Annotated in this window: 54 protein-coding genes, 1 tRNA gene and 3 pseudogenes; 28 read left to right on the forward strand and 30 right to left on the reverse strand. The window is 42.7% G+C overall.

Annotation, left to right across the window (positions count from 1 at the left end; genetic code table 11):
* Positions 1-93: 93 nt before the first annotated feature.
* The 7 genes and pseudogenes from HWQ38_RS34020 to HWQ38_RS34050 all read right to left on the reverse strand — a co-directional run bounded on the left by HWQ38_RS34020 (position 94) and on the right by HWQ38_RS34050 (position 5,842).
* Positions 94-1,113 (reverse strand): ABC transporter ATP-binding protein, encoded by a 1,020-nt coding sequence (locus tag HWQ38_RS34020; protein WP_292802838.1) that lies wholly within the window; start codon positions 1,111-1,113, stop codon positions 94-96.
* 135 nt (positions 1,114-1,248) lie between these two features.
* Entirely contained in the window at positions 1,249-2,226 is a 978-nt protein-coding gene (locus HWQ38_RS34025) for a choice-of-anchor A family protein (protein WP_292802841.1), read from the reverse strand.
* Positions 2,227-2,433: 207 nt separating this feature from the next.
* Positions 2,434-3,903: an aminotransferase class I/II-fold pyridoxal phosphate-dependent enzyme gene (locus HWQ38_RS34030; RefSeq protein WP_292802844.1), complete on the reverse strand. Its 1,470-nt coding sequence runs from the start codon at positions 3,901-3,903 to the stop codon at positions 2,434-2,436.
* Between the two features lie 120 nt (positions 3,904-4,023).
* On the reverse strand, positions 4,024-4,164 hold the full coding sequence (locus tag HWQ38_RS34035) for a hypothetical protein (protein WP_292802847.1): 141 nt from the start codon (positions 4,162-4,164) through the stop codon (positions 4,024-4,026).
* Between the two features lie 284 nt (positions 4,165-4,448).
* Positions 4,449-4,826: pseudogene (locus tag HWQ38_RS40680) on the reverse strand (recombinase family protein); the annotation flags it as partial.
* Positions 4,827-4,894: 68 nt separating this feature from the next.
* Entirely contained in the window at positions 4,895-5,491 is a 597-nt protein-coding gene (locus tag HWQ38_RS34045) for an NAD(P)H-dependent oxidoreductase (RefSeq protein WP_292802849.1), read from the reverse strand.
* Between the two features lie 33 nt (positions 5,492-5,524).
* Positions 5,525-5,842, reverse strand: coding sequence for an aldo/keto reductase (locus HWQ38_RS34050; RefSeq protein WP_292802852.1), 318 nt, complete (start codon positions 5,840-5,842; stop codon positions 5,525-5,527).
* A 584-nt stretch (positions 5,843-6,426) separates the two neighbouring features.
* Here HWQ38_RS34050 and HWQ38_RS34055 point away from each other — a divergent pair.
* Both HWQ38_RS34055 and HWQ38_RS34060 read left to right on the forward strand, forming a co-directional pair.
* The gene (locus HWQ38_RS34055; protein ID WP_292802855.1) at positions 6,427-6,687 is read left to right on the forward strand and encodes a DUF4926 domain-containing protein; all 261 of its coding nucleotides are present in this window, start codon (positions 6,427-6,429) and stop codon (positions 6,685-6,687) included.
* A gap of 59 nt (positions 6,688-6,746) precedes the next feature.
* Positions 6,747-7,454 carry a M15 family metallopeptidase gene (locus HWQ38_RS34060; protein WP_292802858.1) on the forward strand — a complete coding sequence of 236 codons (708 nt, stop codon included), beginning with the start codon at positions 6,747-6,749 and terminating at the stop codon, positions 7,452-7,454.
* Positions 7,455-7,459: 5 nt separating this feature from the next.
* On the opposite strand, the gene HWQ38_RS34065 is transcribed toward HWQ38_RS34060, so the two are convergent.
* Both HWQ38_RS34065 and HWQ38_RS34070 read right to left on the reverse strand, forming a co-directional pair.
* Complete coding sequence (locus HWQ38_RS34065; RefSeq protein WP_292802861.1) at positions 7,460-7,933, reverse strand: TspO/MBR family protein; 474 nt, start codon at positions 7,931-7,933, stop codon at positions 7,460-7,462.
* 89 nt (positions 7,934-8,022) lie between these two features.
* The gene (locus HWQ38_RS34070) at positions 8,023-8,496 is read right to left on the reverse strand and encodes a TspO/MBR family protein (RefSeq protein WP_292802864.1); all 474 of its coding nucleotides are present in this window, start codon (positions 8,494-8,496) and stop codon (positions 8,023-8,025) included.
* 687 nt (positions 8,497-9,183) lie between these two features.
* Here HWQ38_RS34070 and HWQ38_RS34075 point away from each other — a divergent pair.
* Positions 9,184-9,339, forward strand: coding sequence for a hypothetical protein (locus tag HWQ38_RS34075; protein WP_292802867.1), 156 nt, complete (start codon positions 9,184-9,186; stop codon positions 9,337-9,339).
* On the opposite strand, the gene HWQ38_RS34080 is transcribed toward HWQ38_RS34075, so the two are convergent.
* From HWQ38_RS34080 to HWQ38_RS34095, 4 genes are all read right to left on the reverse strand, one after another.
* Positions 9,340-9,780: a hypothetical protein gene (locus HWQ38_RS34080; RefSeq protein ID WP_292802870.1), complete on the reverse strand. Its 441-nt coding sequence runs from the start codon at positions 9,778-9,780 to the stop codon at positions 9,340-9,342.
* Between the two features lie 680 nt (positions 9,781-10,460).
* Positions 10,461-11,138 (reverse strand): response regulator transcription factor, encoded by a 678-nt coding sequence (locus tag HWQ38_RS34085; protein ID WP_196527287.1) that lies wholly within the window; start codon positions 11,136-11,138, stop codon positions 10,461-10,463.
* A gap of 110 nt (positions 11,139-11,248) precedes the next feature.
* Entirely contained in the window at positions 11,249-12,223 is a 975-nt protein-coding gene (gene era / locus HWQ38_RS34090; protein ID WP_292802874.1) for a GTPase Era, read from the reverse strand.
* Positions 12,224-12,557: 334 nt separating this feature from the next.
* Positions 12,558-13,685: a succinylglutamate desuccinylase/aspartoacylase family protein gene (locus HWQ38_RS34095; protein ID WP_292802878.1), complete on the reverse strand. Its 1,128-nt coding sequence runs from the start codon at positions 13,683-13,685 to the stop codon at positions 12,558-12,560.
* A 160-nt stretch (positions 13,686-13,845) separates the two neighbouring features.
* On the opposite strand from HWQ38_RS34095, the gene HWQ38_RS34100 reads away from it, so the two are divergent.
* The 6 genes from HWQ38_RS34100 to HWQ38_RS34125 all read left to right on the forward strand — a co-directional run bounded on the left by HWQ38_RS34100 (position 13,846) and on the right by HWQ38_RS34125 (position 17,664).
* The gene (locus HWQ38_RS34100) at positions 13,846-14,070 is read left to right on the forward strand and encodes a hypothetical protein (RefSeq protein WP_292802881.1); all 225 of its coding nucleotides are present in this window, start codon (positions 13,846-13,848) and stop codon (positions 14,068-14,070) included.
* Positions 14,033-15,469, forward strand: a complete 1,437-nt coding sequence (locus tag HWQ38_RS34105) for a CHAT domain-containing protein (RefSeq protein ID WP_292802884.1) — start codon at positions 14,033-14,035, stop codon at positions 15,467-15,469. Before HWQ38_RS34100 ends, HWQ38_RS34105 begins: the two co-directional genes overlap by 38 nt.
* A 720-nt stretch (positions 15,470-16,189) precedes the next feature.
* Positions 16,190-16,480, forward strand: a complete 291-nt coding sequence (locus HWQ38_RS34110; protein WP_292802887.1) for a hypothetical protein — start codon at positions 16,190-16,192, stop codon at positions 16,478-16,480.
* 47 nt (positions 16,481-16,527) lie between these two features.
* Positions 16,528-16,791 (forward strand): hypothetical protein, encoded by a 264-nt coding sequence (locus HWQ38_RS34115; protein WP_292802889.1) that lies wholly within the window; start codon positions 16,528-16,530, stop codon positions 16,789-16,791.
* Positions 16,788-17,207 (forward strand): PIN domain-containing protein, encoded by a 420-nt coding sequence (locus HWQ38_RS34120; protein WP_292802892.1) that lies wholly within the window; start codon positions 16,788-16,790, stop codon positions 17,205-17,207. Before HWQ38_RS34115 ends, HWQ38_RS34120 begins: the two co-directional genes overlap by 4 nt.
* A 19-nt stretch (positions 17,208-17,226) precedes the next feature.
* Complete coding sequence (locus tag HWQ38_RS34125) at positions 17,227-17,664, forward strand: hypothetical protein (RefSeq protein ID WP_292802895.1); 438 nt, start codon at positions 17,227-17,229, stop codon at positions 17,662-17,664.
* A gap of 56 nt (positions 17,665-17,720) precedes the next feature.
* On the opposite strand, the gene HWQ38_RS34130 is transcribed toward HWQ38_RS34125, so the two are convergent.
* The 3 genes from HWQ38_RS34130 to HWQ38_RS34140 form a co-directional block, all read right to left on the reverse strand.
* On the reverse strand, positions 17,721-18,359 hold the full coding sequence (locus HWQ38_RS34130) for a histidine phosphatase family protein (protein WP_292802898.1): 639 nt from the start codon (positions 18,357-18,359) through the stop codon (positions 17,721-17,723).
* A gap of 672 nt (positions 18,360-19,031) precedes the next feature.
* The gene (locus HWQ38_RS34135) at positions 19,032-19,214 is read right to left on the reverse strand and encodes a CsbD family protein (RefSeq protein ID WP_292802902.1); all 183 of its coding nucleotides are present in this window, start codon (positions 19,212-19,214) and stop codon (positions 19,032-19,034) included.
* Between the two features lie 350 nt (positions 19,215-19,564).
* Positions 19,565-20,029: a hypothetical protein gene (locus tag HWQ38_RS34140; RefSeq protein ID WP_292802904.1), complete on the reverse strand. Its 465-nt coding sequence runs from the start codon at positions 20,027-20,029 to the stop codon at positions 19,565-19,567.
* Between the two features lie 253 nt (positions 20,030-20,282).
* Between HWQ38_RS34140 and uvrB the strand changes: the two genes are divergently transcribed.
* The 3 genes from uvrB to HWQ38_RS34155 all read left to right on the forward strand — a co-directional run bounded on the left by uvrB (position 20,283) and on the right by HWQ38_RS34155 (position 22,880).
* Positions 20,283-22,280, forward strand: a complete 1,998-nt coding sequence (uvrB, locus tag HWQ38_RS34145; RefSeq protein ID WP_292802907.1) for an excinuclease ABC subunit UvrB — start codon at positions 20,283-20,285, stop codon at positions 22,278-22,280.
* A 103-nt stretch (positions 22,281-22,383) separates the two neighbouring features.
* Entirely contained in the window at positions 22,384-22,614 is a 231-nt protein-coding gene (locus tag HWQ38_RS34150; RefSeq protein WP_292802910.1) for a hypothetical protein, read from the forward strand.
* Positions 22,611-22,880, forward strand: coding sequence for a hypothetical protein (locus tag HWQ38_RS34155; RefSeq protein WP_292802913.1), 270 nt, complete (start codon positions 22,611-22,613; stop codon positions 22,878-22,880). Before HWQ38_RS34150 ends, HWQ38_RS34155 begins: the two co-directional genes overlap by 4 nt.
* A 139-nt stretch (positions 22,881-23,019) precedes the next feature.
* On the opposite strand, the gene HWQ38_RS34160 is transcribed toward HWQ38_RS34155, so the two are convergent.
* Both HWQ38_RS34160 and HWQ38_RS34165 read right to left on the reverse strand, forming a co-directional pair.
* Positions 23,020-23,208 (reverse strand): hypothetical protein, encoded by a 189-nt coding sequence (locus tag HWQ38_RS34160; protein WP_292802916.1) that lies wholly within the window; start codon positions 23,206-23,208, stop codon positions 23,020-23,022.
* A 207-nt stretch (positions 23,209-23,415) separates the two neighbouring features.
* Positions 23,416-23,889: a DUF4385 domain-containing protein gene (locus HWQ38_RS34165; RefSeq protein ID WP_292802919.1), complete on the reverse strand. Its 474-nt coding sequence runs from the start codon at positions 23,887-23,889 to the stop codon at positions 23,416-23,418.
* Positions 23,890-23,965: 76 nt separating this feature from the next.
* On the opposite strand from HWQ38_RS34165, the gene HWQ38_RS34170 reads away from it, so the two are divergent.
* Both HWQ38_RS34170 and HWQ38_RS34175 read left to right on the forward strand, forming a co-directional pair.
* Entirely contained in the window at positions 23,966-24,433 is a 468-nt protein-coding gene (locus tag HWQ38_RS34170; RefSeq protein WP_292802922.1) for a VOC family protein, read from the forward strand.
* 43 nt (positions 24,434-24,476) lie between these two features.
* Positions 24,477-24,761: a hypothetical protein gene (locus HWQ38_RS34175; RefSeq protein WP_292802925.1), complete on the forward strand. Its 285-nt coding sequence runs from the start codon at positions 24,477-24,479 to the stop codon at positions 24,759-24,761.
* A gap of 29 nt (positions 24,762-24,790) precedes the next feature.
* Here the strand turns inward: HWQ38_RS34175 and HWQ38_RS34180 are convergent.
* Together HWQ38_RS34180 and HWQ38_RS34185 are read right to left on the reverse strand one after the other, a co-directional pair.
* A pseudogene (locus HWQ38_RS34180) lies at positions 24,791-24,991 on the reverse strand (Uma2 family endonuclease); the annotation flags it as partial.
* A gap of 261 nt (positions 24,992-25,252) precedes the next feature.
* Positions 25,253-26,014, reverse strand: coding sequence for a class I SAM-dependent methyltransferase (locus tag HWQ38_RS34185; RefSeq protein ID WP_292802928.1), 762 nt, complete (start codon positions 26,012-26,014; stop codon positions 25,253-25,255).
* Positions 26,015-26,020: 6 nt separating this feature from the next.
* On the opposite strand from HWQ38_RS34185, the gene HWQ38_RS34190 reads away from it, so the two are divergent.
* Both HWQ38_RS34190 and HWQ38_RS34195 read left to right on the forward strand, forming a co-directional pair.
* The gene (locus HWQ38_RS34190) at positions 26,021-26,839 is read left to right on the forward strand and encodes a methyltransferase domain-containing protein (protein WP_292802931.1); all 819 of its coding nucleotides are present in this window, start codon (positions 26,021-26,023) and stop codon (positions 26,837-26,839) included.
* 390 nt (positions 26,840-27,229) lie between these two features.
* Positions 27,230-29,491: a cation:proton antiporter gene (locus HWQ38_RS34195; protein ID WP_292802934.1), complete on the forward strand. Its 2,262-nt coding sequence runs from the start codon at positions 27,230-27,232 to the stop codon at positions 29,489-29,491.
* A gap of 714 nt (positions 29,492-30,205) precedes the next feature.
* On the opposite strand, the gene HWQ38_RS34200 is transcribed toward HWQ38_RS34195, so the two are convergent.
* The 6 genes from HWQ38_RS34200 to HWQ38_RS34225 all read right to left on the reverse strand — a co-directional run bounded on the left by HWQ38_RS34200 (position 30,206) and on the right by HWQ38_RS34225 (position 37,532).
* Positions 30,206-31,633, reverse strand: coding sequence for a TolC family protein (locus tag HWQ38_RS34200; protein WP_292802937.1), 1,428 nt, complete (start codon positions 31,631-31,633; stop codon positions 30,206-30,208).
* Positions 31,634-31,785: 152 nt separating this feature from the next.
* The gene (locus HWQ38_RS34205) at positions 31,786-32,457 is read right to left on the reverse strand and encodes an ABC transporter ATP-binding protein (RefSeq protein WP_292802940.1); all 672 of its coding nucleotides are present in this window, start codon (positions 32,455-32,457) and stop codon (positions 31,786-31,788) included.
* An 80-nt stretch (positions 32,458-32,537) separates the two neighbouring features.
* Positions 32,538-33,809: an ABC transporter permease gene (locus tag HWQ38_RS34210; RefSeq protein ID WP_292803274.1), complete on the reverse strand. Its 1,272-nt coding sequence runs from the start codon at positions 33,807-33,809 to the stop codon at positions 32,538-32,540.
* Between the two features lie 276 nt (positions 33,810-34,085).
* Positions 34,086-35,669, reverse strand: coding sequence for an efflux RND transporter periplasmic adaptor subunit (locus HWQ38_RS34215; RefSeq protein WP_292802943.1), 1,584 nt, complete (start codon positions 35,667-35,669; stop codon positions 34,086-34,088).
* Between the two features lie 419 nt (positions 35,670-36,088).
* Positions 36,089-36,598, reverse strand: a complete 510-nt coding sequence (locus HWQ38_RS34220; RefSeq protein ID WP_292802946.1) for a hypothetical protein — start codon at positions 36,596-36,598, stop codon at positions 36,089-36,091.
* A 295-nt stretch (positions 36,599-36,893) separates the two neighbouring features.
* Entirely contained in the window at positions 36,894-37,532 is a 639-nt protein-coding gene (locus HWQ38_RS34225; RefSeq protein ID WP_292802949.1) for a TetR/AcrR family transcriptional regulator, read from the reverse strand.
* Between the two features lie 145 nt (positions 37,533-37,677).
* Between HWQ38_RS34225 and HWQ38_RS34230 the strand changes: the two genes are divergently transcribed.
* A complete protein-coding gene (locus HWQ38_RS34230; protein WP_292802952.1) occupies positions 37,678-38,562 on the forward strand; it encodes a tetratricopeptide repeat protein in 885 nt (294 codons plus the stop codon).
* Between the two features lie 296 nt (positions 38,563-38,858).
* Here HWQ38_RS34230 and HWQ38_RS34235 read toward each other — a convergent pair whose 3' ends face one another.
* Positions 38,859-39,263 carry a response regulator gene (locus tag HWQ38_RS34235; protein WP_292802955.1) on the reverse strand — a complete coding sequence of 135 codons (405 nt, stop codon included), beginning with the start codon at positions 39,261-39,263 and terminating at the stop codon, positions 38,859-38,861.
* Between the two features lie 400 nt (positions 39,264-39,663).
* Here HWQ38_RS34235 and HWQ38_RS34240 point away from each other — a divergent pair, with 400 nt between their 5' ends.
* Together HWQ38_RS34240 and HWQ38_RS34245 are read left to right on the forward strand one after the other, a co-directional pair.
* Positions 39,664-42,267 (forward strand): DNA topoisomerase (ATP-hydrolyzing) subunit A, encoded by a 2,604-nt coding sequence (locus HWQ38_RS34240; RefSeq protein WP_292802958.1) that lies wholly within the window; start codon positions 39,664-39,666, stop codon positions 42,265-42,267.
* Between the two features lie 600 nt (positions 42,268-42,867).
* Entirely contained in the window at positions 42,868-43,053 is a 186-nt protein-coding gene (locus HWQ38_RS34245; RefSeq protein WP_292802961.1) for a chlorophyll a/b-binding protein, read from the forward strand.
* A gap of 132 nt (positions 43,054-43,185) precedes the next feature.
* Here the strand turns inward: HWQ38_RS34245 and rpoD are convergent, their stop codons facing one another.
* Positions 43,186-44,355, reverse strand: coding sequence for an RNA polymerase sigma factor RpoD (gene rpoD / locus HWQ38_RS34250; RefSeq protein WP_292802965.1), 1,170 nt, complete (start codon positions 44,353-44,355; stop codon positions 43,186-43,188).
* Between the two features lie 894 nt (positions 44,356-45,249).
* On the opposite strand from rpoD, the gene HWQ38_RS34255 reads away from it, so the two are divergent.
* Positions 45,250-45,411 carry a hypothetical protein gene (locus HWQ38_RS34255; protein ID WP_292802968.1) on the forward strand — a complete coding sequence of 54 codons (162 nt, stop codon included), beginning with the start codon at positions 45,250-45,252 and terminating at the stop codon, positions 45,409-45,411.
* Between the two features lie 492 nt (positions 45,412-45,903).
* On the opposite strand, the gene gyrB is transcribed toward HWQ38_RS34255, so the two are convergent.
* On the reverse strand, positions 45,904-49,146 hold the full coding sequence (gene gyrB / locus HWQ38_RS34260; protein ID WP_292802971.1) for a DNA topoisomerase (ATP-hydrolyzing) subunit B: 3,243 nt from the start codon (positions 49,144-49,146) through the stop codon (positions 45,904-45,906).
* A gap of 181 nt (positions 49,147-49,327) precedes the next feature.
* Here gyrB and miaA point away from each other — a divergent pair, with 181 nt between their 5' ends.
* A complete protein-coding gene (gene miaA / locus HWQ38_RS34265; RefSeq protein WP_292802974.1) occupies positions 49,328-50,254 on the forward strand; it encodes a tRNA (adenosine(37)-N6)-dimethylallyltransferase MiaA in 927 nt (308 codons plus the stop codon).
* A gap of 56 nt (positions 50,255-50,310) precedes the next feature.
* Here the strand turns inward: miaA and HWQ38_RS34270 are convergent.
* A pseudogene (locus tag HWQ38_RS34270) lies at positions 50,311-50,460 on the reverse strand (Uma2 family endonuclease); the annotation flags it as partial.
* Positions 50,461-50,616: 156 nt separating this feature from the next.
* On the opposite strand from HWQ38_RS34270, the gene HWQ38_RS34275 reads away from it, so the two are divergent.
* From HWQ38_RS34275 to HWQ38_RS34305, 7 genes are all read left to right on the forward strand, one after another.
* On the forward strand, positions 50,617-50,982 hold the full coding sequence (locus HWQ38_RS34275; RefSeq protein ID WP_292802977.1) for a hypothetical protein: 366 nt from the start codon (positions 50,617-50,619) through the stop codon (positions 50,980-50,982).
* A complete protein-coding gene (locus tag HWQ38_RS34280) occupies positions 50,972-51,349 on the forward strand; it encodes a hypothetical protein (protein WP_292802980.1) in 378 nt (125 codons plus the stop codon). The genes HWQ38_RS34275 and HWQ38_RS34280 overlap by 11 nt, the downstream gene beginning before the upstream one ends.
* 26 nt (positions 51,350-51,375) lie before the next feature.
* Entirely contained in the window at positions 51,376-52,848 is a 1,473-nt protein-coding gene (gene glcD, locus HWQ38_RS34285; protein ID WP_292802983.1) for a glycolate oxidase subunit GlcD, read from the forward strand.
* Positions 52,849-53,204: 356 nt separating this feature from the next.
* Positions 53,205-54,443: a glycoside hydrolase family 10 protein gene (locus HWQ38_RS34290; protein WP_292802985.1), complete on the forward strand. Its 1,239-nt coding sequence runs from the start codon at positions 53,205-53,207 to the stop codon at positions 54,441-54,443.
* Positions 54,443-55,009, forward strand: a complete 567-nt coding sequence (locus HWQ38_RS34295) for a hypothetical protein (RefSeq protein ID WP_292802988.1) — start codon at positions 54,443-54,445, stop codon at positions 55,007-55,009. The genes HWQ38_RS34290 and HWQ38_RS34295 overlap by 1 nt, the downstream gene beginning before the upstream one ends.
* Positions 55,010-55,341: 332 nt before the next feature.
* Positions 55,342-57,219 (forward strand): GAF domain-containing protein, encoded by a 1,878-nt coding sequence (locus HWQ38_RS34300; protein WP_292802991.1) that lies wholly within the window; start codon positions 55,342-55,344, stop codon positions 57,217-57,219.
* A 63-nt stretch (positions 57,220-57,282) separates the two neighbouring features.
* A tRNA-Lys gene (locus tag HWQ38_RS34305) sits at positions 57,283-57,354 on the forward strand.
* Positions 57,355-57,671 lie beyond the last annotated feature (317 nt).

Raw genomic sequence — 57,671 nt, forward strand, 5'->3', positions numbered from 1 at the left:
GCATTGGGCATTGGGCATTGGGCATTGGGCATTGGGCATTGGGCATTGGGCATTGTAATTATTTCCATGCCCCATGCCCCATTCGCCATGTCCCTATCTCATATTCTGCTTTTTCTCAGCCTTGGGATCGCGGATGGCAACTGCTGCGAGTTCTGCATCCATCAGTGTGCGTCCTGTCGCGGCGAGATAAACGTCATCGAGGCTGGGGCGAGATTGAGCAATGCCAAATATGGGCAAGCCAGCAGTATTCAGCGCTTGCTGTATGTTAATCAGACTGTCATTCTGAGGTGTTACCACCAAGTTGAGGGAATTACCTTGAGCGCTGTTGATGATCACTTCTTGCACAAATGGCAAAGGTTGCAAGAGGTTTTTCGCTTTTTCAGCTTCTTCAATGGGGGAAAACTCGCGGATTCTCAAGGTGATGCGATCGCCCCCGACTTGATCTTTTAATTGTGAAGGTGTACCACTGGCAATCACAACACCCCGATCTATAATTGCCACGCGATCGGCTAGAGCGTCAATTTCTTCTAAGTAATGGCTGGTAATTACTACCGTTGTCCCAGAGGCGCGTAATTTTCTCAGGAATTCCCATACCACAAAACGGGTTTCTATGTCAAGCCCTACAGTTGGCTCATCCAATACCAAAACATCTGGTGAATGGAGCAATCCAGCAGCCAAGTCTAGGCGCTTGCGTAAACCGCCAGAGTAGGTTCCGGTCTTTTTATTAGCGTATTCTTGCAAACCGAGTAAATCTAATACTGTCTCAATGCGCTGTTTAGCGATCGCGCCTGGGAGGTGATAAAGTGCTGCTTGTAATTGCAGTAGTTCTTTTCCAGTCAACACCTTATCTATAGCGACTTCCTGAGCTACATAACCTAGTCGTTGTCTTGCTACTCTCGGATTATCCAACACAGAGATCCCAGATACTTCGATTTTGCCAGCATCTGGTGTGGTCAGTGTACACAAGGCACGCAAGGTAGTGGTTTTACCAGCACCATTGGGGCCTAATAAGCCAAAGATTTCTCCTGATTCTACCTGAAAGGAAACATCTTGGACGGCGACTACCGTGCCATAGCGTTTTTGCAGATTTTGAATTAAAACGGCGGGAGCCATGACAGCTGATCCCTTACTATACAAATCTCAATAAAGTCTATCTTTATTGTAGAAGGTAGAAAGCAAGGAAAGAGCGCATGAGCGAAAATCTGTAAGCAAGTTCGCGTCATACGCTATGCTGGCAAAAATTTCTGATTATTTTAAGCAAGTTGCTTGATTGCGTTTGTGGCGAAATAAACCAAATACTACAGCCATTAATCCTAAACCTGGAAGATTTGCAGGCTCTGGAACCTGAGTATGAGTGGGAGGCTTAGTGTAGTACTTAGTTGGCAGATCCGGCAGATCACCATTAAATAGATAATTGTGAGACTCACCATTTCCTGTCAAAGAAGCTACCACCACGTTGCCGTTAACTTGACCGTTATTGAAATTGAAATTAGCTAAAGGCGCAAGAATACTACCTAGTATGCCAACCCCACTGGCAGTTATGTTTGTCGCTTCATAGAAGTTGTAGATTACCTTTTGTTTATCTGTACCAAGGATATTGAACCCAAAGTTTTGCAGCGACACATCCTTACCACTGATATTGACAACAATAGTCGAATTTGCATCCCCACTGATTTGAAAACTGCTTGCCTTGGAGACAGATGAGCCTGCAAGATTAAAAACATTCAAAGCAGTACCACTGCCAGTAAGGTTAATAGCACCCCAAGATTGAACTGTTGTTTTACCAGTAGGAGTTAAGGTTGCCAAATATTGAGATAGCCCTCGCAATTCTTTCCCTGCTTCATTGAAGTCGATGGGATTACTCTTGCTGAGAGTTCCCTGTGGAAATCCCTCATTGCTGGACACATTGGCACTACCTCCGTAGACAGCATTACCGTGGTTGACTTGACCGTTACTCAGAGTTAAGTTTTTTCCAGCTACTACTACGTTGCCGCTATTGTTAGAAAGTTTACTTCCGAGTCCGCCCATGAAATTCACGTTACCGCCAGCAGCAAGTTTTCCTTCAATATCTGTATATTGTTGAGAGATATCTCCTAAAACAAATACATTGTAATCAGAGGCAGCGCCTAACTCAACGGCATTCGCTCTTGCTGAGAAACCCAGCGCTAGAGTGACTACAATTGGAGCTACTACTACTCCCCAAACATCATAGGTTTTTGATTTCATCTTTTGATTTATGAATGAATCATCAACATCATCCTACGGGTATAAATCAAAGATGACATGAGTCTGCTACCTATTTTCATTGAAGTTTCATAACTGGCACAATTAGTGTGTTTTTTTACTTACATTCTCCATTGAGCCGCAGATTTACTGTTGACTGCATTAATTAAATGTCTATCAACAACAATTCAGGAGTTATGAGTTAGCAGGTTATTTCACAACTTTCAAAGTTTTCAGGGTAGTGTCATTGCAACCACTGATAAATCCCCCCTTTGCCTGAATTTGTTGCAGGTAATCAAGGACAGATTTGGTGATGACTTCTCCCGGCATTAACACGGGAATTCCTGGAGGATAGGGACAGACGATTTCGGCACAGATGTGTTTATTAGTCTCTATCAAAGGTAGTATTTCACTGACAGCAAAAAAAGCTTCACGGGGAGAACAACATAAAGCATGACACTGCGTAGTGAAAAGATCCTGCCAAAGATGGCTTTTAACAGTCAAGTTGGTTCGGCGATATTCTTTGGCAAGGGTGGTAAAACCTTGGACTAATTGCTCAATATCGGCTGAGGTGTTGCCCAAACTAATGATCAACGTGAGATGTTGCAGTGAGGCGAATTCAGCAGTGACAGCAAATTTTTCATCCAGAATTTCATCTGCTTCAAATCCGGTTAAGCCTAAACCAGAAACTGTGACAGTTAGCCGCGTTTTATCTAAAGCCAGAAAGCCGAGAGATGCACCCAACCGAGGCATTTTCAAAACTGATAATCCCGGAATTTCACTGATTCGGGTTCTAGCTTCCTCAGCAAGTTGCAAAGTGCGAGACATCAGTATTTTTCCCTGGAGTGCCATTTGCTGACGCGCTGCATCTAAAGAAGCTAAAAGTAAATAACTAGGACTGGTAGATTGTAGAAGTTGCAAAGCTTTACTGATGCAATCGCCATCTATCCGATTACCTTGGATATGCAGCATCGATGCTTGTGTCATTGCACCGAGTACTTTGTGGATGGATTGTACAGTTAAATCGGCACCTGCGGCTAAAGCTGGAGTGGGTAATTCTGGATGAAAGGCAAAGTGTGCGCCGTGTGCTTCATCTACGAGTAGAGGGATATTATATTGATGTGTAATGCTAGCGATCGCACTCAAATTTCCACAAACGCCGTAATATGTGGGGTAAACTGTCAACACTGCTTTCGCGTCGGGATGTTGTTGGAGTGCAGATTCTACAGCATTGGGCGTGATGCTGTGGGCAATATCTAAAACTGAATCATATTCAGGATTGAGAAAAATTGGTATTGCACCAGAGAGAATTAAACCAGCGATCGCAGAAGAATGCACATTCCGAGGCAAAATGATTTTATCTCCTGTGCCACAGGTAGCGAGAATTGCCGCTTCAATCCCACAGGTAGAACCATTTACAAGGAACCATGTTTGCGAAGCACCAAATGCCTCAGCCGCCAGTTGTTGTGCTTCTTGAATAACGCCTTGGGGTGCAAAGAGATTATCTAAATCTGCTAATTCGGTTAAATCAGCGCGAAAGATTTTTGTGCCAAATAAATCAGCCAAGGGTTGAGCAATGCCTACACCTCGTTTATGTCCTGGGGTGTAAAAAGGCGCATGGGGTCTTGCTGCATTGGCTTTTAAGGCATCTAATAGAGGTGTTTGGTTTTGATTGAGCATTTAAATAAAACAAACCGTTAATGATAAAATTTGAAGTCTGTTAGGGCATATTCATAGACGATGAAATTACCCAACGGCGAGCAAGCAGAGATTTCTACGCAAAAGCTCATAGGTTATTGTCTAAACCCAGAACATCCGAGCGTCAAGAAACTTCGACAGCACCGACTCAATAATCACCTCAGTAACAGGCTTGACTGCGACTCGGTACGCAGCTTCCAAAGCTAGTGTCAAATGTTGTTCGATTTGTAGTGGAGTCCTCAACCGCGCAGCAAGTAATTCAATAGCTTCAGCATCCAATATGTCACTGATGGGAATATCAGACATAGTACATTCTGATACCAGCCATTGGATATATTCTCGTTGATTGCCGACAATACCCTCCAAAGAGAAAACCGTTGCCCGATACCCAATTTCGTCCATCGTGGGACGGCGCAAATCATTTTAATCACTTTTTTGTTGAGGGTCTCAGTTAGCAGTGCATTGTGACTGGCAACGACTGGGCAACCCGTCGAGACGTTGCGTTTAGCTGGGTCAAGGGCTTTTGGTCTGCCTCCCCTATGACCGCGCGATCGCGCTGCTACAAGTCCAGCAGTTGTACGTTCGCGGATTAAGTTACGTTCAAATTCCGCCAACGCACCGAACAGATGGAAAATCAATCTGCCACTCTTATTTGTGGTTGTTATGGATTCTTGCAGGCTAGAGAGTCCAATTCCCCTCTCATCTAATATGGACATGATCTCAATCAGGTCTTTGAGCGACCTACCCAGGCGATCCAGCCGCCATACTATGAGGACATCACCAGTCCGCGCTACCTCTAATGCTAGGGTCAGTCCTGCTCTGGTGGCTTTTGCACCGCTTATACGGTCAGAGTAAATCTTCTCACAACCAGCAGAAACCAAGGCATCCTTTTGCAGGTTCCTTATTACTGAGTATCGACCGGAACGCCAGTTTCCATCTCCGGTGCAAGCGAGCCACGAATTGAACGCGAGAACTATGTTCCAAAGGTAGCCGCCAGGTGTTCCCGCAATTTTGTGACATTACCTTCAAAATTTGGTGCCTTCATGACATCATGACAGGAAAAGGATGGCAGAATTTCAACACCGCAGAACTTATAGTTAGCGGTGTTAAAGGCAAAAACCTCATCTACGGTTTTTCCTTCAAACAAAAGCTGCTCCGCATTCCCGAACGCCTCTTTGGGGGCGTTCCAGGTTAGGGAAATCATGTATTTCTTGCCATGCATTTTGCCGCCCGACCCATACTGCCGTGTCGGGTCTTTTCGCGTCCTGCCGTCCCCATCCAGGAAACTCCCTTGAATCATTCCAGCCGTGAATACCTCGTCCACATATTTCTTGTATATCCAAGGCGTTCCGAACCAATACACGGGCGATTGCAGAATAATGATGTCTGCCCAAAGGTGCTTTTGCACCTCTGAATCAACATCGTAGCCTTGCTCGATGTCGGTTTTCTGAACCTCGTAACCCCGCTTTTCCATGCTTTCCCTGATAAGGGCGAGCATGGCCTTGTTCAGGCTGCCGGAGGAAATACCTTCATAGAATTGGTGCGCGTTTATGAGTAGTGCTTTTTTCATTATTAAGTCCGATCAATCTGCGCCATGTGTTTTTCAGACATCGTTGTGCCGTGAACTGTGATTTTTAGACAAGGCTACATCAATCTCACGAAGGTCTTCAGGCGTTAGATGGACATTGAGCGCGCCATGATTTTCATTCAAGTGATCTATGTTGCGCGTGCCAGGGATTGGAACAATGAACGGCTTTTGCGCTAACAGCCACGCCAGCGCAATTTGAGCGAGCGTTGCATTCTTCTTTTCTGCATATTTTCGCAGCAAATCGACAACCGGCATATTGGCAGCCAGATTTTCAGGGAAAAAGCGCGGGAACTCAGAACGGAAATCCGTTTTCGGATCGAACCTATAATGCAAGCATTTTTAGAATTTTTTTAAGAAGGAAGAGGACACAAGAGAGGTAGCCCAAGGGTTAGAGAAAGGCGCTTCGCGCAGCTTGCCCCGTCTTGAATAAATTATTGAAACTCATATAGAGCTAACGTTTCAAGAGACAGTTTTGAGAGATAAAAACGACCAAAACCTTGGCATCAAATGATGCAAGGTTGATTCTCTCAAAATTGGTTGTTTATTTTACCATGCTTGTTGCAATTAATTCGACATTGAAATTCAAATATTTTCTTGAATTAGTTGCAGCATTTTTTAAGTAAACTGCCAAACTACTGTTTGACGAGACTTTCGGTTAGTTGCAAATAATCCTGGCTGGAACGGATGATTGCAGGTTGGTTGCATTTAATCCTGGCTCCGTTGCAAATAATCCTTAATCCTGGCTGAAACACAATTATAGTTGCAAATAATCCTGCTTTGAAAATACCTTGATTGCAGGTTTGAGCGATTAGTATTGCAGGTTGTTACAGATACAGACGGAATCAGGCTGCGGACAATCTGGGAAACTACCGCTAATAATCTTTATCCACGTTTGATTACTGCATTTCTGAAGTTAAATGAAAAAAATTAAACTTTTGGATACTATTGCTACACTCAAGCCTATTCCCATTGAGAGATTACAACTAGTGGAAGAAGATTATACTTCTATCAAAAGTTTACCCAGAGGGCAAGTTGGAACAATTGTAGGAGTGTATGAGCAAGAAGAAGAATATCATTATCTAGTCGAGTTTGCTGATACCCAAGGCTGTGAATATGCAATGGCGACTTTGAGAGCAGATGAAATCTTAGTTTTACATTATGATTTGGCAATTGCCTAAATTTTTACACAGAATGCTATGCTTGGGTTAAAATCCGTAAGTCCTGTGTGGCTGACTAGATGAGGGCTTATCATCAAATCCCAATTTTCGAGTGTGGTGAACCGCTAATAGAGATTCCTTTAGAATTATTTGTGGTGGAATCTCCCCATCCTTATGAAAAATTAGGCGCTACTTATGGCGATCGCTCTCCCTATTATCTCCGTCAAAGCGTGATTGAAAATTTGATCCAAGCCCAAAGTTATCTTGATTCGCTGCATCCTAACTGGCGTATCCAAATCTTTGACGCCTATCGCCCGATCGCAGTCCAGCAGTTTATGGTAAATTACAGCTTCGCGCAAGCAGTGCAGGAGAGGGGACTGACTGAGGTGGAGTTATCACCAAAGCAACAGCAAGAGATTTGGGAAGCCGTCTATGCAATTTGGGCTGTACCAAGTTTAGATGAAAAAACTCCCCCTCCTCACAGTACAGGTGCGGCGGTAGATGTGACGCTGATAGATGATGCCGGGCAAATAGTGAATATGGGTTCGCCAATTGATAAAATGTCAGAGCGATCGCATCCCGATTATTATGCCAATAGCCACCACTCACAAGCACAAAAATATCATGCTCACCGTCAGCTATTGCGAGATGTCATGTTAAAAGCCGGCTTTCAACGCAATCCCAGAGAGTGGTGGCATTTTTCTATTGGCGATCAAATGTGGGCTTGGCTGAATAATCAATCGAATCCAGCCAATCCTGTCACCGCACGTTATGCGCGTCTTGCATAGATGGGTTATGCATCTTGAGGGTTTAACTCCTTTAACTCGTCAGTGGTGTAAGTACCAATAGGAGTCCAAATTAGATAGGGAAGGAGTAACAGCGCCGCCATTAGAGAAATCGGCAAAACGCAGATTGCTAGGAGAATGGCTAAAATTAAACCGGTTAGTCCAAGAATTTCCCCAGCTTTGAGACTGCGAAACCTCAACATTATAGGAATGTAGGCGACGGTGATAATTTCCACTAAGAGGTACAAAGCCATTAGTAGCCAAGTAATTATGCCTCCTGGATTTTTTTCCCAGACAACATAAGCTGAAGCTGCACCGGAAATAAAAATCACAGTCCAGATGACCGGAATTAGCGGCTCAAAAACTAGCCAGCGAGGGCGACTTAACCGTGCGAACCATTTAACATCACGCGGCGTAATCAAGAAACTACCAAGGGCAATGAAGAAAGTTACAGCCCCAATTATTATCCAAGATGGAATCATGATGCACTCTTGCCTGTGTATTTTGTCAAGTCATACACTGCAAGTTTGACAATTTTGGGCATAGTTTGAATCATTCGCTGGTGCGAATCTTAGGCATCTTGAGGATTGAGACTGATCATCTGCCAAGTGGTATAAGTACCAATGGGACTCCAAAGGAAATAAGGAACTAGTAACAATGCTGCCCAACCAGAAAAACCTAAGACTGCAAGTATCAACAAAACACAAATGATAAAACCTGTGCCACCAAGAATTGTACCCACTTTCAGACTGCGAAGCTTAAACATTACAGGCGTATAGGCAATGGTAATAATTTCTAAAAGCAAGTATAAACCCATGATTAGCCAAGTTGAGGTGCTTCCTGGGTCTTTTTCCCAGACAATATAAGCTGACCAAGCACCGCAAATAAATATTACAGTCCAGATAATTGGAATCGCACCCTCAAAAGTTAGCCATCTCGGTCGTTGTAAGCGCTTGAACCATTGGCGATCGCTAGGCGTAATCACGTTAGCCGCCAACGCAACTAAGAAAGCCACACCCCCAATCACCATCCAAGATTTAATCATGCCCGTTATTCCTTTATAAGCCCTATCTATCGCTTAATATCACTCTTTATAGTGTAATTTTGTCAATTTAGTTGCTAATTACTTATCATCCCTGAGTTTGAAACCTTCAGATCATTTGGCAGAACCTTGTAGCTATTTTCGTCTAAAATAGACCACGCGATCGGGGCACAGCAATGCTCATTGGTGTCAACTTAAGCGAAAAATCGCTTATCTGTTGGCTGACACGCCCGCCTGGAACTAAAGTTCTTTGGCTTTTAGCTAAAGTCTACTAAAGTAGACTAAAGATTTTTCAGATTATTTAGTCATCTTGAGATGACTTGAGCTATTAGCAAGGAACTTCAGTTCCTTGTGGGACATGGGTTTTACGTTAAGTTGACACGGATGAGCTTTTTCTGTGCCCCTACGACATATCTGGTTCAAATACATGAAGACTGCTGTAAATATATGGGCATTGCAGAAGGCAAGAAAGCTTATATAGCAATCCTATTTGATTTCGTTCAAATCACAAGACTTAGCTCCCCGACTTCTTATAGAAGTCGGGGAGCTCGTTGTTCATGAATGATTAAGTAGGGCTATACTGAGTAGTCAATTTTGAGTCCTGAGTAAATTATAACGAGTATCAGAACTCCATTAATCAGTTTTTGATACTCGTGAACAATGATCAGAATCTCAAGATAGAAAGGCGAGATGACAGCATTTAAAGTTTTACAGGCGGTTCCCAAGGACAGAAGAGATTTCTTGATAAAACTAGGTTATGCGATCGCTACCATTTTAGAGGCGATCGCACTGCAATTTCTCAACTCTGCGGGAGCTTGCTACAGCATGACATTTTACACAGTTTAGCTATGAGCCGACAGTGACGTTGTAAGACAACTCAAAGGGCTTGAAACTAGCTCCAGATTTGGGAGTACCGGTTAACTCCAATTCATAAGCTCCTACTTTGGGAAATATGATCTCGGCTCCGGGAATACTTTTATATTGCTTGGTTGATACATTATGTAAAGTGGGCTTCAGCAATGGAGCATCAGTTTCTTTGTGAGGTTCAGGGTAGACAGCCAACTGACAGTTACATTGTGTCAGGGGGATTAGTCGCCCGCCTTTATGGGTGAGGACAATCCAAACATGAGCAGTTTTGCCAGCTTGAGGATTATCATGGGGTTCAATATGCAGCATCCCGCCTACGTCCCCAGATACCTTTTCGGTGTGGGCATTAACTGGTGTAGCAATCAGAACCGAAATTAATAATAGCCATCCCAAATTCTTTTCTAGAGTAAAGTTGAACATAGAGTTTCTAAAGAGTAAGCGAAGTAGGCAGGGCTGACTGGGGAAAGGCAATTAAAGGAAAATTAAAAGATTTTTGATGCTATTTTCCACCAGTATTTAAAAACGATAATTTTAAAATAATAGTTGTGTCAAAAGACAACCTGTCAAACTTTGCCCGAAAATTCCTTACCAACTACTAAGGCTCAATCCCAACTAAAAACTCCTTGACTCCTGATCTTCTACCTAAATATCTAACTTAAAGGCAGATTAGCTTATTACTTATGATAGTTATTAGAACCACTTGGATGAGTCAAAGTAGTTAGAGTGAAGAGTCAAACTAAATATACTTAGTATCTGAGGTTCAAAGCATGGACTCAACAGGTAAGGTTCAAATTGTGGACTCGTCCTGGTACGTCCCAGTGCCGTTAAAAGAGTATGCAATGAGCCGAGTCACTGTCTACTTTTTTAATGACGGTTGGGTTCCAATTAAATATTGTTCTTTGCAAAAGGCAATTTTGCTTCACCAGAAGGCAAATTTAGAAGGCAAGGAAATTTTATTATTTCCTGTTAATTTAGACCCTAATCAATTCGGGAACTTTTTTAAGTAAAATGCCTTGAGGTAGACCATTTTTCCAAAATATTGCCAACAAATAAATCGGCTATAGAGGCGTACATATGTACGCCTCTACTTGTAAATGGGATTAAACCAATCCAGAACGCAGTGCCACAACTGCTGCTTGCACGCGATCGTCTACTGCTAATTTATTCATAATCCCCCGGACATGAGTTTTGATGGTGTTGGGACTGAGATAGAGCTTTTCGGCAATCTCTGGGTTACTCAATCCGTCTACCATAAGTTTCAACACTTCTAACTCGCGCCCAGATAAGTTGGCGTTGTTGCTGGTGGGTGAGGGCGGTTTGAGATTATCAATTACTCGCCGCGCAATTTGGGGATCGAGATAGGCTGCACCATCAACTGCGGCTGCGATCGCACTTAACAATCGTTCCACACTTGCACCTTTGATGCAATAGGCATCTGCACCGCTAGATAGTGCCGCAATAATTTCTGTCTCCGTTTGATGAGATGTCAGCATCACCACATGAGTTGCTGGCAGCGCCGCCTTAATTTGCTGTGTCGCTGCAATGCCATCCAATCGCGGCAACCCAATATCCATAACCACCAAATCAGGTTTCAGTTGCAGTGCGGCTTGAACTCCCAAATAACCATCTTCGGCTTGTCCAACAATCTCCAATTGAGGATGAGCCATTAACGATTGCTCTAATCCCAATTGCATCATCGGATCATCTTCGACAATTAACACGCGCAATGGCGGAGCATTGGCGGGTAAATTTAAGGGATAGCGAGTATCTAAAGACATTTTTATTAGTTAGGACGCAGGAGGCAGCAAGCTAGAGTAATTAGTTTTTACTAATGACAAATACTTCGACTTCGCTCAGTACAGGTGACCAATGACTAATGACTAATTTTTTATTCTTCCACGCGATAGCCTAACTCTGCTAAACTCACCCGTGACTGTCGCCATTTTGGCTGGACTTTGACAAATAATTCTAGGTAAACTTTACCAGCGATTAACTTTTGGATTTGTTCGCGGGCTTCACTACCAACTGCTTTGAGCATCGCTCCGCCTTTGCCAATGAGTATGCCTTTTTGGGAATCGCGCTCGACGTTGATAGTAGCAAGTATACGGGTAATGCTGGGAGTTTCTTCTACTAGGTCAATGGCGATCGCTACTGAATGGGGTACTTCTTCACGAGTCAATAATAAAATTTGTTCTCGGATCAATTCACCCATAATAAAGCGCTCTGGCTGGTCAGTTACCAAGTCTGGGGGATAATATAATGGCCCAATTTCTAAATGTTCAATTAATAATTCTTGAAGTTCTGGTAATCCGGCACTAGTCTTGGCAGAAAATTTCACGATTTTCCATTCATGGGACTTGGCTATCTGGGCGTAACTCTCATCTATAAACTGATAATCGGGCGGTTGTTGGTCGGTTTTGTTGACACCCAGAATCACCCGTGTTTTGCTGCGACTGAGCAAATCGACAATATAGCGATCGCCTGCACCACAAGCCACGGCTCCATCTACCACAAACAGCAATACATCTACCGATTCAATCGCAATTTTGGCATTTCGCACCAACACTTCCCCCAATTGATGATGGGGCTTATGAATTCCTGGTGTATCTACAAATATTAACTGCGCCTCTGGTGTCGTTAATATACCGCGCAAACGGTTACGTGTTGTTTGTGCGATCGGTGATGTAATGGCAATTTTTTCTCCTACCAATTGATTCATCAAAGTAGATTTACCGACATTAGGACGACCAACAATGCCGATAAAACCTGACTTAAATTCAGGAGGAGCCTGTGGAATTGTGGCTTCTCCTGAAAAAGAGAAGTTGTAATTATCAATACTAGTCACCTTTGGCTCCACCCTCATATTTTACAGCTGGTATAACTTGATTCTTTCTTAGACACAAAATAAGCATAAAAACACCCTAGCATTTTCGGGGATTGCTTTTGCTTAGGTTTAATCTACTACTGGCTCTACACTTATATTTTACAGCTGAGACAACTTTGTTTCGTTTTTAGACACAAAACAAACATAAAATCACCCTGACATTTTTAGCGATTATTGTTGCCGATGTTTAATATGCTACTAATTTTGGCTTAAGTATGGTACTTTAGTTAACACGGCTCGTATATTATTGAGTGCTGAGTTAAAAAACTCCTAACTCCTGTACAGAGGCGATTAATCGCGTCTCTCCTAACTCCTAACTAATAACTCCCAATACAAACTCGCCTTCATTCACAGCTTGATTGGTTGCGACATCATAAACCAATCCATCTTTTTGAGCGCAGACATCAATTACACTGGGTAATTTACCTTCTTTATTAAAACTGAGAATTTGATAGAGTTTTTCTCCAGCTTTTACATAACTACCTAATTCTATTCTTGATTGAATCATGCCGCCTGCGATCGCATAATATTTTTTCCGGTTGCTGCTAGATACAAAAGTCATTTCATGGGTTTTTGTGTCATCCGATAAATCAGGAATCTGCAATACACCTTTTTGCGCTAAATAGTTTTTCACACCGAGTACACCTTTGGCAACTGAATCAGCGTTCATTTGCATTCCTGTTCCTAATTCTAGTGTCCAAGCTTCCACATCAAACTTGATTTCTCTACCCAAATCTTTAAAACAAGCTTCCAGTGCTAACCAAGGTTTGATAAAAGCTTCATCAAAAGCATCACCATCGTATTTATCAAGTAAGATTCCAAAATCAAGCCCGAAGTATTTTGCACTGTCTTCTCGATTTCGGAAGTAATAAAGATAGTCTAAAGCTTGATTGGTAGAACTATGTAAGTCAATTAAGTAGTCGGCATCTAAACTCAGATTTTGTAGTTTATAACTAAAAAGCTCAGTGTAGGGTACACTACCGGGAGAATTAATTTTTTCTAAAGTTTTGGCAAATTCTTGCTTAATTATAGTTAGATAATTTTGTCGAACGACCTCTAAATCAAGATGAAGTTTAGATTTAGTAAAAGCTACTAAATCATCAGCTTTTTTCTCGTAATCCCAAAATATGCGATTCCAATCTTTCGCTTCATAAACGCAATAACGTCCAGGCGAAAAATGATGCGATCGCTCATTAGTACCCATTGGATTACAAACGGGAACTAGCCAAATTTCTCCAGCTAAATTTGAATCATTTATTGTTAAAAAAAACTCAATTAACTGATGAATAACGGCATTGCCAGCAATTTCTGCACCGTGGAGATTAGATTGAATGTAAACCTTTTTACCAGCTTTGGCGCCGATGAATTTGTAAACTTGTAAGTAGAGGCGATCGCCTGAAGCCATTTGACGTAATACAATGCTTTCAATAACTGGCAGCATAAAATAATTCAGTGATGATTTGAGTAAATTATCGCTTGATATGTACTGAATTAAAAGCCATGAAAACTCAATCTTCCTCTCTGCGCCTCTGCGTGAATTACTTAAATAAGCTAGCATCAAATTACCCAGTAACCAGCACAGCAGCAATGGTAAAAATTGGTTGCGAATCACACATCAAAGCGAAACAATCCAACTTTCCTGGCAACGCGGATATGAGAGTCCTCGCCTTGCGCCAGAAGTCCGATTTCAGCAACCCTTCGATGAAGAAAACGCAGCTGAGTTGCGCTGGTATTTAGAAGATTATTTAAAGTTTCCTTACGGTATTTTTCCAGATAACGCTGTAAAAATTGAACAAAAATTACAGCATTGGGGACAACAGCCTTAAGGTATTGCGTCCCCCTAGCTTGAAAAAGTTTGAAGCGGAACTGCAAGCGAATAAGGGTTTTTATCATATCGTCCATTTTGATGGACATGGGAATTTTGACAGCGAGACACAGGGAGTTTTAGTTTTTGAGGATGAACAGGGAAATGAGCAAGCTGTCAGCGCTAGGGAAATTGCCCAATATTTAACAGATTGCCGTGTGCCAATTTTTGTGCTGAATGCTTGCAAGTCTGGACAAGTAGGCGTGGCGGGACAGTTGGTGAAATTGGGGGCTAAGGGTGTGGTAGCAATGGCGTATTCAGTTTACGCCAAAGGTGCAGAACACTTTATTGGGCGGTTGTATGGGGAATTAGTCAGGGGAGAGTGTATCGCCACAGCAGTTGCAGCAGGGCGGAAGTCCATGTCTATTGACAAAATGCGCCCCAGTCCCAAAGGAAATTTACCTTTACAAGATTGGTTAGTGCCGGTGTTGTATCAGCAGGAACCTTATACGCCTTTTGTTCCTCAAAAGACAGCACCCAGTTTTACCGATTTGATGGCGCAAGCAGACAACACCCCAGAAAGCAGCAAGGCTGTAGGTTTACCTGATGAAAGTGCTTATGGTTTTATTGGGCGGGATTATGAGATTTTGCGTTTAGAGAGAGCATTTCGGCAAAATCATCTGGTTTTGGTGCAGGGAATGGGCGGTGTTGGTAAAACTGAGTTAGCCGCAGGTTTCGCCAGATGGTTGGATGACACTCAAGGACGTACAGGCGGTATGTTCTTCACCTCCTTTGAACAGGGTGCGGGGTTGAGTCAGGTAATTAACCAAATTGGTAGGGCGTTGGGAGGTGAGAGATTTTCCCAAATGATGCCAGAACAGCAAGACGCGGTGGTGCAGCAATATCTGCAAACTAATCCTTGCTTATTGATTTGGGATAACTTTGAACCTGTCAACGGTTTCCCTACGGGGAATGAACCATTATTGAGTGGGGAAGAGAGAAACAAGCTGAAGCGGTTTCTTAAGGAATTGCGGGGTGGTAAATCTTGGGTATTAATTACCAGTCGCCGCCAAGAACCTTGGTTAGATTGTGGGTATAGTTTAATCAACTTGCGGGGGTTGTCTCAAGCGGATGCCCAAGAGTTAGCCGCGAAGATTTTGCAAACGGTGGGTGTGGAGAGAAAGAACCTACCAGCAGAGTATTTGGAATTGTTGAAATTGTTGGGGGGACATCCGTTGTCTTTGCGGGTGGTGTTACCGCATTTAAAGATGCAGACACCCGTGCAATTAATTGAGGCGTTGCGGCAGGGGTTAGATACTTTTAGGGGACAAGAGGAAGAAGGGAGAGAAAAATCTCTTACTGTGTCGTTGGATTATTCCTTTGCCACAGTTTCAAGTTATTTGGCGCGAGGCGACGGGTGAAGAGTGCGCTGGAGAGGTGCGCGAGGCAATTTGGACAGCGCTGGATCAGCTAGGTTGATTCAGATCCCCGACTTCTTAAAGAAGTCGGGGATCTCGCAGCTTCTCAAATAAGTTTTATTTAAGCATTGCTTGCGATCGCACAAAGCGCACTACCCTAAAGAGCGATCGCATAAGCTTTTGTCAAAAAGTTGTAATGTTAAGGCTTAATGTCGTAACGTTAAGCCTTAATCTTATGACGCTGGTGATTAATGTTGTAATGTTAAGGCTTAATGTCGTAACGTTAAGCCTTAATGTCGTAGCGTTAAGCCTTAATGTTATAGCGTTAAGGCTTAATCTCGTAACGTTAAGGCTTAATGTTGTAATGTTGGTGACGACAAGACATTCACTTATAACTGCGATCGGTTGATTCAAGAACTAATAAATTCTCTCTAGGTAATTTTCTAGGAGATATCGATTCTGGTAAATAGAATGTAGAAACCCAACACCTCAAAGTCTTGTAATTGTTGGGTTTCACTCCGTTCAAACGCCACTTCACTCAAGTCGGGAAACCCGCCCACATGAGTGGCTCCCCAACCTACGCACTACGCACCTGTTTTATTTTTTTTGGAATTGGTATTAATCACGACAAGGTAGTTATTCAGAAGTGCGATGTCTAGGTTGGGCTACGCCTACGCAATATTTACGCAGTGTTTTATCCTAGAAACAAAAAGGGGCAAAAGTATGCAAGCCTACAAGCTCAATGCCACAATAGATGAATCAGGTCATTTAATTATTGACGAACCTCTAAATATTGTTCCTGGAAAGGTGGAAGTGATTATTTTGCAGCCAGTTCCATCCTTGGAAAGTTCTACAGAAACCACTACTGAGTCACAGCCAGATAAGCCGAGAAGAAAGGTTGATTGCTCAATTACAATTTTAAGAGAGTGGCTTGAAAAGACGGAACCTGCTCCTCATGATTTTGACCCAGACCAAGCCAGGTGGGAAGCTTTGAAAGAGAAACATAATCTGTGAAATTACCCAAAATATCATTTAATTAGATGTAAAATAGGAAAACCAATATGCAAGCCTACAAATTAAACGCAACAATTGATGAATTAGGTCATTTAATTATTGATGAACCTCTAAATATTGCTCCTGGGAAAGTGGAAGTTATCATCTTACAGCCAACCGCAACGACTACCACAACTCCCCAACAACCCAAAAAACGAGAATACAAAGTCCAAGCCTTAAAAGACTTGCTTGAAAGTGCCCCACCTACACCACCAGACTTTGACCCAGACCAAGCCAAGTGGGAATATTTAAAGGAGAAGCATAACTTGTGAAGGTTCTGATAGACACCAACATTATTGTTGATGTAGCACTTGACCGCGATCGTTTCTTCATAGACAGCGAACAAGTTATACGCTTTGTGGAACAGCAAGAGATTGAGGCCTATATCTCAGCATCCACCTTTAGCGATTTATATTACATCATCCGTAAGTCCAAGGGTCATATCTGGACACTGCAATTTTTACAAAGAATGGCGACACTTTGCCAAGTCGCCACAGTAGACAGTACCACAATTAATATGGCATTAACTGCTAACTTTAGAGATTTTGAAGATGCTATTCAATACAGCACTGCGGCACTCAATCATTTAGATGTTATTATTACTCGCAACCCTAGAGATTTTCCAGTTGCTACTCCCAGAATTATCACACCTGAAGAGTTGATTCAGGAACTAACAAATACTCCATAAATAATTAAGTCAAATATATATGAATGCCCAATTAACCCCTGTCGAAATCCAAGAACTTCAGCAACTTCTCGCAAACGACACCCCAGCGCAACAAGCACTTACTACCCTACAGCACCACAACGGGAATCTAGAAGCTAGTTTTGATGCACTCTGGCAAGAGAAAGTCGGCAAAACAGATTATAGTAGGGGCAAAAAATCTCTCTTACAACTCACCCTCGACGAAATCCGTGCGGAAATCTGTGGCGATGATGGTTTACGGGGCAAAATTAAAGAATACACTAATAACCCTGGTAGTTCTTCTCTGCTCAATAGTATCATTGGCTCACTGGTTGCCGTTGCAGCAGTACATGGAATACCGATTGATGGTGCGATCGCCACAATTGTCGTGTTATATATTCTAAAAATTGGAATAAACGTTCTCTGCAAATACACTGAGCCAGATAGCCAGGCAGAGTAAGGGTAAAAATAATAATATTGTACAGACGCGATTAATCGCGTCTCTCTTACCTCCCCTCACGTTCCTGGTAAATTTCGCAAATGCTCATCCAAATGAGTCCGGTCTGCCAAAACCTTTAACAGCGGCCCATGTGAGGTAAATTCTACAATACTGACCGAAGCAACAGGGCATCCCAAACGAAAACGGAAGCGTCCCACATCAATCCCCAGTAAACTAGACAGAATAATTCTGATAGTTGCCTTGTGGGAAACCACTAACACATTGCCACTAGTGTAATTTTGCTTGATTTCTTCAATTACTTGCAAGGCACGAGAGGCAATTCTAACAGCCATTTCTCCACCAGATGGAGCATTCCAAGCCGGATCTGCTGACCAGCGAATATAATCATCGTGATATTCACGGCTAATTACTTCTGGGCTTTTTCCTTCCCACTCGCCATAATTGATTTCCTTCAAACCATCTCTGAGTTGTGGTTCTATCCCTACAGATGCAGATAAAGGTTTTGCTGTCAATACAGTTCGTCGCATTGGACTACAAAATATTGCTGTCCAAGGAATAGAACTATATGCGTCAGCAAACGCCTTTGCCATCTCCAAGCCTTCTGGGGTAAGTTCTGAGTCTATTGAACCGCAAAAGGCATTGTTGCGACTATATTCTGTCTGTCCGTGACGGAGGAAATAAATAGTTAGGTTCACCGTATACTCTCATCGATTTTGAATTTCAAAGCGCTAATAATCAGATGTAATTGAAGATAATTAATGCCCGTGCTATAGTACTATAATTTGATGAAATTTTAAATAATTTTCAGATCAAACAAAATTGCGTCACCCATAGCGAGTCTTCCCTGTGACACCCTGTTTGCGTCCCTTGCGTCACCGCCTGTCATAACTATCGCTATTCAAAGAACAGGCATTAGTGGAACGCCAGATATTATAACTTTTCCTAATCAAATGAGTTCATCATAGCCCCCTCCTCGCTTGCTCTTAGGGGGTTGCGGGTGAGGGTTCTCGTAACTTACAAGGGCTGAGAACCGCTATAAACCAATTTTCAGTGCGATCGCCTTTTCTAATCCTGACTCCATTTGGCTCTTAGGAATCCGATCTGGATGTAAAGTTTTAAAATGTGAATTTAATAATAGAGTTGAATTATCTTAATAACTTTTTTAAAATTATGTAAAATGTAGAGACGTAATTAATTACGTCTCTACATAAATCCTGACAATCAAGCGATATACTATTCTCTTCTCTACTTCTTGCTCAGAGAATCTGAAAAGAGTCTAGCTTTAGTCTCGAACAACTCATATTTTTTTTCAAAGCTGAGATATATCCCATATATCCCTACAGTTTCTGCAAAAAAATTATGAATTGTTAGTCAATGCTTTTCTTCACATTATCTTTCACGTCTTCAATACCGTGACTTACTTCGCTTTCAGCTTGCTTTGCTTTACCTTTCGCTTTATCTTCTGGATCTCCAGTGATATTTCCTAATGCTTCTTGGGCTTTACCTTCAACATTTTTAGCAGTTGCTTTGGCGCGATCTTCTATACTCATTTTGGTACTCCTGATTTTCTGGTAAGTTCATTTCAAAGCTCTAAACTCACTTTGAAATCCTTTGTTATCACCTTTACACAGTAGCTTAAGGTTTTTGCCCAAGCCTTCCACCACAAGGCAGATTAAATAATTCGGAATTCGGAATTCGGAATTCCGAATTAAGAAAGGTAGTTGTAATCAGCGTTCTGGCTGTTGGGTGAATGTAAATTAAAGCCAGGACAGCTTAGTTGTCTATGCTAAAAGACATAGAATAATTGCAAATATCGTCATCTCTAGTTTTGACTCTTGAGCTAAAAAAACCAGTTCCGTATAGAAACTGGGTTAATAAAGTTATAAGGATATTGTTTTATCTAATCTAAAAAACCCATCAGGCTTTCAGAATTGTCAACCTCATTTGCTGCTATTGGACGATTACCAAATGTTGAATAGCTTTCAGAAATTACCAATGAACTTGAGCCAATTGGACGAATCCCAGAGAGATTTATACTTTCAACGACTTCAAATGTATTAGCACCAATTGGACGAATACCCATTGCGTTATAAGTTTCAACGACTTCTAACGTACTGGTGCTAACCGGACGTACCCCAGCAATTGAGAGGTGTTCAGCAACTTCTAAGTCGCTAGCGCCTATGGGACGAATTCCAGAAATGGCGAGTGTTCCAGAAGCTCCAACTGGCAGTTCATTAACTTCATCGACTTTATCAGCATTCAAGCTCTGGTCTTTTTGATTTTCAACTTCCTCTGTAGTTTCCCCTTGAGACTTGGCAGACTTTTGCCGAGAACTGGTTTCTTTGCCAGTGCTGCTAATAGTCATAAACGAATACCTCTGATTTGTTAATTGAATTTTACAATAATTAAGGAAAGATGAAATTTTTTTCCATATACCTTAGAGTTTAACCTTAAAAAACCTCATATAGATATAAGAATCTTTAAATCTGATACATAAGTAAATTTAAATTAATAATTTTTGTAAAAAGTTATTACTATTTATTTGGTCTGATCAGCCAGCTACAATGGATACAGGGCGAAATCGTCACCATGAGATCGGGTATTTCCAGCAAAACTGTATGACAGAATTTTGTCTTCAAGCTCCCTTTAGTCCCACAGGCGATCAACCACAAGCGATCGCCCAACTAACCGCTAGTATCCAATCAGGCAATCGTTACCAAACTTTACTAGGTGCCACTGGAACTGGCAAGACGTTTTCGGTAGCAGCAGTTATTGAGAAAATTGGCAAGCCTACTTTAGTTCTGGCGCATAACAAAACCCTCGCTGCACAACTTTGTAACGAGCTGCGGGAATTCTTTCCCAACAACGCAGTCGAGTATTTCGTCAGCTACTACGATTACTATCAGCCAGAAGCGTATATTCCCGTTACCGATACTTATATTGAAAAAACAGCAGCGATTAATGATGAAATAGATATGTTGCGGCATTCAGCGACGCGATCGCTTTTTGAACGCCGTGATGTGATTGTCGTTGCTTCCATCAGTTGCATCTACGGTTTGGGAATGCCAGCAGAATATCTGAAAGCTGCCATCCCTCTACAGATAGGTATGGAAGTAAATCAACGCCAAATTTTACGGGATTTGGCAAATGTTCAATATAGCCGCAACGACATAGAAATGGGTCGGGGAAAATTTCGCGTCCGGGGCGATGTCTTAGAAATTGGCCCAGCTTATGAAGACCGGATTATTCGTGTCGAATTCTTTGGTGATGAAATTGACGCGATTCGCTATATTGATCCGGTGACAGGTGAAATTCTCAAAAGTTTAGAAGCAGTGAATATCTACCCTGCACGTCACTTTGTCACGCCAGAAGAACGATTAGAAGTAGCTTGTAACGACATCGCCGCAGAGTTAAAACAGCAAAAACTAGACTTAGAACAAGCTGGGAAATTATTAGAAGCGCAACGCATAGATCAACGTACACGTTATGACTTAGAAATGCTGCGCGAAGTAGGTTATTGCAACGGCGTTGAAAATTATTCGCGTCATTTAGCAGGAAGACAAGCCGGAGAATCGCCAGAATGTTTAATTGATTATTTTCCTAAAGATTGGCTATTAGTTATCGATGAATCTCACGTTACTGTGCCCCAAATTCGCGGGATGTATAACGGCGACCAAGCTAGAAAAAAAGTTTTAATTGAACATGGATTTCGTCTTCCTAGTGCTGCTGACAACCGTCCTTTGAAAGCAGAGGAATTTTGGCAAAAGGTGAATCAGTGTATCTTTGTTTCCGCAACTCCCGGAAATTGGGAATTAGAAGTTTCTGAAGATCATGTAGTTGAGCAAGTAATTAGACCAACTGGCGTAATTGATCCAGAAATTTCCGTGCGTCCCACAGAAGGACAAATTGATGATTTGTTGGGAGAAATTAAAGATAGAGTTGACCTGCATGAGCGAGTGTTAATTACCACATTAACTAAGCGGATGGCGGAAGATTTAACCGAGTATTTGCAAGACCACAGTATTCGGGTGCGATATTTACATTCAGAGATAAATTCAATAGAGCGCATTGAGATTTTGCAGAACTTGCGCGAAGGTACATTTGATGTATTAGTTGGAGTGAACTTGCTGCGGGAAGGTTTGGATTTACCCGAAGTTTCCTTAGTAGCAATCATGGATGCAGATAAAGAAGGTTTCTTGCGAGCCGAACGTTCCTTAATTCAAACTATTGGTAGAGCCGCGCGTCACATCCGGGGACAAGCGATTATGTATGCTGATAATTTGACAGGCAGCATGATTAAAGCCATTGATGAAACAGACAGGCGGCGTGGGATTCAAATGGCACATAATCGACTGCATGGAATTACACCGCAATCGATTATCAAAAAATCAAGTAATGCGATTTTGTCTTTTTTAGATGTGTCTCGGCGGTTGAATGCAACTGACTTGAAAGTAGTAGATGAACATTTAGATGAACTGCCATTAGAACAGATTCCCCAATTGATTACTCTGTTAGAAACTCAGATGAAAGAAGCGGCGAAGAAACTGGAATTTGAAGAGGCGGCAAAATTGCGCGATCGCATTAAACATCTGCGGGATAAAATGCTGGGACGTTAGCGTGAATCTTATGCTCACCAGTATTCACCTAATTAGTGTTCAACTTGCTAGCAAGAAGCGATAATAGATAAGATACCATTTACGTTTTAAAAGTGTGGTAGCCATGACTGAGTTACTTGAGCGTGCGATCGCCCAACTGAAAACTCTACCTGTTGATGAGCAGGATGCGATCGCTGCTCGTCTCCTTGCCGAAATGGAGGATGAGCGAGCATGGAAGGCTCAGTTTGAATCTACAACAGATGCTCAGTGGGATCGTCTAGGTGATATGGTACGGCAGGAAATTGCTGCTGGCGACATCACTCCTCTAGCTGATGTTTTTCCCTCTGAGCAATGAAATCAAGTGTTACGAAGGTATTTCGCAAGAAACTTGATGGGCTGACTGCATCAGTTCAAGAGCAAGCTGCCAAAGCCTATGCTCTTTGGCGTTTAGACCCTTACCACAATATTCTTCAATTCAAACGAGTTAGCCAGCGCCAACCAATCTATTCGGCTCGTATTAGTTTAGACTACCGCGTTCTTGGCTTGTTGCAGGATGATCACATTTACTGGTTCTGGATTGGCGGACATGCAGAGTATGACGAGTTGCTTCAGAGGTTGTAACGCCAGCAGCCTAACTCGTTAGCTTCTCCATGCGCGTAGGCGTAGCCCCTCGTAGACATCGCTATTCGGGAATTATTGCGTAAAGTCTAGGAGGCATCGCATTAAGCATTTGCGCGATAAAATACTAAAGTATTAGTGCTTAGTCAGAGTAGCAATTCGGTAGATGTAGAAATAGCGATCGCCCATTTATACCGACAAGTGCAGTTTGAAACCGAAGCCACCGAAAATTGACATGATAGATAGTCAATACCAGTGAGCGATCGCAATCAACCACCTGATGTACACGTTGAGCGCGACAAGGACGAAGCCAAAACTTGGCTTGAACCATATCTGACTCCAAAGTAATAGAGGGTTTAGCTAAAAAAGGTAGATTCAAACTGATACAATCCCCGAATCAAAGTCTCTCGTTCCCATCAAGAGTATGGGAATGGCTGATTAGAGGCTGCTGCCTCCAGTTAAATATTGAGTCAGAATTGAGTCAGAGACTCAATGAATGCATTCCCATACTCCGTATGGGAACGAGGAAAATAGTGTCTTACTCTAGCTCATACATCTGCTTATGTTTGGCTAAAAGCTCTTGATATTTCTCATTTGTCTTTGCTTGTACCCACTTGGCTTTAAATATTGCTGCTGATTCCGCTTTAACTGAATCTACTTCATAGGGAAGAACCTCTTTTTTAGAGCTTGAAGTTTCCGAATTTTGTTTATATTTTCTGCCGCTTTTATGATTAGCGTAACGGCGAGAGCGAGTATAACCCATTTGGATAAACTTTCGTGCCATATCCGCGCCGACAAAATCATCTTGTTCTAGATATACAAGAAAAAGCTCGTAAATTTTCTCACTCGACTCTCTAGCAATATCAGGAGTTTTGAACCGCCAATAGGGAAGAATTTCTGATTTGTATGGTTCTACCAAAAGTACACCCTGCTCACCCTTGCCAACACGATAGAGTTCAGGATGTTGGCGAAAATCGATATTTTTAAAGTCTAAAGAATAATCAAATAACATGATAGATTTTTATTATGAATAATAAACTTTAAGAAAAAAGTCAACTTCTATCCTAGTAAAGAGATTTTGTTCTACTATGCTATCTAGCACCCAATCTGTAAACAGTGTCCTTGCGCCAGGAAATCTGCGTAAAGTGCATCACATTGCCCTTAACGTCCGGGATATGCAAGCTTCCCGCTACTTTTATGGCACAATTCTGGGTTTGCATGAACTCATCGGCGACGAAGTACCCGCAACCCTGGTGGAACTTGTCGCATCTGGGAAAGTAGCCAACTTCATTACCCCGGATGGGACAATTTTGGATTTATTTGGGGAACCAGAATTATCACCACCAAATCCAGATCCAGAAAAGACTTTCACTAGAGCGTACCATCTAGCCTTTGACATCGATCCGCAGTTATTCGATCGCGCGGTGACAGTGATCAGAGAAAATAAAATAGCGATCGCACATGGCCCTGTCACTCGTCCTACTGGTAGAGGGGTGTATTTTTACGATCCAGATGGCTTTATGATTGAAATTCGTTGCGATCCAGAAGCTAGTTAACTTAGGGGCGATCGCCAAACTATCTCCTATAAGCACTAAACTCATGCAAATATTTCAAGTAATCGAAGATGCGATCGCAAAACCGCCAATTCCACACGAACCATACAAGCAATCATTGAAAGCTTGGGCAATGTATTGTTTGCGAGACAAAGGTTTTAAAGTCGTTTATGCCCAAAAAGCCGACTTTGCTATTGAAACTAAAGGCGCAGAAAAGCTGTATTTTAAAGTTTCAAATAGCCCCAATGATTTAGATAATTCTCTTAGCTGGATAGTTTGGGATAGTGCAACCAAAAGCGCCAGTCTTGTAATTCGTAATGACGCTCAATGACTCGCTAACGTCATGACGAATTAATTTGACTATCTTTCTTCCCCAGATAACTGCTGCACAAATATTTGATGTTCTGGTGAATTTAATCCCAACTGCAACATAGCCAATACTTGCTGCATATTGCCAGCAAGTAAATCTGACATTGACAACCACAAACCAGGAAATACTTGACTTTTGATAATTCCATCTGCGTCCACTTCTAAAGACACATATTCTCCTTCTTGCAATGATTTTCCGCTCTGGCAAGAAGTCTTACTTTATTATGGCTTAGTACGGTTTTGCATAAGTTCGTAGCTTTTTTAAACGCAGAGGTAGACGCGTTCGCGGAGCGTCTCGTAGAGAAGCGGCTTGCCGTTCGCGTAGCGTCTCCGAAGGAGAAGGCTACGCAAAGTAAAGCGCAGAGGTACGCAAAGTTTGAGCGCTAGATTCGTTATGAATTAATAAAATTCTGTACTTAGTGCATATTTTTCTACAGATGTGCTGCCTAAGCCTCATTTTGTTAATAAATCGCTAGAATCAAGTTTCTCAAACACCATTAAATTCTGTTGAGGTAACAAGTTTTTGGTTTCACGCCAGACTAAACCAACCGCTTGCATTTCTTTGCGGACTTGCTTTTGAGTCATCTTGTGTAGACCTTTAATCATGATAAAGGGATTTTCGCCTCGGTACTCAACTAAAACCACTCGACCACTAGGTTTGAGTGCTTTGACAATTCCTTGCATCACTTCTTGGGGATACTCAAGTTCATGATAAGCATCTACCATCAACGCCAAATCGATACTTTTAGATGGTAAGTTGGGGTTAGTAAGGGTGGCTAAAATCGGCTCAACATTGGTAATATTTTTCTCTTTTTTGAACAACTCAATAATTTCCAACATTTCTGGCTGAACATCTACAGCCAAAACCTTACCTGCTGTTAATAGTGGCGCGATGCGAAAGCTCAAATAACCTGTACCAGCGCCAATATCCGCCACCACATTGTTAGGTTTCAAGTTGAGGACGTTGACTATCTTACTTGGCTGTTCCTCTCCTTCTCGGCTAGGACGTTCTAGCCAGCCAGCGCCCGTATATCCCATAACTTTGGCAATTTCTCGCCCCATGTAATATTTGCCAATACCATCTGGATTATGGATTATCCGTTGTTCGTAAACAGTGGTGGATGAAGACGCGGCTTGTGCTGTCAAGGTTGGGTTCAGCAGCGAGCAACTCAATATCACAACAAGAGTTACTATAAAGTGGAGAAAATTTGACATTTGGTTATGACTGATCAGGATAGTTATAAGCAGCAACTAAGAGAATTTTATGGTAGTAGAACAACTTATGACCATGAAGAAGGTACTCGCCATCCTCTAGAAGCCAAAATTTTACTTGAATTTGTTCCACTACATTCGGGACAGAAAATCCTTGATGTGGCGACTGGAACGGGTTTAGTTGCGATACCCGCAGCTGAAAAAGTTGGTTCAGAGGGCTACGTGATTGGGATTGATATGACCCCTGAAATGTTGCATCAAGCAAAACTTAAAATTGCAGCAGCAAAATTACAAAATATCGAGTTGATTGAAGCGGATGCAGAATATTTAAACTTTAGTGATAGTAGTTTTGATGTTGTCTTTTGCTGTGAAGCAATTGTACTTTTTCCTGATATACTTGCTATTTTGCAAAAGTGTTATCGTATCTTGAAAACAGGAGGGTTTGTGGCATTTACCTGTCCTCCCGAAACTGCTTTGATGGCATCTCTTCAGCAGAGGATCTGCGCTAGAGTTTTGGGTGTATCGCTACCACATATCCTTGAACCACTGGGGACTCCAGAAAAATGCCGAAATTTGCTCAATCAGGCAGGTTTTAGAGATATCGAAATTAAGATTGAGCCATCAGGACGTTATCGCCAGCTTAGGGATAGCAGATTATCTGAGACAGTAATTAAGATAAATTTTAAAGGTAATCCTTTGTTGTCAACATTATCACCAGAGCAATTAAATCAGTTGCAAGTTGAATATCAAGCAGAAATTGAGAAACTAGCAACCGATCAAGGTATTTGGGAAGACACTACAAAATTCTTTGTTCGCGCTCGAAAATAAGTCTCAATACTAGCCCTGGCGATTGGAAATCGCACGCCAGTTGCTCATCGGGAGCCACTCCGTTGCGGGGGTTCCCCCCGTTGAAGAAAGTGGCGTGGAAACCCCCTGTTCCCGCACTGGCTTGGCTATACAGACAAAACCCACCGACCTGGGTTAAAAACCGTTGATTTTCTCTTAGTCCACGGAGGCGGTCACTGAGCTGTGTAGCCGCGAATTCTATTCGTCCAATACTTTTCAAGCAACCTCTTCCGGCGATCGCGCCTGATCAATATTGATTGCTGTTAAGAATAATAACACTTTAAGCTCCTAGACCGATGTGGAAATAAGCATTTTCAGATTAACTTGAAGCAACCGATTAAAAAATTTGTAATCCCACCTTTGGACGCTTATATGCAAAACCTGTCCCTGATGTTAGTGCCTGTACTAGCTGCACAGAAAGTAGCAGGTGACGGTTTAATTAAACCTCTCGGTCATCATGAACTGCTGTTAGTGCTGGTGCAACTGTCACTGTTGCTTTTGGTAGCGCGGGGATTAGGTGAGTTGATGCGCCGGATTAACCTACCGCCTGTTGTTGGGGAATTACTGGCGGGTGTGCTGCTTGGCCCTTCTCTATTTGGTTTGCTGCTTCCAGACTTACAGGCGCACATCTTTCCCAAAAATCAAGAACAGTCTGATTTACTTTCGGTGATTTCTTGGTTAGGCGTGTTATTTTTACTGATTGTGACTGGCTTGGAGACGGATCTCAAGCTGATTCTTCGTAAGGGTAAAACGGCTTTGCTGATTTCACTGGGCGGAATTATTGTCCCCTTTATCACCGGATTTGGATTGGGCTGGCTACTACCAGATAGTTTTTTGGCCGACCCAGATAAGCGACTGGTATTCAGTCTATTTATCGCCACAGCAATGAGTATTTCGGCAGTACCAGTGATTGCGAAGGTGCTGATGGACTTAAACCTGATTCGCCGTGACATTGGTCAAGTCACCTTAGCAGCTGGGATGACTGACGACACCATCGGCTGGATTTTACTTTCGGTGGTTTCAGGTCTAGCTAGTAGCGGCAAATTTGACTTTGGGACAATTTTCCATTCCGTGAGTGCAGCAGTATTGTTTCTAGCGATCGCTTTCACAATCGGGCGTACCATTGTAGACCAGATTTTGCGCTGGGTTGATGACTACGTTGGGGGAATCTCTGCGAGTATATCGGTTGTGCTGATTCTTTCGCTCTCAGCAGCCGCACTTACCCACGCATTAGGTCTAGAAGCAGCATTAGGTGCTTTCGTGCTGGGGATTCTGGCAGGTCAATCCCGCCGCTTTAGCAATGAAGCTGGACATCTGCTAGAAGTATTCACAGCAGCATTTCTCGCGCCAATTTTCTTTGCTTCAGCTGGCTTGAAAGTTAATTTGATAACCCTATTAGTCCCCAAGACGTTGATATTTGGCTTGATTGTTCTCACTGTCGCCTGTGTTGGTAAATTTACAGGTGCTTATATTGGTTCTCGCGTCGGCGGCTTGAGTCATTGGGAAGGTTTGGCGATGGGTTCAGGGATGAATGCTCGCGGGGCGATGGAAATTGTGGTTGCCACGATTGGTTTATCTTTGGGAGTGCTGAATCCCCAGATGTACTCGATTATTGTCATGGTAGCGATCGCTACTTCCCTAATGGCTCCACCCCTTTTACGCTGGTCTTTATCAAAAGTGGTTATCGGTGAAGAGGAAGCTCGACGTTTGGAACAAGAAGAACAAGATAGCCAGAGCTTTATCAAGCAAATCCAGCGTGTCTTAATACCAACTAGCGGTGGCCCCAACATCCAACTCGCGGCGCAATTAGTCGGTTACATGGCTCACCAAAACTCGATAGAAGTCACATCTCTATATGCCCTGAGTGACAAGCAACCCCAAAAAAAAGCACGTCGAACGGCAACCCAGGTAAAAGACACCGCCGCCGAGGAAGCTCTAGCCTCTGTCACTGAAGAAATGCAGCTACCTACCGATACCATCCTAGAAACAAAAACGGAGTCTGGGCGTAGTAAAGCGGAGGTAATTCTGAAGGAAGCGAACAAAAACTATGACTTGATTGTATTGGGAGCTTCTGAACAGATACGCCAAAAGAAAGCATTGTTCAATTTGCTGGTAGATCGGGTAGTACAAGAAGCGCCTTGTGCAACGATGGTGGTGAAGTCGCACCTACCCCACCCCAAAGGCGAGGTATGCAAAATCGCTCAACAACAGTTGAAAAAGATTCTGGTGCCAACGGTAGGGACAGAATATAGTAAAAATGCTGTAGAGATGGCAAGTACGATCGCTGCTCAAACAGGGGCATTAGTGATGATCGTTAATGTGATTAATTTACCACAGGTTGAATATATTCTTTACGAACAGCGATCGCTAGCTCCAGTCAAAGAAATTGCCCGTGATCTACTCGAACAGCAAGCAGCAATTGGCCGCAATCTGGGTGCTGATGTCAAAACCTATATTCTGCAAGGAACCAGCCCGGAAAGGGAAATCCTCAAGTTTGCCCAAACCAATGAAGTTGACCTAATTATTATTGGGAGTAATATCCGAATGGTTACGGGTCGCGTTTTCTTCGGTCACAGAGTGGATGCAATTTTGAGTAAAGCCCATTGCCCAGTAGCAGTAATTACTACCCCATAGTCCAATACGTTTGGGTTAAGGCTTAACTCTTTGTCAAAGTCAATTTTTTTAACGTAGACGCGGAGGGGTTTCCCGCAGGCTACAGCGTACTCCTGCGGAGGACAAGCTACGCGCAGCGTCTCGCAGAGAAGGACGCAAAGGATAGAAAGAAATAAAGAAATAAAGCAGGACTTACGCATTGAGAATAAATAGTTGTAAAAAATGTAGACAAATATCTAACAACTTTTACTTAGGAAGTACCTTCAGTGGGGAAACTACAATCCCCTTTATCTTTTGGGCAAACGCTTCAGGGATTGCTTTTCTCAAGATATTTAATGAGCCATTTATATCTGCAGGCGAAAAACCACATCTTTCGTAGGGGTTTAGCATGGCTCATACGTGTCAACTTAACGTAAAAGCCATGTCCCGCAAGGAACTGAAGTTCCTTGCTCATAGCAAAAGTCATCTGAAGATGACTAAATATCTCTCCAAATCCTTAGTCTACTTCAGTAGACTTGAGCTAAAAGCCAAAGGAATTCATTCCCAGGCGGGTGACAAAGCTATGAGAGAGGCTGTTTCAAGCTTAAGTTGACACCAATGAGCATGGCTCTTCCCCTAGAGCATCATCTATTTACGACCAAAGGATCATTAAGAAAAGCCTGAAAGAACCTAAATTCAGCGCCCCTCAGCGCTCCTTTGCGTTTAAAAAAGCTACGAATTTCGGAAGTGCTGTACTTAGCGCAAAGCCCTGTAAGTGACTGATATTTGCAAATTAGCTAGAGCGATATTGTAATTCAAAATAGCTGTGACTCGATTACCTTCTGCTGTTGTCAGGTCACTTTCAGCAGCAATCACCTCTGTTTGAGTACCCACACCAGCTTGAAACCTCAGCCTTGCTAAATCCAGAGCTTCTCTGGCTTGATTTAAAGCCACACTAGAAGTTTGCACATTATTTAAATTGGATTGCAATTGAGAATAGTACTGTTCTACATTAAAGCGAATTTGGTCGCGCTGGCTAGCAAATTGATTCTCGGCGATCGCAATATTAGCTTTTGATTGAGCCGCACTCGCTCTTGCTGCTCCCCCATCAAACAAAGTTAGACTTACTTGAACTGCTCCTGAATAGCCATCAGTAACGCTGATGCCATCATTATACCGATCTAGCAGGTTGTAGTTGCCTACCAAACTCACTTGCGGTCCTAGCTGTGAAAGTGCCTGTCGTCGCTGTTGCTCGGCAATATTACGTTGTGCTAAATACTGTGGCAATTCTGGACGATTTTGAAACGCTTGGATAATAGTTTCTTCCAGTGTTGGCTGCCAAAGACCTGCTAATTGTACAGGATCTGCGGCAGTGATATCAACTGACTGCGACAAACTTAACAGAGTTGCAAGCTGACGACGGTCAATTCGCTGCTGTGAGATAGCATTAGTCAGGAGTTGTTGGGCATTTGCTAAAACTACCTGAGCTTGCAACACATCGAACTGCGTACCGACTCCAGCATCTAGTCGAGCTTGAGTATCCCGCAAACTAGCCTGGGCATTATTCACAGCAGACTGATTAATTCTTACTTGTTCATCGGCTTCTTGCAAATTGTAGTATTGAGTGATGGCATTCAACCTAATTGTCAAAGACTGAGTTTCAACATTTAATTCATCGACATGTAGTTGTTCTTCAGCCGCTTGGATTGTCGCTTGTCGATTCCCGGAGGTATAGAGGTTATAATTCAGTTGTGCTGAACCATTGAATGAACTGCTGGCTTGAGATTGACTGCTACTAAAACCATTACCACTGTTAGTCACACTACTGTTGATTCCCAGAGTCGGAAATAAGGCAGCTTGAGACTGACGTAAAGCTGAACGACTGCGTTCTAGCTGCAATATGGCTACCTGTAAATCGTGATTGTTGCGTTGTACTAGTTCCAAAGCTTGTGCCAAACTGATTGGCACAGTTTTCTGAATCCTTACTTCCTCCGGTTTGGTAGGAAATTGCAGAGGATTAGGACTGGGGTTGAGGTAATCGGGAACCTGTACAGAGGTTGGGGAATTCTGCGGTTTGAGGGGAGTTGCTGCATCTGCTAAAGTGGGAGCGATGCCTGATGGCAATGCTACGGCCAACGCGACGCTAACCCAGGTAGAATGCACGAAGACTAAGCTGAAATTCATAAGATAGATGTAGTCATTAATCGGGCTTCTTTGAGAATACATTGAACCTCACACGACTAAAAGTCGCGTGATTCCTGCTTCAACGATCTCCGCCTAGATTGCTCCAGGTCTTACAAGTTCTCCACAGGCGTTTAAGGCTTGATATTAACAAATTAGCCGACAATCAACCCATCCTGAACTCGAATAATCCTTTGGGTTTGAGCAGCGATATCTGGTTCATGAGTGACAATCACAATTGTGATTCCTTGGTCATTAAGTTCTGTCAGCAAACTCATCACCTCACGGGAAGTTTCAGTATCTAAGGCTCCCGTTGGCTCATCTGCCAAAACTAACGCAGGTCGGTTGACCAAAGCACGAGCGATCGCTACCCGTTGCTGTTGTCCGCCAGATAGTTGACTAGGACGGTTAGCTATGCGTTCCGCTAGTCCTACCTTTTCCAAGGCTTCTAATGCCCTTTCACGGCGTTTTGGCTTGGGCAAGTTAGCGTAAACCATTGGCAACATGACGTTTTCCAGCGCTGTCGCCCGTGACAAGAGGTTAAATTGTTGGAAAACAAAACCTATCCTTTGGTTGCGAATATAGGCTAATTCATCATCATCAAAAGTCGTCAGGTTTCTGCCTTCAAAAATATAGTCTCCAGTTGTGGGACGATCCAGACATCCCAAAATATTCATCAGCGTGGATTTCCCCGAACCTGACGCACCCATAATAGAGACATATTCCCCTTCTTCAATAGAGAGTTCAATACCCTTGAGTATTGGAACACTAACTTCTCCCAAGTAGTAAGTTTTGGTAATAGATTCCATCCAAATCATTGTTGTCATAAAAATTAGGAGTTAGGAGTTAGGAGTTAGGAGTTAGGAGAGACGCGATTAATCGCGTCTGTACAGGAGTTTGGAATTATTTAGTCACTACGTAAAGCGTTGATTGGATCTAATTTGGATGCGTTCCGTGCTGGAATTACTCCAGCGAGTAAGCCAACCGTTAACGACAGTCCAAAGCCAGCAATGATCGACAAGAAAGAAATTACAAACGGAAATTTGAAAACGTTTGCAGCTACAAAGGCTAATAAAACGCCAGTCGCCATCCCAATACATCCGCCGACAATGGAAATCACGATCGCTTCGGCTAAAAATTGATTAAGGATTGCCGAATTGGTGGCTCCTACGGCTTTGCGAATCCCGATTTCTCGCGTCCGCTCAACCACGGAAACCAACATAATATTGGCAATACCAATTCCACCAACTACCAAAGAGATTCCAGCGATCGCTACTACCATAACTGTAAATAAACCCACAATACTAGTAAAGGTACTAACAATATCAGCTTGATTAGTCAGCCGAAAATCATCAGCTTGGGGTGGATAAATGTTGTGACGCAGCCGTAAGAGATTGGTGACTTGAAACTGAGCGGCTTCTAACTGCTCCTGATTCGCGCCTTTGACTAAAATTCCATTTACAGAAACACCTACCAGGGCATTGTTACCAACCAGTCTCTTCGACATACTAGTTAGAGGGATGAAAATCTGGTCATCTCGATCCATCGGGCCTTGAGCGCCTTTAGCCTCCATCACCCCAATTACTTCATAAGCCTCTCCCTGAATCCGAATTCGCTCACCGATCGGATTTACACCCTGTGCAAAGAGCGTTTTTTGGACAGTGGGACCAAGAATGGCCAGCTGGGCGGCAATATCTAATTCTGACTGAGTAAAATATCTCCCTTGCTGAGGGTGAGTATTTCTGACTTCTGGGTAGTTTAAATCTGTGCCATAAATAGTTGTTGAGGTGTTGTTTCCTGCATATACAACTTGGGCGCTGCGTTGGAGATAAGCAGAAACCATTTGTGCTGATGGCGCTTGTGTAGCGATCGCCTTAGCATCTTCCCAGGTCAAGGTGCTGCTAGAACCTACTCCTTGACGGACATTCCCGCTTCTTGCCGCACCCGCCAAAATTTGGATAACATCTGTACCCAACGCTTGTATCTGTTGCTCAACCCCCTTTTGCACTCCCTGACCGACAGAAGTAATCGCAATCACTGAGGAAATCCCAATAATCACACCCAACATAGTTAGACCTGTGCGTAATTTGTTACTCCACAGAGTCTCTGCCGCCATTGTCAAGATTTCCAGCAACGGTACTGTGCGGGTATTCTTAACTTTGTGAAAGCCCTTAAACATCTTAAACATAAAGTTTTATTTGAGACTCAATCGGTAGTTGAGCCTTTGAACTCGGCAATTGAACCTTTTAGCTCGGACGTTGAGCCTTTGAACTCGATAGTTGAACCTTTGAACTCGGCAATTGAACCTTTTAGCTCGACACTTGAGCCTCTGAACTCGACACTTGAGCCTCTGAACTCGACACTTGAGCCTCTGAACTCGACACTTGAACCTTTTTACCGAACTTTGGGGGTCTAAATCCCCGTCGCAAAACTTAATTACGAATTACGAATTATTTTAAGGGGAACCACCGCCTTGAGAACGACCACCACCGCCGGAACGACCGCCTCCGCCACCGCCTCCACCGGCTCCTCCTCCTAGACCCGGAAAAACTCCTCCTCTCGGTGTTGATTGCGGACGTGACCCTGCTGGAAAACTGAGCAATACCCTTTCGTTTCCTGTCAATCCAGACTTAACTTCGGTAAAATTATTCACGGTGACGCCAGTCTCGATGGGAGTAAACACAGGTTTGTTATTCTTTCCTGCCACAAATACACCTGTGGCATTTTCTTGGCGCACCACCGACGCGGTTGGCACTACTAAAACATTTTCAACTTGACCGACTTGAAAATCTACTTCCGCATTCATCCCAGACCGCAGTAGCATTTGAGGATCTGAAAGTGATACTCTGACTTCAAAACTGGTGACGTTTTGCGTTACTACTGCTTGGGCAGCAATTTGGCTGACTTTACCTTCAAAGGTTTTTCCTGGGTAGGCATCTGCTTTAATCGAGACTTTTTGACCAAGGCGAATTTTGGAAATATTTGTTTCGGCTAAACTTGCGACAACTTCATTTGTGGAAGCTAGAGACAAGATTGAAGAAGAAGAAGAAGAAGCTACTTCACTACTGGCAGTTGTGGGTGTCACAAAAGCGCCTGGATCGGCAAACTTCTTTGTCACCACACCATTAAAAGGGGCGCGAATGATTGTGTCATTGATTTGGGCTTGGATGTTTTGCAGCGAACCACGCGCAGATGTTACCTGGGCGCGGGCTGCGTCAATATCTTCTTGGCGCGTTCCGGCTTTCAGAAGTGCCAAAGCTTGCTGTCTCTGTTTCACCACAGCTTGTGCTTGCCCGATGTCTTCGGAACGTGACCCGGCTTTTTGCAATGCTAGTGCTTGTTGTGCTTCATTTACACTAGCTTGGGCGCTGTCCCGAGTGGCACGGTTTTGGTTAAGAGTCTGAAGGGAAATACCGCCTGCTTTGTAAAGTTGCTGATTCCGAACAAAATCATCTTCTGCTTGGCGAAGGGTGGCTTGAGCGCTTTGCAACCGTGCCTGTGCTTGACCAATATCTTGAGAGCGATTGCCTGTTTGTACCTTTTGCAGATTCGCTTGGGCTTCGTCTAATACTCCTTGTGCTTGAGCAATATCTTGAGGGCGATTGCCTGCGATCGCTTTTTGCAAATTCGCCTCGGCTTGTGCTAATTGTCCTTGAGCAGAGACTAGTTGCCCCCGCAGGTTGGAATCATCCATGTAAGCGACAATCTGTCCTTGTTTGACAATATCTCCTTCCTTCGCCAACAGGCTTTTCAGGATGCCGGAATTTTTCGGGCTGAGGTTGATTGACCGCTCAGGCTTCACTGTTCCGTTCGCTGAAACTGTGATTGTTAAACTCTGCCTTTCTACTGGCTTTGTCAGCACCCGGCGTCTGGCTTCTTGACGGGAAACAACCGTTACTTGGTAATAAACTGCATAGCCAATTCCACCCAAAAGGCAAAGAGCAATTAGCCAAGAGAGCCAATTACGTCTGCGCTTTTTTTTCTTTACCTCTGGAAGCAAAACTGATGAATCTACGGGTTTTAATATATCAATTTTCATATCCACTTTTTTATCTATAAAGAACGGCTACCGAGCCAGTTATTCAAGGCTAAAACTATTGCCTGGTAGCCCTATACTGACAAGTGATTGAGTTTTTAGTGTTTTCACAAAAAAGAATTCAGGAGCGGAGCAAGGAAAGCTCTGCGGCTTGACCTCAACTCGCGTTCACAATTAAGCACGAATTGGAGTCCGACTGGCTCCTGAATAAAGGGTGAAACACTACACTAACGGACTTACGCAAACAATAGCCGAAAAGAATGATTTTCTTCTTAGGGCAATTCATGAATTGCCCCTACAGCGTGTACTTTTGCGTAAGTCCTAACTAAATCCAAGATTTAGTGGTCAACTTTCATAGTGGCGAGTCTGAATCCTCAAGGAATTACATTCAGAATTCTGAATTCTGAATTCTGAATTCTTCTTTAAAAAAGGTGTATGTTGATTAGCGATGGTCTTTCAACAGGAATTTCGTAGCCAGGAGCATAAAATTCCAGACGGGGACCAATAATAACCCCGTCGGGAAGTCTGGAGTAACCATTACGAAGTCTAACTACGTCTCTAGCAGGAATAATCCTCCCATTAGCCAATCTGAGGTCACCATTACGAAGTCTGCCTGCTCTGCTACTGTATTGGTTGTCACGGTTCCAATTACCCCGATCTCTAAGGTTTCTGGCTTCTCCAGAATTGGATCTGCCGTCGCGGTTCCAATTTCCAGAATCGGTTCTGCCGTCGCGGTTCCAATTTCCAGAATCGGTTCTGCCGTCGCGGTTTCTATCTCCAGAATCAGTTCTGCCGTCACGGTTCCAATTTTGATCGTTTTGAGCAACAACGTAGGCTTTCGTCTGGGCATTTGCAGGCGCAGTCAAGAGAGTGGGAACAATGATCAGGGCAGCAGCAGCTAAGACTATCGATACACGGTTTGGTTTCAGCATATAATTGACTCCTTGTTTAGATGAAAGTTCTATTCTGCTTAGATTCGGATTCAGCAATTTAGACAGTTGCTTTTGTTTTGGCATCAAAATGTCTAATATTTACGTAATCGTATAATTTCATACATATTAATTATGGCTCAAAAATTCCAGACTGATGTATAACCAAAGTCACTAGTAATTCCAGACTGATGTATGACTAAAGTCACTAATTTTCTTTCTAATGGCGAGTAGGGCTAAATCCCCGCTACAAAAATTAATTCTGTTAGCACCGCGTCATTACGAATTACGAATTATTCTAATCCTGGCTTGGTGCAATTCCTTGCCAAACAATATCCACAAGACTCAGGATAAATACTGATACTTCCGTGGCAGGATCTCCAGAATTTAAGTAAGTTCCTATTGCTAATTCCGCAGTTGGCATACTAACCTGGGACGACATTTGTTCTAAAAAAACGTAGTTCATCAGCGTTCCTACTAAGATTTGAGCAACTGTCTGGGGATCACAAGGACGAAGGCGACCTTGGTTGATCTCACGCTCTAAGAAAGCAGTCAGTACTTTGACATCTAGTATCGGTCTTAGCTGTTTACCTTCAAGTTCTGGCATCGTATTGCCTCGCGATCGCAACATCATGATTCGAGGCAGCACTTGGCGATAGAATTCCATAATCTCAAGGCAGACCTTGATTAGGTTTTCTTTAAGATCGCCTTTGCCACAAAGAAATTCCAACTCGTTCACCCAAAGGGGTTTTTCTGGAATTCCCATCGCCGCAAAAAATAATTCTTCTTTGGTTGAGAATCGCTTGAAAATTGAAGCTTCAGAAATACCAGCCTGTTGAGCAATTTCTAAAGTGGAAGCACCAAATCCTTGTTGCAGGAAAACTTGCCGAGCCGCTTCTAAGATTTGCTGATTGGTGATTCTGGGTGTACGAGCCATAAATAAGTAAGTTGTTACTTATTAATATATGGCTTTTGTGATCGGGATGTCAAGAGCGAATGAGGTAAGATTTTGCTACCGTCAAGAGCGGAGATCGTTTAAGCTAGCTGAAAGATTCTTTGATTAGTGGCTAAAAGGCGGTAGTGTGCCTAAATATGTTCGTTTGATTTCTTTTCTAATGGTCTGTAGTTTGTGGAGTATGCCAAAAGCCGCTAACGCGCAGGCATTAATACCCCATACATTGCAACTAGATGCAGCAAAGTTAGAGAAGCAGGGGTTGAGTTTGGCACAAGAGGCGGCTCAATTAGCTCAGTTTCAACAGGTTGATTTAGCTTTGCCACGAGCGCGGCTGGCGACTCAACTGGCACCGAAGAATGATAAGGTGTGGTTGCTGTTAGGTGGATTGCAACTGCAAACTAAACAGTTTGATGGGGCGATCGCTAGCCTGAAAAAAGCACAATCTATCAATCCTAAAAATGGTGATATTTTGTTTGCTTTGGGTTCAGCTAATTTTCAGCAGAAAAATTATCAGGCTGCTGTTGTCAATTACCAAGATGGTTTGAAGTTAAAACCCAATGATCCAGAGGGTTTATTTGATTTGGGTAATGCTTACTATCTGCTGGGTAAATTGCCAGATGCGATCGCCCAGTACGATAAAGCCGTCTCCCAAGATAAAAAATTCTGGCCGGCGCTCAACAATATTGGCTTAATCAACTACGAACAGGGTAATATCCCGGAAGCAGTTAAGCGATGGCAATCTGCTATAACCCTTGATAAGCAAGCCGCAGAACCTTTATTGGCCTTGGCAGTGGCACTCTATACTAAAGGCGAGCGCCAACAAGCACTAACCTTGGGAGAAACTGCACTCCGCATCGATTCGCGCTATGCTAATTTGGATTTCCTCAAAGAAAACCTCTGGGGCGATCGCCTACTGTCTGATACGAAAAAATTCCTAGAATTACCCCGGATTCAAGCAGCTCTACTGGAACGAAAAAACTCATCATCTCCTGAACAACAGCCTACTCAATAAAAGTGGGGAGTGGGGAGTTAAATATTTCAACTTCTGACTCCCGCCGTATGCAACTTTTACTCAAACCTAACCCCCACCTTCCCTCATCGGGAAGAGGGAAAATTCAAAGCATCTCTCCTTTTTGGAGAGAGGTCAAAATATTAAGTTGTACATCGCGTTCACTCCTCACTCCTAACTTTCGGATCACCACTTGCTTAATAGTACGTTTTTATAGTACATATATACTATCTAAATCCAGGAACTAGTCGCTCAAAAACATTGGCGGGCGAGTAATTCCTGAAATAAGTCGTTAATTCTCAGTGGTCTTCTGTGGGTAGAAGTGCGATGATTTGGTCAACAAACTGTTGATGGTCAACAACTGGCTTAGAAATGTAGCCATCAGCGCCGCTTTGCTTGAGAAAGTTCTCGCGATCGCCTTCCATAGCATGTGCCGTTACCAAAATAATAGGTAAGTTTGCGGTTTTGGGATCAGATTTTAACATTTGTGTAATCTTGATTCCATCAACGGATTTACCTTGGTAAACACTTCTAGACAGAGAAACATCCATCAAAATCAGGTCGGCTTCTCCTGATTGGGCAATTTTCATGACTTCTTCGACATTTTCAGTGTGTTTTACACCCAAGCCGCCACGCTTGGACAAAATTTTGGAAAAAACACGAGCATTAATTAGATCGTCTTCGACAATTAAAACAGTTTTCATGAGAATTTTAGTTATGGAGGTGAGGGAATTCAAAAATTCCAGAATTCAAAATTAAGAAATGCAATCAAGGTAAATATCATCGCTACTAAGTAAGTAGGCAAGAATAAATCAAACTATGTTACGCAATATAAAATTAATTAAATTGGCTTGTAGTAATGGTTTCAGCCCTGACTACAAACCTTTAATTATTCGCGTCCACTTACTTCAGTGTATGTAGATTATACTCATCTGCACCCTTTTTAATAGTCAATTGTATCCTTGTCATCAAGGATGATACTACTGTTTTTTCTTCTGTGACGATCAAAATTTTGTGATGAATCCTATTTGATCCGTTATGCTGTGGTTGCCGCAGTGTTGAGTTCCATCGGCTTTGTGTAGTTAAATTTCAGGGAAAAAACTCATGGCAAAACAGTTAAACCTGCTCTCAACGGGACAGGTAATTACAACAGCCCTGCACACCGAGATGCAACGGTCTTATCTAGAATATGCCATGAGCGTGATTGTCGGGCGAGCGCTACCAGACGTGCGTGATGGCTTAAAACCTGTGCATCGCCGCATTTTGTATGCAATGCACGAACTCGGTTTAGTACCAGATAGACCCTATCGAAAATGTGCGCGTGTAGTGGGTGATGTGTTGGGTAAATACCATCCTCACGGCGACCAATCAGTTTACGATGCTTTGGTGAGGCTGGTGCAAGATTTTTCTAGCCGTTATCCTTTACTAGCAGGACATGGTAACTTTGGCAGCGTCGATAATGACCCGCCAGCAGCGATGCGCTATACAGAAACACGCCTCGCACCGATCAGCCATGAGGGAATGCTGACCGAAATTGGTGAAGAAACTGTGGAATTTGTCGGCAACTTCGATAATTCCCAGCAAGAACCAACGGTGCTACCTGCTCAATTGCCGTTTCTGTTACTCAATGGCTGTTCTGGTATTGCTGTGGGAATGGCGACGAATATTCCACCGCATAATTTGGGGGAAATTGTCGATGGTTTAATTGCCTTAATCGACAACCCAGATTTATCAGATGAAAAATTATTTGAGTTAATTCCAGCGCCAGATTTTCCCACTGGTGGGGAAATAGTTGGTGAAGCGGGAATTCGGGAAGCATACACCACAGGTAAGGGTGGAATTCTGCTGCGGGGAGTCGCAACTTTGGAGGAAATTCCCGCCAGTCGGGGAAGCAAGCGACGGACGGCAATTATTATTACAGAATTGCCTTATCAAGTGAATAAGGCTGGCTGGATTGAGAAGGTAGCGGACTTAGTAAATCAAGGACGCCTGCAAGGAATTTCTGATCTTCGGGATGAAAGCGATCGCGAAGGCATGCGTGTGGTAATTGAACTCAAACGTGATACCAATCCCCAAGAAATTCTCCAACATTTATATCACCAAACTGCCTTACAAATGACTTTTGGGGCAATTTTGTTAGCAATAGTTGATGGACAACCGCGCCAGTTAAGTTTGCGTCAAGTGTTGCAGGAGTTTTTGACTTTCCGAGAACAGACGCTGAACCGTCGCTACAATTACGAGTTAGGGAAAGCCCAAAGTCGTGTGCATTTGGTAGAAGGTTTGCTGAAAGCGCTGTCTAATTTGGATGAGGTAATTCAAATTTTGCGGCAAGCTCCCGATGGAAGTACTGCAAAAATAAACCTTTGTAGCCAACTGAATTTTAGTGAGGTACAAGGTGATGCAATTTTGGCTATGCCGTTGCGCCGCCTCACCAGTTTAGAACAGCAAAATTTGCAGCAGGAATTTGAGCAGATCAGTCAACAAATTAGCTTGTTAGAGCAATTACTCAACGATCGCCGAGAATTATTGAAGGTGCTGAAAAAAGATTTGCGATCGCTCAAGCGCAAGTACAACGATCCCCGGCGTACCAAGTTAGCAACCATTAGCAGTGACACCAGGATACAAGATGAGAAGGGGACAAGGAGACAAGGAGTAGATGATGAAGACAATCCCAAATCCAAAACTGTTCGACTGAGCGTAGCCGAAGTCCAAAATCCCAAATTAGAACAGCCAGCAGAGTCAGCCGTTTTAGAATTTACCCAACGCGGTTATGTCCGCCGCACCCAGCCATCTGGGAAAAAGTCAAAAGCTGAAAATGGTCTGCACGATAATGACTTCATTATCCAAACCGTGTTGACCAACACCGAGAAAGATTTGCTAATACTAACTGGGGGCGGCAAAGTCTATCCTGTGAACGTGGGAGAAATCCCGCCAACCACTGGACGTTCTCCACGGGGAAAACCTTTAATTACTATGCTCAGTACTACTGCTCAAGCTGCTCAAGAAGTTGTGGTCAGCCGCTTTTTGCTGCCGGAAAATCTCGAAACTGAGCAGATAATTCTTGTAACAAAACAGGGAAGAATTAAGCGTCTGTCTCTGAAAGAATTTACTAACTTGACTCGGCGCGGAATCACGATTTTGAAGCTCAAAGACGATGATGAATTGTCATTTACCCAGTTCGCCACTCCAGGGGAGCATCTGATTTTAGCTAGTTCCGGTGGGCGACTGTTGCGCTTTGCAGTCAATGATGAACAATTACCGATTATGGGTCGCACAGCGATGGGTTTACAAGCATTTCGGTTATTGAAAAATCAGCAAATGGTTGGCTGTGTCACTGTCGGTAAAGATGACCAACTACTGCTAGTTACTCAAGAAGGATATGCCAAGCGGATGGCTGCAAGTCAGTTAAGAGCGGCTAATCGCGGCGACTTAGGCACGCAAGCGCTGAAATTTGCCAGCAAAACTGACAACTTAGCTGGTATGGTCATAGCGATGCCTTCTCTACGAGACGCTACGCGTAGCTTGCTTCCACGAAGTGGTACGGCGGGCTACGCCAACGCATCTGGTGAAGTAGCTTTAGTGACGAATAAAGAGCGGGTAGTGCGGATACCTGTGGAAACAGTGCCGCTCTTAGGTAAAGATGTCAAAGGTGAAAGCATTCTTCAACTTAACCGCGATGAAAAAATTATCACCGTTGCCGAAGTGTGATCGTAAATTATCTAGAGCTGATCTCGTTCCCAGTCTCCGACTGGGAATGCCTTTTTAGAGGGCTGCCGCCTCACGAATTGGCGGCAGAAAATATTGGGATGGTGCTTACTAAATCGCTAGATTTAGATCCCCGACTTCTTCAACAAGTCGGGGATCTGGGCAGCTTCCTAAGTGTTTTTAACTCCAAATATCTCCTAGAACTTACGCAAAACTACATACTGTAGGGGCAATTCATGAATTGCCCCTACCTAAAAATCATTCTTTTGGGCTATTGTTTACGTAAGTTCTATCTCCATATATTATCAATAATTTTTAATTGAAAAATAATAAACTCTATAGTAAATCAAGCACTGTAAATGACTTACTTGATAATTAATTTCAATAATATATTATTGTCTATGACGGTAAAAGTCTAAATAAGATTTCTCTGTCTCAGTAAATCTAACTGAAGACCGATGTTTTAATTTTTCATAATAGCTATTAATGTTTATGTCAAGCTATGGAAACAAAAGTATAAAAAATGTTGACTTTATGAAAAGATTTGTTATATTAGTTTACATAAGGCAATAAACCTTAAAAATTAAATTTGGAGTCCTAACCATGACAAATGTAACCACCACAAAAGTTACTACTCCCATAATTGAAGATCGCAACGCTTGGCGTTGGGGCTTTACCCCACAAGCAGAAATTTGGAACGGTCGCTTGGCAATGATTGGCTTTTTGGCAGCCGTTTTGGTTGAGCTTTTTTCTGGTCAAGGCTTCCTACATTTTTGGGGCATTCTGTAAGTTTTAATATTCAAGATGACCTATAAATAAAAAAACCTGGAGTGCTAATTCACTACCAGGTTCTTTATTGTTTTGTCATTTGTCAGTTGTCATTTGTTTATTTACTAATGACCAATGACTATTGACTAATAACTACCGAATATATTCCTTGAGAACGCTGTTGCGATTTGGATGGCGCAACTTGCGGAGTGCCTTCGCCTCAATTTGACGAATCCGTTCGCGGGTAACATTGAAAATCTGTCCGATTTCCTCAAGGGTCTTCATCCGACCATCATCCAAGCCGTAACGCAGTCTCAGAACATCCCGTTCACGAGGGCTGAGACTATCGAGGACTTTTTCCAGGTCTTCGCGCAGCAGATTTTTGGAAACTTGGTCTTCTGGTGTCTCACCATCGGATTCAATAAAATCGCCTAATCGAGAATCTTCTTCTTTCCCAATGGGCGTTTCTAGTGAAATCGGTAACTGGGCGGATTTAGCAATAAACCGCAACTTCTCAATGGTCATCTCCATGCGAGTGGCGATTTCTTCTTCAGTGGGCTTGCGACCCATTTCTTGAGATAGCAGCTTGGTAGTTTTCTTAATCCGAGAGATGGTTTCGTAGAGGTGAACTGGAAGGCGAATCGTGCGGGATTGATCGGCGATCGCGCGGGTAATTGCTTGACGAATCCACCATGTAGCGTATGTAGAGAACTTATAACCTTTTTCGTGGTCAAACTTTTCAGCGGCACGAATCAAACCGAGACTGCCTTCCTGAATTAAGTCTTGGAACGACAAACCACGATTCATGTACTTCTTCGCAATTGAAACCACAAGACGGAGGTTAGATTGCACCATCTTGTCTTTCGCCCTGCGACCAACATGGAGGCGATAACGAAAGGCTGGTAGTGGCAGTTGCACTGCTTCTGCCCATTCACTATCACGAGGATCGCGATCTAACTGTTCACAAAGTCTTTCCCGCACCCTCTCTAATTCCAGCAAATCGGCTATTTTCCGCGCCAATTCAATTTCTTCGTCTGCCCGCAACAGTCGAATTCTACCAATTTCTTGCAAGTAAAGCCGAATTGAATCTTCGGTATAGTGCTTTTTCTTGCTTTGTGTCCGACGACGCGATTTAGCGGCTTTTCCAGACTTTGCGTCGTCCTCATCAGACTGAGGCTCTAAAAATTCATCTTCACCTTCATCGATGATCAGCAAGTCCTCTTCTTCGTCTATTAAGAGTTCTTCTAACTCGAGCTCAGGCTGATTCGTTATTTCTAGGTCAGGCTGATATATGCTTTCGAGTACGTTGTTAGCCTGGTTCATGCCGCGTTCCTCATGCTCCTTGCAGAATCAATTACTCAAGATGTGTTTACTGCTCTTTTAAACGAGCTAGTTATCAACCGAAAATAAGCTTTTTGGCAGATTTGCCAGAGATATTTTCGGACGTTTTGCACCTCCGGTTGGAGGTCTTTTACTTTAGTTTAAGCAATTACTAAAGGTGACTTGCTCACTTTAGTAAATGTTATATGTGTTGCTATCACATATTGCTTTCAACTAACTGGTCAAAAAAAATACTGCCTTGATTAAAAAATTTGCCACTCTATACAAATGAGTTCAGACTGTTGGCAAATTTTCCTCTAAAGACTCTTCCGATTGTAGCCTGTTTCACAGAAATTGTACTCTTTTTGTGTATCAATCATGAACTCCCACAGCAATTGTTAGCCACTATTTCCAAAAAGACATTAAAAACGAGAGTTATACCCTGAAATTTTTTTTCCACTTTTCGGAATAGCAGTGACGCTCTTATGACATTACGAAGTAAGTACGCTGGCTTTTGCCGAATTTCATGTATTTTACACAACATTAATCACTGAGAAAGAGTGCATTTTATGTTAACTCAGACGATTCGTCTTAATCTAGCCATTTTTACATTTCCTTCATAAATTAGGCATTCCTCAGACTAAAGCGGGTGTTGATCTTGGGTAAATACAACAAGGGTGATGGTGCTTGTCTGAAATCAGTTAACCTTCTGCCTACTAATTACCTTAACTGAGGAGTTGAGGCGGTGGCAGAACCGACCTGATAGCAGATCAATTTAGGCTTAACTAATTTGGTCTTATTCACACGTTAGCGCACTGTGGCGATTTCAGCCCTATGAAACTTGACAAACTCTTCTTATTGTATACAAGGATATTTTAATCAATTCAAAAACAATTTGTGCTGCGAACTGACCAATATAGTCCTATCTTAGGCCAAAGTACATTAGATACATACGATACAATAGCGATCGCCACGGCATTACATGAAGATATTAACAAGTTTCTTGCCAGATGGTGTCTGTTTCCAGTAAACATTACCTCGAACAGAGAGAAAGAATGAAGATTGCCTGATGATTTGGTTACAAAGTTTTTTTCCGTAGCTAAATTGTCAACTTAAATACTCTTATTTCAGTAATTTGCTCAGAAATCTTCAAGATACTTATTAACTGCTGTTTGATAGATAATATTCAGTTATTTTCTTAAAGCATAACAAATGTGTTTCTAGCTGGTGGGCAAAATTAATCAGCTAGTCAGTGCAAAGAGTATTATCTTAACTAAATTTACAATAAAGTTGGTAGTTTTGCTAACACTAAAACATTGAATTTTTGTAAAATATTGACAATAAGTAAATTATCTGGTTATTTTCTAAATCAAAAATTTAGAATTTTTATATTTATGTAGCACTGATCTACCACTTGTGTGATAAAGCAATTTACTTTTAATTTGCATAACTAGGGCGGGCTTTCCAGCCCAGCCCACAAAAGTTTTACTTCCAGGTAATATGCAAATTAAATCTCCAGCAGTTGCTCAGAGTAGTGTCAGGGAATTGATATTAGATATCGAGATCGGTGAAGTTGAGTTTAGAACCATAGGTTTCGATGAATTCTCGTCTGGGTGCGACCCGATCGCCCATTAAAATTGTGAAGATGCGATCGGCTTCGGCGGCGTCTTCAATTTCGACTTGCTTCATTTTGCGAGTTTCTGGGTTCATGGTGGTGTCCCAGAGTTGTTGTGGCATCATTTCACCCAAACCTTTGAAGCGTTGGATGGTATAGTTGGCGTTAGCAGGAAATTTGGCGATCGCTTGAAGTTTTTCGCGCTCGCTATAGCAGTACTCATGATTACGTCCCCGTTCTACTTTAAACAGTGGGGGACAAGCAATATAAATAAAGCCCTGTTCGATGAGCGATCGCTGATATCGGTAGAAGAATGTTAACAACAAAGTTCTGATGTGCGCTCCATCTACGTCAGCGTCCGTCATGATGACTATGCGATGATAGCGCAGTTGGGTGGAATCGAATTCATCACCTTTGACACCTAAACCGAGTGCTGTAATTAACGATTGAACTTCGTTATTTTTATAGATTTTGGCGTCGTCGGTTTTTTCAATGTTGAGAATTTTACCACGTAAAGGCAAGATCGCTTGAGTGCGGCGATCGCGTCCTTGTTTGGCGCTGTTATGGACAAATACACCACTTGCCAAAGCAAAGTTGTGGGTATGAGGAACTTCAATGTCGTAAACGTCTACCTGTTCTTCTAAATGTTCGATTGAAACAACGCGGTGATTGTAATTGGCAACTGCTTCATTAGCAAGAGCTTGATTACTTTCAAAGTAGCGCTCACAGAATGTATCGAACTTTAACAGAGAATTGTCTCGTGTCTGTAGACGGTAAGCTTGATAAGCATTCAAGTCAAGCACACCTTGCTCAACTTCGATTTGCTTGAGAGCAGCAATAGTTTTGCGATAGTAGGTTTGCTGTAAAGCAGCTTGGCGCTTGGCACGGAATTCAGGCGTCCATTGTTCTTGTGTTTTTTCTCGTCGCCATGCCAACAAAGCCTCATCTTGCCATTGTTGCTTGGCTACAACTGAGTAAGTCTCACGCGCCTGTGGGTTATTAGCAAAATAATTGCGAACTTTTTGAGCTTGAGCTATGCAATTGGTTTCATCATTCCAATAGTTTTGCTGTGCTTGATTGAGATGTTCGCGGTTTTGCTGACGATAAGTTTCGTTATTGTCATAAAACTCTCGCCATTTACCAGTCATATAGGCTTTGTAAGCTGTAGAAGCCCATTGCATCTTAGCCTGTTGTGACAAAATCTGCCGCGTTTGGGGTTCCTGCATTCTTTGGCTCATCTTGGCGCGAAATTCCTCACTCTGATGAATTTGGCGGCTCTTTTGAATTACATCTGGTCGATGTAATGTTTTTTTCAGGTGTTTGCGATGCAAATCTAAGTGTGCTTCACGGTACATCCGCTTGATGTTTGTTGGGTTGTTATTGAGTTTGTTGAAATCAACATGATGGCGATCACTGCCATCTGAGGACTTATAGACACCATGCTCAAGGTTGTAAAAATCTGCCAGCAAATGAGTGTAAATCCACTTATCAGTCAATGGATTCCAAACCATTTCGTAGCCAATAAGTCCCGTTCCCCCTTCATTCTTCTGTGATATCTGACGATGTAGAGGCATGAGAGAGTCTTCCGAAGTCAGTAATCCTGCTGCCTTATAACTACCATCTCGCAACATATGTAGGTGATCGGGTGTGCAAATTAGCGTTTCCCCGTTATCCAATGTAATTTTGATGACTTTGGCATTGGACTTTGTCATTCGGGCATTGATGATTCTCTCTATCCCAATATTCCCGCTTTCCCTGATTGTGTAGCAAAAATGCTCTTTTCCGATTGCCTGTTCGGCAACAATTTCTTCAAGGCTAAGATTACGTCCGTCAGCTAATACTACTAATGTACTACCAATGTAACATCCGCCGGCTGAGTCCCCTTCCACGATGAAAATTTCCGATTCGCTGGGATCACGAGAACTACAATCTGCCAATTTCCCAGGTAATGGCGAAGATTCTAGCACCGATTTGCGCCGAACTAATTCCCGCGCATGACGGGCGGCTTCTGCGGCTTTGAAAGCTTGGATAGCTTTATCTAAAATTGAGTCTGCGATCGCCGGATGAAATTCTAGGTATTCGGTGAGGACTTCTCCCACCAAAGAATCGACAATTCCCCGAACTTCGGTATTACCAAGTTTGGTTTTGGTTTGTCCTTCAAACTCTGGATCTGGGACTTTAACGGAAATAACCGCAGTCAAACCTTCGCGGACGTGTTCGCCACTGAGGTTAGGTTCATTCTCTTTAATTTTATTGCGCTTGCGAGCGATCGCATTTAATGTCCGAGTCAGAACCGCCTTTAACCCTTCTAAGTGCGTACCACCATCCACTGTACGAATATTGTTAGCAAAACCCAGCACATTATCCGTGTAAGCATCAGTACACCATTGCAAGGAAACTTCCACTATTACGTTGTTTCGTTCTCCCTGCACATAGATAATTTCTTCATGCAGGGGCTGCTTCTCACGGTTCATGTAGGCGATATATTCTTTAATGCCACCCTTGTAATCGTAGGATTCTACCTTGGGTGTATCGCTTTTCAGTAGTTCAAGACGGTGGTCAGTAAAGGTAATTTTGACACCAGCATTCAGATACGCCAACTCCCGTAGGCGACCTGATAAAGTGATGTAATCAAACTCTATGCTAGTAGTGAAGATTTGGGTATCTGGTTTAAAAGTAACAGAAGTTCCGGTTCTAGCTTCTTTGTAAGGCTTGACTTGTAGTTCAGTAACTGGGATACCCCGTTCATAACGCTGAATATGAACTTTTTTATCTCGCCAAACTGTAACTTCTACAACCTCAGATAAAGCATTAACAACAGAAATACCAACCCCGTGTAATCCTCCAGAAACTTTATAGCCACCGCCGCCAAACTTACCACCAGCGTGTAATACCGTCATCACGGTTTCCAAAGCCGATTTGCCAGTGCGCGAGTGAGTATCGATGGGAATACCGCGACCATCATCTGTTACAGTCACCGAACCATCAACGTTGATATCCACCTCTATATGAGTGCAATAACCCGCCAAAGCCTCATCAACTGAATTGTCTACTACCTCGTAAACTAAATGGTGGAGTCCTCGCGGCCCAGTAGTACCGATGTACATTCCTGGTCTTTTGCGGACGGCTTCCAGACCTTCCAGAACTTGAATCTGATCGGCACTGTAACTGCTCGTCATGTAAACTCTCCTGAAGTGTGGGGTTTAAGTCGCCAAAAGGCAAATAAAAGTAAAAACACTCCAAAATTGTAACACAAAAGCCTTGCTAGCGTCTGTAGGGCATTTTCAAGAGAAGTTTATACTGGGGTTGGAGTCCTGTGTAATAGGGGCAGGGGCAGAATAGCTTAATGACTAATGACTAATGACTAAATTAATTGTGATTTGTGGGGCGACAGCAACAGGTAAGTCGGGTTTGGCTTTGGCTTTGGCGATGCGGTTGGGTTCTGTAATTCTCAGTGCTGATTCTCGTCAAGTTTACCGTGAGTTTGATATTGGAACGGCAAAACCAACTGTGGCTGAACAAAAATTGGTGCCGCACTATTTAATAGATATCTGCGATCCAACAGACATGATGACAGTAGCAGACTATCAACAACAAGCACAAGCCTTAATTAATTCTCCTTCATCTCCCCCACTTCTAATGGTTGGTGGCACGGGTTTATACATCCGTTCCATTGTTCAAGGGATGAAAATTCCTCGAGTCGCACCGCAAATAGAATTGCGATCGCAGCTTGAATCTCTCGGTCAATCTCAACTATACGCAATGTTACAACAAGTTGATCCGGTTGCTGTACAAAAGATTCATGCTAATGACTCAGTGCGGACTTTAAGAGCATTAGAGGTATATTATGTCACTGGTCATCCCATTTCGGAACAGCAAGGGGAGAATCCGCCAAATTATCCGATTTTGCAAATTGGTTTGGATTGCGATGTTGGCAAGTTGGGCGATGTCTCCGACGGGCTACGTCTACGTATTCAACAGCGTACTGAGGAAATGATAGCAGATGGGTTGGTCGCTGAGGTGGAGTATCTTTGTCAAAAATATGGCGCTGATTTGTCTTTGTTAAATACTTTGGGTTATCAAGAAATTAAGCAATATTTGGCTGGGGATATTTCCTTAGATGAAGCGAAAGAATTAACAATTTTGCATACACGGCAATTTGCCAAACGACAACGTACTTGGTTTCGAGCATATCCACAAATTGAATGGTTTGATGCGGATGAACCTGATTTATTAGAGAAAGTTTGGCAGCGGATAAATGAGTTTATGAGTTGGACAAGTTCGTGAGAATTTTTTTGCTCATGCAAAGACGCAAAAAACTTTACGTCTTTACAGCGAGTGTCTTATAAAGTGTCGGGATCTACGCCCATAGCCCGTAGCCTATCTGCTAGTAATTGGGTACGTTGTTCTGCTTGTTCAGCACGTTGTCGTTCCTGTTCAGCACGTTCATCCCCAGTCAGCAAAACAGTACCATCTTGGTAGCACCAGCGTAACCTAAGCAAGCAATAACAGTGTGTCACCCAGGACACCATTGGCTTGCAGAACTTCATCCTAGCTAAAGATGAGTGCGATCGCCTTTTACTCCCCCCTAAGCTGCTATTCTTGCAACAATAGTAAATACAGCCATCAACAGCAGCCTGCAAAATGCCATGACAGACACCGCAGTTAGCATTTCTCTCGCCGATATCCAAACCCTTGAGCAGTTATACACCTTCCGAGAGCGCACCGAAGTTTTAGAATTTCTGGATAAACATCCGTTTCTCATTCCCGTGCTGCTAGAAGCACCTGAGAAAATTCGCCACTACTTCCCTGACTCTCAGCTATTTCTGGAAGTTGTTCCAGATCCAGAAATCATCGACTACGTGCTGCTGGTATTATCTATTTTGATGAAGCTTGACCCTGATGATGCGATCGCAAGACAAAAACAAATGGATCTGGATTGGTGGTTAAATAGTACAACACACGAGGTACGAAGTCAGTTCATTACGCTTTTAGAATATCCAGATGAGTTTTGATTGGTTTGAGTATCTTAAAGTAGCTATAGAGCTAGCAGGTGCTGCAACTACTTCTGCCAATCAAGAAGCTAAGTTTTGTGCGGCCATCAGTCGAGCGTACTATGCACCTTTTATCGAAGCACGAAACTACCTGCGCGATCAAGAAGGGCATTCAATTCCGACAACAGGTAATGCTCATAAGTATGTCAGTGACCAATTTGATATTAGTCCCGAACCACAGCGTCAATTGTTAGCAAAAGAATTAGCAAAGTTACGACTTTATCGCAATCAAGCAGATTATGTAGATAAATTTCCTGGATTAGCTGGTATTACGTTAATGGCTTTAAATTCATCTGAGGAAGTAATTTTAATTTTAAGCAACCTGTAAACATCTACCTTGAACTTTAAAAAACTATGCTTACCCAAGATAAAAAACAACTCAACTGGAAACCCATTATCAAAGCATTCGAGGCTGTCCTTGGTAAAAATGGTGTGGTGCAACGCCGCGAAGAACTTATTACTTATGAATGCGATGGTTTAACTGGCTATCGCCAACGTCCGGCTGTGGTGGTGTTACCCAGAACTACAGAACAAGTTGCCCAAGTGGTGAAGATATGCAATCAGTATTCTATCCCCTTCATCGCACGCGGTTCTGGTACTGGTCTATCTGGCGGTGCTTTGCCAGTGATAGACTCTGTTTTAATTGTCACTTCCTTAATGCGGCAAATCCTCAGCATTGATTTGGAAAATAAACGGGCAATTGTTCAACCAGGGGTGATTAATAGTTGGGTAACACAAGCAGTTAGTGGTGCTGGTTTTTACTACGCTCCTGATCCATCTAGTCAAATTATCTGCTCTATTGGCGGTAACATTGCCGAAAATTCTGGTGGCGTACATTGTCTCAAGTATGGCGTCACTACTAACCACGTTTTAGGATTAAAAATTGTCACGCCGGAAGGGGAAATTATCGATTTAGGGGGACAAATTCCAGAAATGCCTGGTTATGATTTAACAGGTGTGTTTGTTGGTTCTGAAGGCACTTTAGGAATTGCCACAGAAATTACTTTGCGAATTCTCAAAAGTCCAGAATCAATTTGTGTGCTGTTAGCAGATTTTACTAGTATTGAAGCTGCTGGAGCAACTGTTTCTGATATCATCAGCGCCGGAATTATTCCTGGTGGTATGGAAATGATGGATAATTTTAGCATCAATGCAGTTGAAGATGTTGTAGCAACTAATTGTTATCCCCGCGATGCTACTGCTATTTTACTAATAGAAATTGACGGTTTAGAAGTGGAAGTTGCAGGGAATAAACAGCGAATTACGAAAATTTGTAAAAAAAATGGTGCGCGTAATGTCACTTCTGCTACTGACCCAGAAACCCGATTGAAATTATGGAAAGGACGCAAAGCAGCTTTTGCGGCGGCTGGACATTTAAGCCCAAATTATTATGTACAAGACGGTGTAATTCCTCGTACTCAGTTGCCTTATGTTCTGCACGAGATTGAGGCATTAAGTCAACAATACGGTTATCGTGTTGCTAATGTATTTCATGCTGGCGATGGCAATCTTCATCCGCTAATTCTTTTTGATAATTCTGTGCCTGGAGCATTAGAGCAAGTAGAAGAAATGGGTGGAAAAATTCTCAAACTTTGTGTCCAAGTCGGTGGTAGCATTTCTGGTGAACACGGCATTGGTGCAGAGAAAAAGTGCTATATGCCACAGATGTTTAGCGAAGTTGATTTAGAAACTATGCAATGGGTGCGGCAAGTTTTTAATCCTAAAGGATTAGCAAATCCTGAAAAGATATTCCCCACACCACGAACTTGTGGTGAAGCAGCAAATGCATCGGCACTTAAGCAATTTGAAGGTGTGGAAAGATTTTAATTTTCCGCAAAGCTGCATTTGTAGCTCCTCTCGTTCCCTGGCTCTGCCAGGGAATGCACTTCATTGAGGCAGAGCCTCAAGTTTAGTATAGGAGGCAGAGCCTCAATGAGAGGCATTCCCAGCCGGAGGCTAGGAACGAGAGTTTGAGGGGTGCGCTTAATGTAGGGATGTGGGGAAACTACGCACATCATAGCGTCTTGTATTTCACAGAATTAAAAATAGCGATAATTGTCTGCTAAGGCACATTTATTAATTTACATCTTGGCATAAAATCATCATTTCTTTACATCATCCGGAGGGTTACAACTTTATTTTGTAGTTATATATATTCCGATCGCACTAGGTAATGCTTACAAATGAATCGGGTTGCTCGCCGTAGTGTTTCTTACTTGCTGTGTTTGGGATTAGTAGTCGCTTTAACAGTTTTTTCACTCTCTTCACTGCCAGTTTATTCCCAAAAAACAAGTCCTTTAACTACAGAAATTCGCGGTGTTTGGCTGACTAATGTTGCTAGTGGTGTACTATTTATTCCTTGGGGTATTAACCGGGCTGTCAATCAATTATCGGCTCTTAACTTTAATACAATTTATCCTGTAGTTTGGAACCGGGGACATACTTTTTATAAAAGTGCTTTAGCTAAAACTGCTACAGGCTCTGATACTCAACCTTTCCTCAACTTTATGCACGGTGGACAGGATGTTTTAGCAAAAATAGTGACACTTGCTAAAAATAAAGATTTGAAAGTCATTCCCTGGTTTGAATACGGGTTCATGACGCCCCATTATTCACAATTAGCAAGGCGTTATCCTGAATGGTTAACAATTGGGCAAGAAGGTATAAACTCTATTCAAGATGCTCCACCGGAAGAAATCAATAATCTTTTGGTGAGTAAACAGGCTTGGTTGAATCCCTTACATCCAGAAGTCCAAGAGTTTATTCAAGGGCTAATTTTGGAAGTAGTCAGGGATTACGATGTGGATGGGATTCAACTTGATGACCATTTTGGAATGCCTGTACAGTTTGGCTACGATCGCTTCACTATTGAACTATACCAGCAAGAACACCAAGGCAAAAGTCCCCCTAATGATCCTTTTAACTCAAAATGGATGCGTTGGCGGGCAGACAAAATTACTGATTTCATGGCAGAAATTTATCAAGCTGTCAAGGCAGTTAAACCCAATGTCAGAATATCTTTATCTCCTAACTATCAAGCTTTTGCCTATAAATACTATTTGCAAGATTGGGAAAGTTGGGTAAAAAAAGGTTTAGTTAATGAGTTAATTTTACAGGTATATCGAAATGAAAAAAAGTCTTTTATCGCTAAACTGGAACAACCATCTGTGAAATTGGCTCAAAGTCTAATTCCTGTAGGTATTGGTATATCAACGGGAACGGTAGGTAATCCTGTGAAAATTGCCCAAGTTCGAGAACAAGTTCAGGTAGTGCGCGATCGCAATTTTAATGGTATCTCTTTTTTCTACTGGGAGAGTCTGTGGGGTTACATTGTACCTGAATCACCTCAACAGCGACGCAAAGCTTTTTTTGAGATGTTTAATCCTAAAACTGTCAGACTATTACACCCAAAGAAACTTTGATGCGATTCGCGCCTAGAAATACTAGATTTGGCTTGACATTGCTGTGGACTTTAGCTACTTTTGGCGGTTTTTTATTGAGTTTACTCTTAATTGAAGTCGGCGAAAAGCCAGATATCGGGCTAGTAGAAGCAGCTATTGGCGGATTTGTAATCGCACTTCTTCAAGGCTGTCTTCTCAAACAACCTATATTTTGTATTAGGTGGATTTTGTCAAGTCTTTTGGGTTGGAGTATGATCACTGCGATCGGTATTGGTGCGGTGGGTTGGATTGTACCTAGCACTCAGATTTTTCCCCTGAGAATCCTGTCTGGGGCGGTTTATGGTGCCCTTGGCGGCTTTGGGATTGGATTGGCACAATGGTTAGCAATTCCCCAGGCGGTGGTGGCGTGGCGATGGATATTTGTCTCTACGGCAAGTTGGGCTATTGCTGTCCCTGTGGGTTCTGTTGTCGGGATGATCTTGCACCGCTTGACGCAGTTATTCTTAGGCGAAGTCATCGGATTAGCTATGACTTGGCTGCTGGTTGGTATTCTCACAGGAATGAATGCTCACAAATTGCGCTCGTAACTTCCCACTCCTTTTATTAAGAATTATAAATTTAATTGGTGTTTAGTGACGATTCCACTTAGATATATGCAAGAATCTTAAAAAATTGTTAAAAACCAATTTTAGTAAGTTTGCCCTAATCTGCAAATGTATTTTCGCCTTGAAAAAGCAGGATTTGTTAAGCTGACTCCTACTTAGCTTTCCTAGATTTCTGATCAGAAGTAGAGAAAGATCCAAATTTCGATGAGCAATAGCTCAGAAAACTTTGCTATAGGCGCTAAAGTGCATCTACTAGAAACGTAACTACAAGAGAGCGCCTAGAAGAGTCAGTAATACTAGACAGGGACTCTCCCATGAATATAAATCCAGTGGAATCAACTATAGAGTTGACAAAATTATCACCTCCTCAGATTCTCTTTGGCACAGAAGTAGATGATCAAAGTACAGAACAAGCAGTTGGACTCCAGGTTGAACGAGATCATCTGCTAGAAGCGATCGCTAGACGGATTCACCAATCTGTAGAATTAGAGTCAATTCTGCATCAGACAACAAAAGAACTCCGCCAGTTTTTGAATTGCGATCGCGTGCTAATTTATCGCTTCCAGGCTGATGGTAGTGGAGTAATCATTACTGAATCAACTGTAACTGCCAGTAATCCACTGTTGGGAAAAAACATCACCGATCCCTGCTTGAGTCGCAAACATCGAGAACACTACGGACGAGGTTGCATTCAAGTTGTCGAAGATATTTATGCAGCTGGCTTGCATTCTTGCTATATAGATTTTCTGGCATCTTTGCAGGTGAGAGCCAATCTAGTCGTATCAATTTTTAAAGAGCAAGATATTTGGGGGCTATTAATTGCCCAGCATTGCCACCAACCGCGTCAATGGCAGCAAACGGAAACTGATTTGCTCAAGCAGTTGGCAACTCAAATCGGCATTGGTGTGCAACAGGCAGAACTTCGTCAGCAGATTCAGGATCTCAAAGCAAAATTGGAGTTGCAAAAACAAAAACAGAGCAATCAGTTGCAGCAGGTGCGATTTGAAGCCTTGGTGCGACGTATGACAGAACAAATCCGCGACAGTTTGGATCAAACTCAGGTGTTGCAGACAGTAACTCAGGAATTAGCAGAGTTACTGAACCTTGATCGTTGTCAAATCGAACTCTATAGCAGTTGCCAAACTCTGGTTACTATTACCTACGGATACAGCAGGAAGCTACCCCTTTGTCAAGGATTGACCAGAGAGATTGCAGACCATCTGGAAATTTATCAACCCCTGTTACAAAAACAACCATTGCAATTTTTGGAAATTGTGCCGGGATGGGAACCAAAGTTGTTAGTTATGTCCCAAACGGTTTGTCCAATTTTCGATACTCAAGGGATTTTGGGAAATATTTGGTTGACAAGAGCGACACAAGAAGCATTTGATCAACTTGAAATTGAGCTAGTGCAGCAGATAGCAAATGAATGTGCGATCGCCATTCGGCAAGCGGAGTTTTCCGAACAAACCCAGGCACAGGTAAAAGAATTAGAAAAAGGCGATCGGCTCAAAAACCAATTTCTCAGAACCCTGTCCCAAGAACTGCGGACACCAATAACTAGCATCAGCCTTGCAGTCCAAACACTCGAAAGTGTCCTCACACCAGAGGAGATATCAAATATAGAAATAGTTCCGCAGCTTTTGCAGATTCTGCATAACGAGTGTGGGCGAGAAAACAAATTAATTAACGATCTACTCACACTTACATATCTCGAAGCCGAACCCGAACCCCCAACTTTGATTGCCATTGACTTACAAAGTTGGCTTCATCCCATTGTCGAGTCTTTTCGAGACCTCACCAACTGCCAGCGACAAAAGTTAAATCTGAGGGTTGATCAGGCGCTGCCGCCTTTGGAGACAGATATCACCGATTTTGAGCGGATTGTCACCGAACTGCTTAACCATGCCTGCAAATACACCCCAGCAGGCGAATCGATCAGAGTCTCTGCTCACCTAACAGGAAATGCAGTAGAGCTTAATATTACCAATTCGGGAATAGAGCTTACCAGCAATGAACTATCACGGATATTTGAGCCTTTCTATCACCTTGACAAACATGATCCTTGGAAACATAGCGGCACTGGACTGGAATTGGCATTAGTGCAGAAAATGGTCAGACATTTAGGCGGCTCAATTTATGTCAAGAGTGCAATAGGTCAAACCACCTTCACCGTTAAATTTCCCCTTTAATTTCTTTTTTGGGCGCGGCACTAGCAAATCTGTGAGAAGTTGTGCTATGCTGATTAATCGTGCGGGTGACTAGCTCAACGGTAGAGCAGTAGACTCTTAATCTATTGGTTGCGGGTTCAAATCCCTCGTCACCCACTTTTTGAGTATTTTAAAAGCTTGTTGAGCAATTAGTGCATATTTACATAATTTGCTTTATGTATGCACAGATATTTTCAGGCAAATAGACCATGCAGTAGGGGCACAGCAATATTCCCTAGAATGTGTGGTTCAATTCAATGAAAACTGCTCTAAGTTTGTAGTGAATTTATGGTAAGTGTAACACTGACGGCTGTTGCTAGTGCGTAGGCGTAGCCCGTCGTAGACATCGCATGAAAAGTCAGGGTTTTACACGTTGCCCAGTGAAAGTGAACCTTCCCGCTACTGGGGCATAATCATTAAGCGGATTTGCTTTT

The sequence above is a fragment of the Nostoc sp. NMS7 genome, assembly GCF_017115085.1.
GTDB lineage: Bacteria > Cyanobacteriota > Cyanobacteriia > Cyanobacteriales > Nostocaceae > Nostoc.

Bases quoted from the DNA above. Each gene is read 5' to 3' on its own strand.
- HWQ38_RS34160 (WP_292802916.1), bottom strand. From the start codon at position 23,208: ATGGTTCAAGCCAAGTTTTGGCTTCGTCCTTGTCGCGCTCAACGTGTA.
- HWQ38_RS34165 (WP_292802919.1), bottom strand. From the start codon at position 23,889: ATGTTATTTGATTATTCTTTAGACTTTAAAAATATCGATTTTCGCCAA.
- miaA (WP_292802974.1), top strand. From the start codon at position 49,328: ATGACTAAATTAATTGTGATTTGTGGGGCGACAGCAACAGGTAAGTCG.
- HWQ38_RS34135 (WP_292802902.1), bottom strand. From the start codon at position 19,214: ATGAGTATAGAAGATCGCGCCAAAGCAACTGCTAAAAATGTTGAAGGT.
- HWQ38_RS34110 (WP_292802887.1), top strand. From the start codon at position 16,190: ATGCAAGCCTACAAGCTCAATGCCACAATAGATGAATCAGGTCATTTA.
- glcD (WP_292802983.1), top strand. From the start codon at position 51,376: ATGCTTACCCAAGATAAAAAACAACTCAACTGGAAACCCATTATCAAA.
- HWQ38_RS34295 (WP_292802988.1), top strand. From the start codon at position 54,443: ATGCGATTCGCGCCTAGAAATACTAGATTTGGCTTGACATTGCTGTGG.
- HWQ38_RS34210 (WP_292803274.1), bottom strand. From the start codon at position 33,809: ATGTTTAAGGGCTTTCACAAAGTTAAGAATACCCGCACAGTACCGTTG.
- HWQ38_RS34215 (WP_292802943.1), bottom strand. From the start codon at position 35,669: ATGAAAATTGATATATTAAAACCCGTAGATTCATCAGTTTTGCTTCCA.
- HWQ38_RS34075 (WP_292802867.1), top strand. From the start codon at position 9,184: ATGACAGCATTTAAAGTTTTACAGGCGGTTCCCAAGGACAGAAGAGAT.
- HWQ38_RS34085 (WP_196527287.1), bottom strand. From the start codon at position 11,138: ATGTCTTTAGATACTCGCTATCCCTTAAATTTACCCGCCAATGCTCCG.
- HWQ38_RS34070 (WP_292802864.1), bottom strand. From the start codon at position 8,496: ATGATTAAATCTTGGATGGTGATTGGGGGTGTGGCTTTCTTAGTTGCG.
- HWQ38_RS34235 (WP_292802955.1), bottom strand. From the start codon at position 39,263: ATGAAAACTGTTTTAATTGTCGAAGACGATCTAATTAATGCTCGTGTT.
- uvrB (WP_292802907.1), top strand. From the start codon at position 20,283: ATGACAGAATTTTGTCTTCAAGCTCCCTTTAGTCCCACAGGCGATCAA.
- HWQ38_RS34065 (WP_292802861.1), bottom strand. From the start codon at position 7,933: ATGATTCCATCTTGGATAATAATTGGGGCTGTAACTTTCTTCATTGCC.
- HWQ38_RS34185 (WP_292802928.1), bottom strand. From the start codon at position 26,014: ATGTCAAATTTTCTCCACTTTATAGTAACTCTTGTTGTGATATTGAGT.
- HWQ38_RS34220 (WP_292802946.1), bottom strand. From the start codon at position 36,598: ATGCTGAAACCAAACCGTGTATCGATAGTCTTAGCTGCTGCTGCCCTG.
- HWQ38_RS34245 (WP_292802961.1), top strand. From the start codon at position 42,868: ATGACAAATGTAACCACCACAAAAGTTACTACTCCCATAATTGAAGAT.
- HWQ38_RS34150 (WP_292802910.1), top strand. From the start codon at position 22,384: ATGACTGAGTTACTTGAGCGTGCGATCGCCCAACTGAAAACTCTACCT.
- HWQ38_RS34080 (WP_292802870.1), bottom strand. From the start codon at position 9,780: ATGTTCAACTTTACTCTAGAAAAGAATTTGGGATGGCTATTATTAATT.
- HWQ38_RS34290 (WP_292802985.1), top strand. From the start codon at position 53,205: ATGAATCGGGTTGCTCGCCGTAGTGTTTCTTACTTGCTGTGTTTGGGA.
- HWQ38_RS34190 (WP_292802931.1), top strand. From the start codon at position 26,021: ATGACTGATCAGGATAGTTATAAGCAGCAACTAAGAGAATTTTATGGT.
- HWQ38_RS34020 (WP_292802838.1), bottom strand. From the start codon at position 1,113: ATGGCTCCCGCCGTTTTAATTCAAAATCTGCAAAAACGCTATGGCACG.
- gyrB (WP_292802971.1), bottom strand. From the start codon at position 49,146: ATGACGAGCAGTTACAGTGCCGATCAGATTCAAGTTCTGGAAGGTCTG.
- HWQ38_RS34025 (WP_292802841.1), bottom strand. From the start codon at position 2,226: ATGAAATCAAAAACCTATGATGTTTGGGGAGTAGTAGTAGCTCCAATT.
- HWQ38_RS34095 (WP_292802878.1), bottom strand. From the start codon at position 13,685: ATGCTGCCAGTTATTGAAAGCATTGTATTACGTCAAATGGCTTCAGGC.
- HWQ38_RS34155 (WP_292802913.1), top strand. From the start codon at position 22,611: ATGAAATCAAGTGTTACGAAGGTATTTCGCAAGAAACTTGATGGGCTG.
- HWQ38_RS34225 (WP_292802949.1), bottom strand. From the start codon at position 37,532: ATGGCTCGTACACCCAGAATCACCAATCAGCAAATCTTAGAAGCGGCT.
- HWQ38_RS34060 (WP_292802858.1), top strand. From the start codon at position 6,747: ATGAGGGCTTATCATCAAATCCCAATTTTCGAGTGTGGTGAACCGCTA.
- HWQ38_RS34030 (WP_292802844.1), bottom strand. From the start codon at position 3,903: ATGCTCAATCAAAACCAAACACCTCTATTAGATGCCTTAAAAGCCAAT.
- HWQ38_RS34300 (WP_292802991.1), top strand. From the start codon at position 55,342: ATGAATATAAATCCAGTGGAATCAACTATAGAGTTGACAAAATTATCA.
- HWQ38_RS34200 (WP_292802937.1), bottom strand. From the start codon at position 31,633: ATGAATTTCAGCTTAGTCTTCGTGCATTCTACCTGGGTTAGCGTCGCG.
- HWQ38_RS34275 (WP_292802977.1), top strand. From the start codon at position 50,617: ATGACAGACACCGCAGTTAGCATTTCTCTCGCCGATATCCAAACCCTT.
- HWQ38_RS34125 (WP_292802895.1), top strand. From the start codon at position 17,227: ATGAATGCCCAATTAACCCCTGTCGAAATCCAAGAACTTCAGCAACTT.
- HWQ38_RS34280 (WP_292802980.1), top strand. From the start codon at position 50,972: ATGAGTTTTGATTGGTTTGAGTATCTTAAAGTAGCTATAGAGCTAGCA.
- rpoD (WP_292802965.1), bottom strand. From the start codon at position 44,355: ATGAACCAGGCTAACAACGTACTCGAAAGCATATATCAGCCTGACCTA.
- HWQ38_RS34240 (WP_292802958.1), top strand. From the start codon at position 39,664: ATGGCAAAACAGTTAAACCTGCTCTCAACGGGACAGGTAATTACAACA.
- era (WP_292802874.1), bottom strand. From the start codon at position 12,223: ATGAGGGTGGAGCCAAAGGTGACTAGTATTGATAATTACAACTTCTCT.
- HWQ38_RS34055 (WP_292802855.1), top strand. From the start codon at position 6,427: ATGAAAAAAATTAAACTTTTGGATACTATTGCTACACTCAAGCCTATT.
- HWQ38_RS34175 (WP_292802925.1), top strand. From the start codon at position 24,477: ATGCAAATATTTCAAGTAATCGAAGATGCGATCGCAAAACCGCCAATT.
- HWQ38_RS34115 (WP_292802889.1), top strand. From the start codon at position 16,528: ATGCAAGCCTACAAATTAAACGCAACAATTGATGAATTAGGTCATTTA.
- HWQ38_RS34195 (WP_292802934.1), top strand. From the start codon at position 27,230: ATGCAAAACCTGTCCCTGATGTTAGTGCCTGTACTAGCTGCACAGAAA.
- HWQ38_RS34205 (WP_292802940.1), bottom strand. From the start codon at position 32,457: ATGACAACAATGATTTGGATGGAATCTATTACCAAAACTTACTACTTG.
- HWQ38_RS34045 (WP_292802849.1), bottom strand. From the start codon at position 5,491: ATGAAAAAAGCACTACTCATAAACGCGCACCAATTCTATGAAGGTATT.
- HWQ38_RS34170 (WP_292802922.1), top strand. From the start codon at position 23,966: ATGCTATCTAGCACCCAATCTGTAAACAGTGTCCTTGCGCCAGGAAAT.
- HWQ38_RS34140 (WP_292802904.1), bottom strand. From the start codon at position 20,029: ATGACTATTAGCAGCACTGGCAAAGAAACCAGTTCTCGGCAAAAGTCT.